This window comes from uncultured Ruminococcus sp. (assembly GCF_947301925.1).
Taxonomy (GTDB): domain Bacteria; phylum Bacillota; class Clostridia; order Oscillospirales; family Ruminococcaceae; genus Ruminococcus.
In genome coordinates, this window is sequence record NZ_CAMYUE010000019.1 from 1 (window position 1) to 46,180 (window position 46,180).

Annotated in this window: 47 protein-coding genes; 11 read left to right on the forward strand and 36 right to left on the reverse strand. The window is 42.6% G+C overall.

Annotated elements, in window-relative coordinates:
* Positions 1-98: 98 nt before the first annotated feature.
* Positions 99-239, reverse strand: a complete 141-nt coding sequence (locus tag Q0Y65_RS15805) for an LPXTG cell wall anchor domain-containing protein (RefSeq protein WP_363293572.1) — start codon at positions 237-239, stop codon at positions 99-101.
* A 112-nt stretch (positions 240-351) separates the two neighbouring features.
* Between Q0Y65_RS15805 and Q0Y65_RS13955 the strand changes: the two genes are divergently transcribed.
* A complete protein-coding gene (locus Q0Y65_RS13955) occupies positions 352-3,684 on the forward strand; it encodes a hypothetical protein (RefSeq protein WP_297961107.1) in 3,333 nt (1,110 codons plus the stop codon).
* A gap of 15 nt (positions 3,685-3,699) precedes the next feature.
* A complete protein-coding gene (locus tag Q0Y65_RS13960; protein WP_297961110.1) occupies positions 3,700-4,104 on the forward strand; it encodes a hypothetical protein in 405 nt (134 codons plus the stop codon).
* Positions 4,105-4,226: 122 nt separating this feature from the next.
* Here the strand turns inward: Q0Y65_RS13960 and Q0Y65_RS13965 are convergent, their stop codons facing one another.
* The 11 genes from Q0Y65_RS13965 to Q0Y65_RS14015 form a co-directional block, all read right to left on the reverse strand.
* Positions 4,227-4,424, reverse strand: coding sequence for a DUF6103 family protein (locus tag Q0Y65_RS13965; protein WP_297961112.1), 198 nt, complete (start codon positions 4,422-4,424; stop codon positions 4,227-4,229).
* The gene (locus tag Q0Y65_RS13970) at positions 4,421-5,512 is read right to left on the reverse strand and encodes a hypothetical protein (RefSeq protein ID WP_297961115.1); all 1,092 of its coding nucleotides are present in this window, start codon (positions 5,510-5,512) and stop codon (positions 4,421-4,423) included. The genes Q0Y65_RS13965 and Q0Y65_RS13970 overlap by 4 nt, the downstream gene beginning before the upstream one ends.
* Positions 5,513-5,516: 4 nt before the next feature.
* Positions 5,517-6,479 (reverse strand): hypothetical protein, encoded by a 963-nt coding sequence (locus tag Q0Y65_RS13975; RefSeq protein WP_297961118.1) that lies wholly within the window; start codon positions 6,477-6,479, stop codon positions 5,517-5,519.
* A 58-nt stretch (positions 6,480-6,537) separates the two neighbouring features.
* A complete protein-coding gene (locus Q0Y65_RS13980; RefSeq protein ID WP_297961121.1) occupies positions 6,538-7,761 on the reverse strand; it encodes a HipA domain-containing protein in 1,224 nt (407 codons plus the stop codon).
* A gap of 71 nt (positions 7,762-7,832) precedes the next feature.
* Positions 7,833-9,686 carry a VirB4 family type IV secretion system protein gene (locus Q0Y65_RS13985; protein WP_297961124.1) on the reverse strand — a complete coding sequence of 618 codons (1,854 nt, stop codon included), beginning with the start codon at positions 9,684-9,686 and terminating at the stop codon, positions 7,833-7,835.
* Positions 9,673-10,257 (reverse strand): hypothetical protein, encoded by a 585-nt coding sequence (locus Q0Y65_RS13990; protein WP_297961126.1) that lies wholly within the window; start codon positions 10,255-10,257, stop codon positions 9,673-9,675. The genes Q0Y65_RS13985 and Q0Y65_RS13990 overlap by 14 nt, the downstream gene beginning before the upstream one ends.
* Entirely contained in the window at positions 10,238-10,528 is a 291-nt protein-coding gene (locus tag Q0Y65_RS13995; protein WP_297961129.1) for a hypothetical protein, read from the reverse strand. Before Q0Y65_RS13995 ends, Q0Y65_RS13990 begins: the two co-directional genes overlap by 20 nt.
* A 10-nt stretch (positions 10,529-10,538) precedes the next feature.
* Entirely contained in the window at positions 10,539-11,462 is a 924-nt protein-coding gene (locus tag Q0Y65_RS14000) for a conjugal transfer protein TrbL family protein (RefSeq protein ID WP_297961131.1), read from the reverse strand.
* A gap of 1 nt (position 11,463) precedes the next feature.
* Positions 11,464-11,724 (reverse strand): helix-turn-helix domain-containing protein, encoded by a 261-nt coding sequence (locus Q0Y65_RS14005; protein ID WP_297961135.1) that lies wholly within the window; start codon positions 11,722-11,724, stop codon positions 11,464-11,466.
* A gap of 5 nt (positions 11,725-11,729) precedes the next feature.
* On the reverse strand, positions 11,730-13,475 hold the full coding sequence (locus Q0Y65_RS14010) for a VirD4-like conjugal transfer protein, CD1115 family (RefSeq protein WP_297961215.1): 1,746 nt from the start codon (positions 13,473-13,475) through the stop codon (positions 11,730-11,732).
* Between the two features lie 121 nt (positions 13,476-13,596).
* Positions 13,597-14,994, reverse strand: a complete 1,398-nt coding sequence (locus Q0Y65_RS14015) for a DUF3991 and toprim domain-containing protein (RefSeq protein WP_297961138.1) — start codon at positions 14,992-14,994, stop codon at positions 13,597-13,599.
* 103 nt (positions 14,995-15,097) lie between these two features.
* Here Q0Y65_RS14015 and Q0Y65_RS14020 point away from each other — a divergent pair, with 103 nt between their 5' ends.
* Entirely contained in the window at positions 15,098-15,268 is a 171-nt protein-coding gene (locus tag Q0Y65_RS14020) for a hypothetical protein (protein WP_297961141.1), read from the forward strand.
* A gap of 175 nt (positions 15,269-15,443) precedes the next feature.
* Here Q0Y65_RS14020 and Q0Y65_RS14025 read toward each other — a convergent pair whose 3' ends face one another.
* Genes Q0Y65_RS14025 through Q0Y65_RS15815 form a run of 3 tightly spaced genes read right to left on the reverse strand, consistent with a single transcriptional unit; the run spans position 15,444 to position 17,382 of the window.
* Complete coding sequence (locus Q0Y65_RS14025) at positions 15,444-16,841, reverse strand: hypothetical protein (RefSeq protein ID WP_297961144.1); 1,398 nt, start codon at positions 16,839-16,841, stop codon at positions 15,444-15,446.
* Positions 16,825-17,091 (reverse strand): sigma factor-like helix-turn-helix DNA-binding protein, encoded by a 267-nt coding sequence (locus tag Q0Y65_RS15810; RefSeq protein ID WP_363293570.1) that lies wholly within the window; start codon positions 17,089-17,091, stop codon positions 16,825-16,827. The genes Q0Y65_RS14025 and Q0Y65_RS15810 overlap by 17 nt, the downstream gene beginning before the upstream one ends.
* Positions 17,092-17,382, reverse strand: coding sequence for an RNA polymerase sigma factor (locus Q0Y65_RS15815; protein WP_363293571.1), 291 nt, complete (start codon positions 17,380-17,382; stop codon positions 17,092-17,094).
* A gap of 287 nt (positions 17,383-17,669) precedes the next feature.
* On the opposite strand from Q0Y65_RS15815, the gene Q0Y65_RS14035 reads away from it, so the two are divergent.
* Positions 17,670-18,695, forward strand: a complete 1,026-nt coding sequence (locus Q0Y65_RS14035; RefSeq protein ID WP_297961146.1) for a hypothetical protein — start codon at positions 17,670-17,672, stop codon at positions 18,693-18,695.
* Positions 18,696-18,846: 151 nt separating this feature from the next.
* On the opposite strand, the gene Q0Y65_RS14040 is transcribed toward Q0Y65_RS14035, so the two are convergent.
* The 4 genes from Q0Y65_RS14040 to Q0Y65_RS14055 all read right to left on the reverse strand — a co-directional run bounded on the left by Q0Y65_RS14040 (position 18,847) and on the right by Q0Y65_RS14055 (position 25,069).
* Entirely contained in the window at positions 18,847-19,188 is a 342-nt protein-coding gene (locus Q0Y65_RS14040; protein WP_297961149.1) for a DUF3852 domain-containing protein, read from the reverse strand.
* A gap of 1 nt (position 19,189) precedes the next feature.
* Positions 19,190-20,029 carry a class B sortase gene (gene srtB, locus Q0Y65_RS14045; RefSeq protein WP_297961152.1) on the reverse strand — a complete coding sequence of 280 codons (840 nt, stop codon included), beginning with the start codon at positions 20,027-20,029 and terminating at the stop codon, positions 19,190-19,192.
* A complete protein-coding gene (locus Q0Y65_RS14050; protein WP_297961155.1) occupies positions 20,022-23,873 on the reverse strand; it encodes a SpaA isopeptide-forming pilin-related protein in 3,852 nt (1,283 codons plus the stop codon). Before Q0Y65_RS14050 ends, srtB begins: the two co-directional genes overlap by 8 nt.
* A 65-nt stretch (positions 23,874-23,938) precedes the next feature.
* Entirely contained in the window at positions 23,939-25,069 is a 1,131-nt protein-coding gene (locus Q0Y65_RS14055; protein ID WP_297961158.1) for a hypothetical protein, read from the reverse strand.
* 865 nt (positions 25,070-25,934) lie between these two features.
* Here Q0Y65_RS14055 and Q0Y65_RS14060 point away from each other — a divergent pair.
* Genes Q0Y65_RS14060 through Q0Y65_RS14075 form a run of 4 tightly spaced genes read left to right on the forward strand, consistent with a single transcriptional unit; the run spans position 25,935 to position 27,511 of the window.
* Positions 25,935-26,192 (forward strand): hypothetical protein, encoded by a 258-nt coding sequence (locus Q0Y65_RS14060; protein WP_297961161.1) that lies wholly within the window; start codon positions 25,935-25,937, stop codon positions 26,190-26,192.
* Entirely contained in the window at positions 26,185-26,682 is a 498-nt protein-coding gene (locus Q0Y65_RS14065; RefSeq protein ID WP_297961164.1) for a hypothetical protein, read from the forward strand. Before Q0Y65_RS14060 ends, Q0Y65_RS14065 begins: the two co-directional genes overlap by 8 nt.
* Positions 26,683-26,736: 54 nt before the next feature.
* Positions 26,737-26,967 (forward strand): hypothetical protein, encoded by a 231-nt coding sequence (locus Q0Y65_RS14070; RefSeq protein ID WP_297961167.1) that lies wholly within the window; start codon positions 26,737-26,739, stop codon positions 26,965-26,967.
* Positions 26,936-27,511: a zeta toxin family protein gene (locus Q0Y65_RS14075; RefSeq protein WP_297961218.1), complete on the forward strand. Its 576-nt coding sequence runs from the start codon at positions 26,936-26,938 to the stop codon at positions 27,509-27,511. Before Q0Y65_RS14070 ends, Q0Y65_RS14075 begins: the two co-directional genes overlap by 32 nt.
* A gap of 216 nt (positions 27,512-27,727) precedes the next feature.
* Here the strand turns inward: Q0Y65_RS14075 and Q0Y65_RS14080 are convergent, their stop codons facing one another.
* From Q0Y65_RS14080 to Q0Y65_RS14095, 4 genes are all read right to left on the reverse strand, one after another.
* Complete coding sequence (locus tag Q0Y65_RS14080) at positions 27,728-27,925, reverse strand: hypothetical protein (RefSeq protein ID WP_295095429.1); 198 nt, start codon at positions 27,923-27,925, stop codon at positions 27,728-27,730.
* A gap of 11 nt (positions 27,926-27,936) precedes the next feature.
* Entirely contained in the window at positions 27,937-28,161 is a 225-nt protein-coding gene (locus tag Q0Y65_RS14085; RefSeq protein ID WP_295095427.1) for a hypothetical protein, read from the reverse strand.
* A gap of 13 nt (positions 28,162-28,174) precedes the next feature.
* The gene (locus tag Q0Y65_RS14090; protein WP_295095425.1) at positions 28,175-28,780 is read right to left on the reverse strand and encodes a hydrolase; all 606 of its coding nucleotides are present in this window, start codon (positions 28,778-28,780) and stop codon (positions 28,175-28,177) included.
* Between the two features lie 201 nt (positions 28,781-28,981).
* On the reverse strand, positions 28,982-30,160 hold the full coding sequence (locus Q0Y65_RS14095) for an ABC transporter substrate-binding protein (RefSeq protein WP_297961171.1): 1,179 nt from the start codon (positions 30,158-30,160) through the stop codon (positions 28,982-28,984).
* A gap of 272 nt (positions 30,161-30,432) precedes the next feature.
* Between Q0Y65_RS14095 and Q0Y65_RS14100 the strand changes: the two genes are divergently transcribed.
* Positions 30,433-30,888, forward strand: a complete 456-nt coding sequence (locus Q0Y65_RS14100) for an Rrf2 family transcriptional regulator (protein ID WP_297961175.1) — start codon at positions 30,433-30,435, stop codon at positions 30,886-30,888.
* 509 nt (positions 30,889-31,397) lie between these two features.
* Here the strand turns inward: Q0Y65_RS14100 and Q0Y65_RS14105 are convergent.
* The 9 genes from Q0Y65_RS14105 to Q0Y65_RS14145 all read right to left on the reverse strand — a co-directional run bounded on the left by Q0Y65_RS14105 (position 31,398) and on the right by Q0Y65_RS14145 (position 39,385).
* A complete protein-coding gene (locus Q0Y65_RS14105; protein ID WP_297961178.1) occupies positions 31,398-31,619 on the reverse strand; it encodes a DUF1858 domain-containing protein in 222 nt (73 codons plus the stop codon).
* Positions 31,620-31,627: 8 nt separating this feature from the next.
* A complete protein-coding gene (nifH, locus tag Q0Y65_RS14110; protein WP_297961181.1) occupies positions 31,628-32,485 on the reverse strand; it encodes a nitrogenase iron protein in 858 nt (285 codons plus the stop codon).
* A gap of 113 nt (positions 32,486-32,598) precedes the next feature.
* Positions 32,599-33,474, reverse strand: coding sequence for a radical SAM protein (locus Q0Y65_RS14115; protein WP_297961184.1), 876 nt, complete (start codon positions 33,472-33,474; stop codon positions 32,599-32,601).
* Positions 33,450-33,815 carry a NifB/NifX family molybdenum-iron cluster-binding protein gene (locus Q0Y65_RS14120; protein WP_297961187.1) on the reverse strand — a complete coding sequence of 122 codons (366 nt, stop codon included), beginning with the start codon at positions 33,813-33,815 and terminating at the stop codon, positions 33,450-33,452. Before Q0Y65_RS14120 ends, Q0Y65_RS14115 begins: the two co-directional genes overlap by 25 nt.
* 11 nt (positions 33,816-33,826) lie before the next feature.
* Positions 33,827-35,170, reverse strand: coding sequence for a nitrogenase component 1 (locus tag Q0Y65_RS14125; RefSeq protein WP_297961191.1), 1,344 nt, complete (start codon positions 35,168-35,170; stop codon positions 33,827-33,829).
* A gap of 2 nt (positions 35,171-35,172) precedes the next feature.
* The gene (locus tag Q0Y65_RS14130) at positions 35,173-36,768 is read right to left on the reverse strand and encodes a nitrogenase component 1 (RefSeq protein WP_297961194.1); all 1,596 of its coding nucleotides are present in this window, start codon (positions 36,766-36,768) and stop codon (positions 35,173-35,175) included.
* Between the two features lie 151 nt (positions 36,769-36,919).
* Complete coding sequence (locus Q0Y65_RS14135; RefSeq protein ID WP_297961197.1) at positions 36,920-37,840, reverse strand: LysR family transcriptional regulator; 921 nt, start codon at positions 37,838-37,840, stop codon at positions 36,920-36,922.
* 307 nt (positions 37,841-38,147) lie between these two features.
* Positions 38,148-38,642 carry a GNAT family N-acetyltransferase gene (locus Q0Y65_RS14140; RefSeq protein WP_297961200.1) on the reverse strand — a complete coding sequence of 165 codons (495 nt, stop codon included), beginning with the start codon at positions 38,640-38,642 and terminating at the stop codon, positions 38,148-38,150.
* Positions 38,630-39,385, reverse strand: coding sequence for a tRNA threonylcarbamoyladenosine dehydratase (locus Q0Y65_RS14145; protein ID WP_297961203.1), 756 nt, complete (start codon positions 39,383-39,385; stop codon positions 38,630-38,632). Before Q0Y65_RS14145 ends, Q0Y65_RS14140 begins: the two co-directional genes overlap by 13 nt.
* 173 nt (positions 39,386-39,558) lie before the next feature.
* Between Q0Y65_RS14145 and Q0Y65_RS14150 the strand changes: the two genes are divergently transcribed.
* Together Q0Y65_RS14150 and metK are read left to right on the forward strand one after the other, a co-directional pair.
* Positions 39,559-40,941 (forward strand): glutamylcysteine synthetase, encoded by a 1,383-nt coding sequence (locus Q0Y65_RS14150; protein ID WP_297961205.1) that lies wholly within the window; start codon positions 39,559-39,561, stop codon positions 40,939-40,941.
* A 282-nt stretch (positions 40,942-41,223) separates the two neighbouring features.
* Positions 41,224-42,411 (forward strand): methionine adenosyltransferase, encoded by a 1,188-nt coding sequence (gene metK, locus Q0Y65_RS14155; protein ID WP_297961207.1) that lies wholly within the window; start codon positions 41,224-41,226, stop codon positions 42,409-42,411.
* Between the two features lie 84 nt (positions 42,412-42,495).
* Here the strand turns inward: metK and Q0Y65_RS14160 are convergent, their stop codons facing one another.
* The 4 genes from Q0Y65_RS14160 to Q0Y65_RS14175 all read right to left on the reverse strand — a co-directional run bounded on the left by Q0Y65_RS14160 (position 42,496) and on the right by Q0Y65_RS14175 (position 46,150).
* A complete protein-coding gene (locus Q0Y65_RS14160; RefSeq protein ID WP_297961210.1) occupies positions 42,496-43,569 on the reverse strand; it encodes a PLP-dependent aminotransferase family protein in 1,074 nt (357 codons plus the stop codon).
* Positions 43,570-43,610: 41 nt separating this feature from the next.
* Positions 43,611-44,177 (reverse strand): pyridoxal 5'-phosphate synthase glutaminase subunit PdxT, encoded by a 567-nt coding sequence (pdxT, locus tag Q0Y65_RS14165; protein WP_075425897.1) that lies wholly within the window; start codon positions 44,175-44,177, stop codon positions 43,611-43,613.
* Entirely contained in the window at positions 44,177-45,052 is an 876-nt protein-coding gene (gene pdxS / locus Q0Y65_RS14170) for a pyridoxal 5'-phosphate synthase lyase subunit PdxS (RefSeq protein ID WP_100218890.1), read from the reverse strand. Before pdxS ends, pdxT begins: the two co-directional genes overlap by 1 nt.
* Before the next feature lie 246 nt (positions 45,053-45,298).
* Positions 45,299-46,150 carry a hypothetical protein gene (locus Q0Y65_RS14175; RefSeq protein WP_297961213.1) on the reverse strand — a complete coding sequence of 284 codons (852 nt, stop codon included), beginning with the start codon at positions 46,148-46,150 and terminating at the stop codon, positions 45,299-45,301.
* Between the last annotated feature and the right edge of the window lie 30 nt (positions 46,151-46,180).

Below are 46,180 nucleotides of genomic sequence, written 5' to 3' on the forward strand. Positions count from 1 at the left end.
GCCATCGGCGAGGGCATTTTTGTATCCTATGGGACGCGGTTTATTTGACGCTTACTAAATAAGAGCGTCACTTAACAAGTGACGCTCTTAATAGTTACTTATTCGGTTTCTTTTCTTGATTTAACTATAAGCATTGTACCGCAAATTGTCATAAGTACTGCAACAACTACAATTTTCAAATAAATATCTGAGTAGCCCGTCTGAGGAAGAGTGGTAATGTTATTGTCTCCATTTGTTATCGTTGATGTAGTGGTACCTTATCTCTTTAGTTGATACTCTAAATCCAATAACAGTCATTTTATCTACACCTCACAAACCCATTATTCTCACATTACAAATATCAACATCAATATGCCTATTGAAGCTGAAGGAGATATCGGTCTTACAGGTAATATAAATATTACAAGCGGCATAAAGGCTCTGAATGATGTTATCCTCAGCGGAAACGTGGAGAACTCCCAGGACTCTGTTATCTGTGCTGAAACCGGTAATATAACTATAAATACAGATAATGTTAACCTTAACGGACTTGTCTATGCACCTTATGGCTGCGTTAATATCACTGCACAGAATCTGAATATCAACAGTGTTATCATCATTGCCGATACCATAACTATAACCTGTCCCAATCTCAATGCAAACTACAACTCTCAGATGGCGGAGTTCCTTGGTAATGAGTCGGAACCAATAAACACTGATGATATAGAGATAGTTGCCTACGGCGAGTATGATGATGAAACAGAAGTATTCAGCGTATACTGGAATACCACAGTACCCGACGGAAGCTTTGATATACAGATATCAGATGATGGTGAGAGCTACATCTCAATAGGTACTGTAACAAACGTAGATTCTTTTGAGTACTCATTCACAGAGCCTTTTGAAAAGAAATACATAAAGGTAATTGAAACCACAAACAACGGTACGGTATTTGAATCTGTTCCTTTCATAGTAATCAGTACAGAGAACGGATATGATACAAAAGTTCTTGACAGCGATGAAGACGGTCTTCCGGATATATATGAACTGAAAATAGGTACCGATCCCTATGATACTGATACAGATGATGACGGACTTACAGATTATCAGGAATATGTCTTTACTCAGACTGATCCCCTTGTTTATGATTCGGTAACAGAAGGTATTTCCGATGCTGATGCAGATACAGATGAGGACGGTCTCAGCAACATAGACGAGTTTACAAGAAGAACATATCCCTGGACTCCCGATACAGATCTGGACGGGCCCAGCGACTATGACGAAATCTATGTATATGGAACAGATCCGCTGGTCGCTGACAGCGATGAAGACGGGATAGATGACGGTTCAGAGATAAAACTTGGCCTTGACCCGAATGATCCTGCAACAAATGGCGTTCCCGACGGCGAATATGCTGTTCAGCAAACTATATCTGCGGATAACAATATTCTCGCTTCCGTCAATACAGCTGAAAGCCCATATGTGCTCTCGATAGATATAAAGACCAACGGTGATGCTGAAGAAGAGCTTACTGTAGATGAGAGCGGTTATTCAGCTGCCATAGAAAACGATGCTATGATAGGCGCAAGTGTCAACATAGATATCACTGACACTTGCAATCCTGAAGAAATAGTGCTAAAATATGATATAAAGGAAGCTTATATCGATAATACTCTTGATAAGTTCTCATCACTTGGCGAATTTCAGGGTATAAAGCGCCTGAATGTGTTCAGGTTCGATGAAGAAGAAGGAATGCTTCTCCCCGTTGAGACTGAATTTGATGTTGAGAACAACAAACTCTATGCAGCAGTAAATGAAACAGGTACTTACTGCCTCATGGATATGGAAATCTGGCTCGATAATCTCGATGTGGAAATGCCTGCCGAGAATAATGTTCCTGCACCTAAGGCGGCACCCAAAGCCGCTCCGGACAACAATTCTGAATGGGCGTCGGAGCATGTAAACAATCCCATTGATATCGTATTTCTCTTACAAACTTCAGGCAGAGATGATGATGAGCATTCTTTTAAAACGGAAAAAGAGGAGTTACTTTCATTTTGCGAAGCAGTTTTTTCAGAATATGCAGATGTCAGAGTATACATTATTGGTTTTGGAAGAACTAAGGCAGAAATTCTTTCAGGTGAAACGACATATCATACAAACTTTGACGCTGTAAAAAGTACACTTGAAACAATAAACTATGGATATAGTCAATATGCTTGTAATTCCAGTAAAGCTTTCAGGGTGCTGATAGAATCTATCCATTTGCGTCAAAATGCTGATAGATTTATATATCTTGTCAATAGTGCAGCCGGCATATGTGAGGGTCAATATAATCAATGGTCAGTAATAGACCGCGGAATAGGCATATATAGCCAAATTGATCCCGCAGTTTACTGGTATGATGAAAATGAGCGCCTCCAGTATATACAGAGAATAAAGGAAAACGGCGGATTCTATACATACGTATATTATAAAGTGACACGTCTTGAAATGCTTGAGAATTTGAAGGCGAATCTATCAGCAGCCCGACCTATATATGATATCTATCTTCCGACAAGGTGGAAGAAGATAGTCCTTGACGGTGAACTTACTCCCAACGGAGCAACAAAATCTGATAAAGATCCTTTGACAGACTGGGAGGAAGTTGATACGTCAAAAATAACAGTTAATTCTGATGGCAGTATAGAACTTCCCGTTTTCCGTGTGGCAGACATAATAGGTCATCTTACAAGATTTAACACTAATGGCGAATATAACTTCCTTTTAAATGATCCAACTCCGCGTTATTACTTACCTATTCACTCTGATCCTACCGATGAGGATACGGATGATGACGGATTGAATGATTATGATGATCCAGAGCCGTTGAAAAAAGCATATATCAAGCCTTTTGGTACAGATGAATACAAAGCAGAAGTCGTTCAAAAGGCAGAGCTTAAATATCAGGGGTCATATAACCACACATGGTATAATATTTTGGATGGTGTTTTGCCTTATTATCTTAACATCAAAAAGGAAAATGATTATATAGCAAAAGCTGAATTAGACATAATGATGACAGATGTAAATAATTACGGATTATATCTTAAATCCGTATCTGATGAAAACTGGCTTAGTTTTTGCAAGTTTTTCAATGAATGCGTGCTAGAATACGGCACAGTTGACGAAGAATTACACTATTTCAGACTAAAACTTAATCGTACTCCGGAAACATTACAAGATATGATTGACCTTATCAATTCAACACCCAATATAAACGATAAATGGATAATGTGTAGTCCACAAAAGGGTAGATTCCATATGTTTGGTGATAACGGCGCGTATAATATCAAATTTATATCTTCAAATAATACTGATAATATATATGAAGCTGTTTATGATAAAAATGGAAATATCATAACCGAGAACAATGATTACGGCAAAAATATGGGTACATACAATTATGCAAGTTCCTCCAAGCATAAAAAGAAACATAATAAATTTGACAGAGACACCTATCTAGAATATGGAAATACGATATCAGATCCTAAGCCAATTAAAAATGCTGAAAATGATAACGTAATTAATCATCGCCCAGCAGATAAAAATGATATTACCAAAGTAGATATAAATGCTCAAAATCATTATATCAAAGTCTGCAACGATATCGGAATTGATTATGAAGAACTAATTAAAAATGATTTCTCTGATAAATGTTATTAATAAGGTGGGATTTATATGAAATCAATACAGCGAAAATTAAATGTAGCAACTATTGTTGCAACTGTTATTTATATTATTGGGAATTTTGAAACCATCCTTATTTATCCATATGATAGTCCATCAAGAACTCCAAATAGTTTATGGTTAAAACATCAATATTGGCTTGATGATATTTTTGGTGAATATAGAGGGCTTCGTATTTTTAGAATTATGAGAGATACGTCATGGTGGTTTGTTGAGAATCATAAAAATGTTATATTTTTTATTATTATTTCAATCATGATGCTCATTTCAATCATTATAGGAGTGAAATCCAAAAAAATCAACAAGTTTCTTTTAGTATATTATACTATATGTTTCTTGTTAATGGCTTTCGTTGCATTTCTGGCATCACCAAGATTTGATGATTACTACTCCTAAAAAATATAAAATTATAAGGGCAGCCCAAACTGCCCTTATAATTTTAGCATATTATGTTGAAAGCTGCGAATTGCACTTAAAGCGTATCTGATGAAACTGGCGGAGTTTTTTGCCAGGAACTATCATTTTGTTTTCTTTGCCTGATTATTGCTTGAAACAGTATCGATATACTCTCGGACGTTTTTGAGCACTGTCTTGCTGTAAAGCTGCTCTGCGTATTTATCGATCTCAGCATTCAGCGTGGTGTTCCGCTGTGTCAGATACATCTCCAGCGCAGATATTTTTTTATCGCTCATTGATAAAATAATCTTGTCTTTCATGTCAAGCTCACCTCCATTTCTTCGTCCTCAGTCTGCTCCTGTTCCCGAAAGATAGGAGAGTAAAGCTCCTGACCTTGTCCCGATATTATTCCGTATGAAGTTACAATGCCGCCTTTAGCGTTAAGTACACGGCTGCCGATGTCGGCAAGGTTTGCAGCTTCAAGTATCTCTATATCAAAATCCTGCGGCAGTAGCTTTTGCAGATATTTCTTGCCGTAAGAGTTCTCATCACGCAGCAGAGGAGCAAATTCAAATTCTGAAAGACTGTCAATAACTTCTATTGCACCTTCTTCATTCTCTATCTCTCCAAGCTCCATGACTGCTTTCAGCTTTACAAGGTCAGCGTTATCAAGTGCTGCGATTTTTTCTGCAAGCTCATTCAGCTTTGAGATATTTTCAACGTGATCTATGTAAGGAAGCGGCGACCGCAATTCGTAAACTTGTTCCTCGGTATAGTCGCCATTGTAAGGCAGAGTATACCATTGAACCGACTTTTCAGTTTCACCGATCAATATCTGGAACTCATTTCGAGATGGTTTACCGATGTTTATCTCCATGTCAGGCGGTTCATAATCAAAGACTTCGCAGTAATATCCGTCAACAAATGTCCCTTTGAACTGCTCAGCAGCAAGCCTGCCTATCGCAGCCTTATCAAGCAGCGGTATCAGCTCATCGGGACAGTTTTCAACCTCGGATATCATATCATTGTCGATAACTACTTCACCAAGCTCAGCATAATCCCTGCAGGGATATATCGGATATGTTTCCAAGCCGTATGTCACAAGTATCAGGTCATCAAGGTTATAATCCTCATGAGCCATAAGAACTGCTTTGAAGCCTGCCGTATATGACGGCGTTAACTGCTCAAGCCGCTGTGCAAGAAAATTCAGTTTGAACAGGTCATCATAGAAGCCGCCCTTGCACATTTCTTCGGGAATACGCTCATCATCAATATTGATGTATACATTGCAGTATTTATTTTCAACGCCGAGCCTGTCGAGGATTTCGTAAAGCTCCAACGGCTTTTTAGGCAGTTGTACAGTGATGCTGTACTTGTCATCATATTTATTTCGTAATCTCGCTCTCATAATCTCACTCTCCTCCTGTAGTTGTTTCTGTTTCCTGTTCCGTTACTTCCTGCGGATATGTGACCGCATCAAAAGTACACCAGTTCGTCCAATCTCCGTCCGAGATAGCCTGCCGCTGAACGCAGCCGCCAATAGCAGAAGAGAAAACAACTTCTCCACCGCCGACATACACTCCGAAGTCAGTACCGTTGGATACTCCCACGCCCTGTATCTCAGGCATGGTATCAATGCCGCCTTGCTCGGTATAGTACATATCAACGATCTCATCTGTGAAGTTCTTACTTTCGGTATCATAACGCACATACCCCATTATCAGTCCCACATTATCGGCACAGCGAATACGATTCTCGCCCGTGCGCTCACCGAAGCAGTTATCTGCATATCCCCAGCCCGATTCATAAGCGTTCCTGCACCATGCGGCGAGATCGGAGGCGTTTTTAGCGGAGCTGTCCGTGAACATATACTCGTTGATAGTAGAATTCATCACAAGAGTATACGTCCGCTTGAATTCAGTGTAATCGATATCAATGCAGTAATCGGCATTGAGACTTTGTATAAGCTGCTCATCGTCCTGTGAGAAATGCTCTCCGTATGCCGTGAAGTCCGTGAGCCTGTTGCCATTAAAGTAGGACATATATATTAGCTGCGCCTTTATCGTCTGCTCTCTCAGGTCGGCCGCAGTCATTGCATCAGCTATTGACTGTCCGTCAGCCTCAACTGCCGAGATATTCTCTTGTTGTTCGGGCGATAGCTGAGAAATAAAAGCCGCCATATCAAACTGTAAATCAGTTTCGGGCGGCTCTACACTTCCTAATGACATAAATACGATTATCGGGAGCAGTATCAGCATTAAAAGTCCTACGCAAATACTTCCGATTACTATGAGGACAGTATCTCGTTTCTTCTTATCTGTTGCCGTATCAACGACTTTCATTTTCAGCAGGGCTTTCGCTATCGTTGTAATCATTTTTTTGTAACACCTCATGTAAAAGAAAGAGCTGCCAATGGCAGCTCATATAAATCATTCAATTCATGCTTATGTTATAATCCTCAGCGGTAACTTCTTCGGAATATTCGTCCGTAAAGCCGTTTTCAGCATAAACGTTCTGTCCGATAGTCAACTTCTGTAAAGTCTCTATCCTGTTTCTTACCGACTCAGAAATCAGTTCAATTCGCTCAGGCTTCTGTCCTTCAAGAACCTTCCTGATGTCATCTTCAACGCCGTTGAGCTTTGAAAAATCAAACCGACTGATATCTGAAACAAGCTTTATCTGTTCGCTGTGATGCTTTTTGAATGGCTTGCATTTTATCTCTGTATTCTTTATCTGATCTTCGGAACGGTTAAACCAAAGGGAAGTACCGCTGTCAAAAATCGGTGCAGCGCCTATCCATTCAAGTGTTTCTGCGTTCCTTATAAGTCCGAAATTATTAAAATGCCTGTCCTCATTGGCAATTATATAGTCAACAACTATCATCTCATCAATAGCAGCTGATATATCAACGCCCAGTTCTTTACAGGTATTGATATAGTGAAGATAATCATTTTCGTGATTCTCTTTCCCTCTGATCTGCAATATCCTGTAAGCACTGACGAGCTCAGTATCCTTTGTAATAAAGTCCTCACAAAGGCTGAACGGCTCGTTCCCTAAATGGATTATGCTGTATGGAACATGGCTTATTCCAAGTCTATCCATTATTATTGAAGCGATTACCTCGTTATACGGCTGCTGCCTATAAGGCATCGATCCTGCTTTCAGCAAGCAGCGTTTACCGTCTATTATCTTCCAACGCTTTTTAAGATTACCGTCGGAGGTATTATCGGGCGAATTAAAATCAAAGCCTGATGATTTGGTATTTGTTCCGAATAATACATCACCTATATCATCAGAGAAATTGTTATCGAAGAAATTAACGTCCTCCCACTTCATACTGCTGCCATTCGGCTTTATCCAGTAATGATCAGAAAGGCTGAGACCGAAGCATTTTGTCAAAAGCTCGCTCGGATCAGATATACCAAGTGTATCAAAAGCATCGGCAATACCCATTCTGCTCGCAGGAATGGAACGGCTGCACCACCATTTATTCAATGCGCCGCGGTCAATGACCTCATTATGATGTAAAGGGTGCACTATTCCTACAGGAAAATGTTCCCTGCGCATTACTTCATTGACTGATGTTATTCCTCCAAGAACATCATCGATATCAATATCCGCAACCTCTATATTCTTATGCATTAACAGATATTTCATTGGTGCACCTCTTTTCCTTTTACCGATATTAGTTATTATACCATTATTTTCAGTATAAATCAAGTCTTTTGTCATCTTCCTCCTGCCTTTCCGAAGAGAGCCTCCTTATACGAAGGAGCATGGACCTGCAGCAGATAACGTTCATTGCCGCAGCGATAGAGACAGGTTCCGCGCTCAGGGTGTGCGATGAGATCGTATTCGGGTTTGAGAAGCTGAACCGTATCCATAAATTCAGCCGCCGAACAGTTTCCTACATTGAAAAAGAAAGTGTGTGTAGGTATACTGAACAGCGGTTTAGTGAACTCCTTGACTTCGGGTATAAGGAAATCGTTGATATTCTGAGAGGCGATAATAAACGAAGATTCCTTTTTTCGGACGCGCTTCATTCCATTTCGGATATATTCGATAGCGGTCATATTGGAAAGGAAAAGGTAAAGCTCGTCTATGGCAGCAACTGTATTTCCCTTGCCAAGAAGCTGCGAACTCATGTAGCTGAGAATATTGAAAAGCAGAGTACCCTTTAACTGCTTGTTGGTGTCCATAATGCCTTTCACGCCGAAGCATAGGAAATCGCCGTCCTTTATGTTGGTGTGACCGCAGAAATACTGAGCCTCAGCTCCCTTGCACATACTGTAAATGCCGAGACATATATTCTGGAGCGTTTCCTCGGTATAAAGGTTTCTTTTCTCCCTGTCATAAGCCTTGTACTCTTTTTCCGTCAGTTCATAGAGGTCTGCCATTGTCGGGTAGTCGGCAGTGGTCAGCCTGGAATAATCCGTATTATCATCAATGCCGAAACGGTTGTACAGCTTTATGAGCATTATCTCTATGGTATCTATCTCGCTGTCGGAAAAGTCCTTGTATGCTCTGAAAAAGTCCTTGAGGTAGGATATGTGCTGACTAAGTCTTGTTACCCTGCGGAAGGTATCAGGAGCTTCCTCGCTCCTGTCAGCTTCTCCGAATGACTTGGGTTCAAGGGGATTTATCATATATTCTCCCGACATCATATCAATATATGTGCCGCCGAGATTATTGCATAAGTCCTCGTATTCTGATTCAGGATCAAGGCAGATAACGCTCTTGCCTGATTCGCGCATATTGCAGAGCAGCAGCTTCATTAAGTAGCTCTTGCCCTGTCCGCTGTTGCCGAGAATAAGGATATTGCTGTTGGTTTTGTCATCGGTACGCTTATCAAAGTCAACGAGAATGTTCGCGCCGAACTTATCACGTCCTATATAGAAGCCGTTGGAATCGGTCTTGCCGCTGTAATTCAGCGGATATAAATTTCCTGCCGAGCTTGACGGCAGCACACGTTCATACTGCGCTCCGAATACATTATTGCCGCAGGGGAGAACCGAGAGAAAGCCCTCTTTCTGCCTGAGAAGCAGCTTATCGACAGATATCTTTGAGCGCGTAAGCTCCATTTGTATATCCGCCTGAAGTTCGCGCAGCTTTTCCTCGGTTTCAGTTTTGAGTTCAATAAAAACAGCCGTATGCAGAAGCGTTTCTCTGTCGCGTTTAAGCTCCGCAAGCAGATTTACGATATCGTTCATATTTTCCTCTGCCTTGACAGTCTCGTTGATATCGTTTGTTGTGGACATCATGGTATTCTTACGCATAGCCTGCTGCATTATCTTCTTCTGTTCCATAGCAGTCACAAGCCTGTTGTGGATACGAAGCGTAACGCCGCTTCTATCTGCAAGATGTGCAAGCAGAGCTGTTTCCTCGGTGTTGGGAGGATACTCGGTTATCGCCCATATGCTCTTGTAATAATTGCCGCATATGTAGTGGTCGGTATAGAACTTGACTGTACCGGGGAGCGTCCTGTCAAAGAAGTCCTTAGTTGCTATGACTTCAAGCTGCTCCGGGGTAAGCTGTTTTCTGCGCTTGAATACTTTTCTGAGTACGTTCTTAATTATTCCCATCTGCATTCTCCTTTGCATATTCCTCGCCCTCGATATCGGGAATATAGTCCGCTTTGATGCTTGTTCCGAAGTACAAGCCGAGCATTCGCTTTATCTCAGGCTTTTCAAGTCTGTGAGCCACAAAACCGTGATCTGATATTGCTTTACTTATTCGGTTTATGAGGCTGAATACCTGTTCTTCCTTTTCCTTTCGGAAACGGTATATGAACAGGAACTCTCTTGCCGAGGACATTCCCACCTGTACCTCGTCAAGAAATTCAAGGTCTGCCGCAAGCAGCTTTCGTACTGCCTGATTCTTTTCGACTGCAAGCCTTTTTCTGACATACGCCTTGTTATCGTCAAAGCACTCACAGCTATCGAGAGCCATAATTTCAAGCTCCGGAACTACGCTCAGTACCATTGCCAAGTCATACATCTTATTTGCGATAACTTCTGGAGGCAGTACCGATATATTTGTAGGCTCAACATGATAAAAGATGAATTCGCTCTTATCGGTCTTAACACCGTATTTTGTGAAGGTCTGAAAGCCTATGAGCCTTTGCAGGCTGTTCCTACTTTTCTTTTCTGCCATTATCTTCTCCTATCTGCCATCTGAACTCCTGCTGTGTGGTGCAGAAGAACTTTACGGCGTTTAATATATAGTCAAGAATATCTGTATCCTCAGCCCTGAGTGTAAGAAACGCATAACAGGCAGTCAGCGCCATCGGCACCGGAGTCCACAGCTTTGCGAAGAACATTACCGAAACAATAACACCCGCGCATATAATAATAAAATCCCGAACATTCCAGAACCACAGCTTAACGGTTGCCCTGAGATTTTCGGGATATATGTATGTTTTCATTCGTTCACCTCTATTTCTTCCCTATGGCGCGAATCATTCTCGAACCCATAGAAACTGTACTGCTGATGCTCATCATATTGACCTTAACGCTTGTATCAAGGCCAAACATCTGAGCTATCCTCGGTACTTCTCCTGCAGAAAGGCATACGCCAGCTGAGAGTATAGGATGCTCTGGAAATGTAAGTAATCCCAGATACAGGATAGTAGTTTGTAAAAATGCTGTCAGACATGTAGCGATTACCTGCTTGCACCAATTTGCAAAACCGTCCGTATATCCTCTCGGGACGCTGAACATATACAGCGAGCCGACCGCTATCTGGCAAAGAAGTATACCGCCGCGCTTGATATTCGCAAATACAGTCTTTATAACACAATAACCGAAAAGTATTATAAAGAAAAGATGTGTCAATGAAACATCTGATGCCAGAGCCTCTATTACTTCAATACCCGAATCTGTAAGCGATCCATTCCTGTTTTGTATAAGTGCTCCCACAAGATCAGAGGCAAAGCTATGTTGTAACGATATACAAAATGAATATAAACGCTGTGGTACAATAGTAATTAAGCTCACTGCAAAAAATCCCTTCATAACATTCATACATGTTCCCTTTATATTCGCCTGACCGTTTTCGCAGCCTATTGCAGTGTCAAATACCGCTACTATCAATCCGCAGACAAACAATCCCCAACCGATATGGTGAAATAACGAAATAAAGGCATTTATCCATGCAAGATCAAATATATCAGCTGACGTTTCATTTATCCAGGTGAATATATCAGCTATTGCATCATATATCATGATAAAAATACAGTTGAAGATAACATCAAATATCATTCTCGCGGCATCACTTGTTACAACTCCGACTGTATTATCCCATGCAGATGAAATGCCGTCGCCTATCCATTCTACCGCATCTCCTATCCAGTCAAACACGCTATATCACCTCGATCCTGTATAGATTTGATGAAGTACCGCCGTCTTTTCTCTTACGCTGCTCTATGATAAGCAGCTTCTTCCCCTCCAATCGCTTAATTGCCTGATTCACAGTTGACCTGTGCATATTCACAGCTTTAGCGATAGTAGTCTGAGAGGGGAAACACTCCCCCTGTTTGTTTGCCCTGCTGCACAGATACTGATACACGTTTATCTCCGTTGAAGAAAGTTTCAGCCTATATATCTTCTCAGGCACTATCATTATTATCACCGACCTTTTTTCGTCTTTACTTTTGGTTTCGTCTCCTGCACCTCGGGAAACTCATAATCCTCGGCAGGAGGCTTTTTATTTTTCTGCGGATACTTCTGTTCGACTGCCTTGAAAAGCTTTTCGCGTGACATATATGCCACAGCTCTCGCGCCCTTATCTGGCAGCAGGAACGGTTCTTCAAAGCTGATGCCCCACTTGAAGTACAGTTTCAGCGGAGATATCATCGGATGTGTTCCTGTTTTCATTACAATGAACTGACCTTTGGGCATTGATTTGAGTTCATCTACTGTCATAAGCGGTCTGCCTATCATCTGTAAGGACTGAGAATGTTCCTTGCCGAGTGAAACAGAGCCGCTTTGGATAGTCTGCTCTCCGAGCGCCTTTGATAATACCTCGGCACTTTGACTGTTCGGAGCAAAGCCGCCGAAAACTGTGAGCTGAGTGTTATCCGTGATTATCTCCATGCCCTCCTTGCCGTATTTCTGTTCAAGTTGTGCGAAGCTCTGTATTATCGCAACTATGGATATTTTTCGGCTTCGTCCTGCGGAGAACATGGCTTCGATACCTTCTATTTTCGGAAAAGTGCCCATTTCATCGAGATAGAACATTACTCGGTTATCAAGCGTTCCGCCTTTTTCATCTGCGATAACAAGTAACTCGCGATATAGCTGCTGAACAAGCAGGGACACCATGAAGTATTTCGACTGATCTTCCTCGGGGAGTATGATAAAAATCGCTGATTTCTCCGAGCAGAACTTTTCCGCATCTATAGCCGTTCCGAAACAAAGAAGCTGCTCCATTTCGCTGTCGAGGAAATTATTCAGCCTTGAAAGCGCAGTTGACATAACCGACAGCATCGCCTGATCCGCTGTATTGAGTGCAGCTCCTGCGAGCCATTTGGCTTTGTGGTCACTGGGCAGCTTATCCATGAGTTTTGCAAAATACATAGCGTACTTATCCTTTGAATTATTCGGCGCGGACTTTTCAATAAGCTCTTGTATTAGCTTAAAAACTGAAACTATATGTCTTTCATTCTTATCTCCAAACTCTGCTAAAAGCAGTATTATCGAGCTTAACACACCCTCGGCGGAGTCATAGAAGTAGGCATTCTGACCGTAGCTTGCACTGTCACCGCCGCCTATATTGATTATGGTTTTGGCGGTTATTTTTGCATGTTTTTCGGCTTTTGCCTTAGCTGAAAGGTTACTCCTATCCGCAAGATATATGTCCATATACTTGTTCACAAGATGAAGGATATTGTTTTCATCGCTTCTTGTAGGATTTCTCAGGTCAAGCACAGAAACATTGTAGCCGTAGTATTTCCTGGCTATTTCTCCGTAATTTCGAGCTACATCTCCTTTGGTATCGCTGTTGATAAATGACATTCCGCTTGCACAGCAGAACTCGATATTCGGGTACAGAAAAAAAGCTGTTTTTCCCACGCCCGCAGCTCCTATCATCAGCGTATGAACGTCACCTGTATCGACAAGTGCTGTTGTATTGGTCTTTCCGCGGCAGCCGATAACAATTCCCTGAATTGTCGGGAGAGCTTCTCCCTTGCGCCATTTCTGCGGCTCGAATGGCAGAAAAGAAAAGTACTGCCGTATCTCAGGCTTTGTAGCCCACCGCGCCGTTCCGTACTGTCCGTCACCGACTTTCTTCGATTTTATGCCGTTTATGCTCTTGTTATCAAGAACATTGGTGAGGATAATAAAACCGATAAAAGCGGCGGACAGCAGTATTAAAATAACTATCTGTTTTTCATTCAAATTCATTCCTCCATATATTCTTTCTTTTGCTATTAATAATAAAATAAACTGGTATATTCAAAGCCTGTTGTCGAGGGCAACAGGGGGTGTTGTCTTAGCCGAAAGCCATGACCGCTTCAGCTTCCTCGGCTTGACCTTCGCTCTGCTCCTGTTCGTGTGCCATGTGGCATTCTTCAACAGCAACTCTTATAGCCGAATCTGCAAGCTGATACAGCAGTTTCGCCGTCTGGACAGACTGCTCCCTTGTTCGTGCCGTTTGTCTGAAATCGCTCTCCACCGCCTTGAAAATATTGCTCATATCGCGCCGTTTTTGCCCTATTCTGCCCTTGTCGGCATACGCTCTGTACTCTTTCCTCAGTTTCACACAAAGCCCCTTAAAATCGCTCTTATACCCTGCCTGCTGTAAATAGAAAACCGAGCCTGTTACTGCAAGCTCGGTCATAAAATCTGTATCTCCGCTTCTGTATGCCTTTCTCAGCTCATTCATAAAGCCGTATGGGTTGAAGGTCAGTTCTCTGAGACTTTCGGCTATCTCATAATACTTATTCTTTCGGAAGTGTGGAACGGCAGGGAGCGCGTCATCACCGTTCAATGCCCTGAGCTTCTCGTTCCAGTCCTTGTATTCGGGAGCACACCTCTGTATATCCGTATATCCCTTATCTGTCAGAATATCCCTGAGCCGCTCATATCCGTCAATACCGCCCTCGTCATTATCTGTACAGAAGCATATCTGCCATAAATTTTCATGGGTTTCAAGCGCACCTATCAGCGGATGCTCATATACGCCGTTAAGGGTTATGTAGCTGTGTTCCTGCCAGTTATCTGGATACAACGTTATGAAACTGAGCATATCAATGGGGGCTTCAAAGACATACAGCCTGTCTGAAGTACCGAAATGACCGAAGCTGTATCTGGTGTCAGAGCCGCCCACAGTCATTCTAAAGCTGTTCCCGAAAGTAGTTGCAGAGCGTTTGCTTGCCTGCCGCGGAACGCCATTCTCATCAAGCCCGACGAACACCACATTATGATGATCCTTATCCTCATACAGCTTATGTGCTTTTGCAAAGTGGGTGATTATCTCAGGAGCAATATGCCGCTGTTTTATGAGATAAGCGTACACCCTATGCATATCCTCGTTAGCTTCTGGGAGCTCAAATTCCTTTTTTCTTTCTACTGTCTCCGTTTTATTCGGAGGACTGTGCTGCTGTGGCTCTACCGAATACCCGAGCAGACTCTGCACCGCGTCGGCGAAGCTCATACCATAGAAATACTGCATGAACTTTATAGCTCCACCGCCTGTCTGAGCCTTATGGTCGAACCACCTGTTATCAGATATGGTTATGCTGTCATGCTTACCGCCGCCGTCGGTATATATGAGCTTGTATTCCCGTCCTGCACGTTCAAGCTTTTCGCCGCGCATACGCAAAAATTCGGCTAATTCTACGTTATTTGCAGTCTGCTTTTGTTCTTCTGTAAATGGTATGTAGGTCATATTATCACCTCCAGATCTCAAAGGAACATTGTTAACAAAATATCAACCTTCTATAAGTTTGGCTTATTCAATATTAAGCTAATTCAAAAAAGGAGGTTGTTTTATGGATTTCAAAAGAAAAGCGATTGCATTTGCAATAATTTGCTTCGCTTATGCAACAGGCACTCATGAAGCTGTTGACTTTTTCTGCAAGAAATGCAAAATGCTTTATGGCGAAAGAATAGTTGTATCAGCGCAATTATTAGGAATTATCATTAATGTTATAATGCAATGACCAAAAGTAAAGCCATTCCAAAAGGAATGGCTTTACTTTGAAGATTAGACAGTCAACGTTATTGGTCATAGTCTTTATCTTTATAATCATTATCAACTTCGTCCCCAAAACGCTACACACGTATTGATAAAACAATGTTTTGAATTATAATTCATAAGAATTCTTATTTTTACATCTATTCTTCAATAGACATACTATTATCATTTTCCTGTTTTCCCGATTTGATGCCATATTGATTAACATATTCAAAGAAATTCTCTGCATTTTTCTTTCCTATATTGAAAGAAGCAACTCTTTCGACTATATTGGTTGAGATCTGTCCGTTGCTATATACGTTTATTGCTACATTTTTTCTTCCAAGAACAGGAATATCCACACTAACGCTATAATCAGCAGGAGTCATCCCTTGACCATTTCTTTCTGCGTTGTCATCATAAAGAAGGTAATCCCATACTTTTAAAGGTTCTATTTTATAAAAGCTGTCGTTTACATACACGCCGTTTATTACCATTTCGTTTTCAAGATCCATATCGTCGATAAGCTGCCCGAGTGTTTCAGGTTGATACATGATATTTCTGAAAAGATGGTATTCACCATCGTTATCATACCTTACAGCTAATGCACAGTCAGAAGAAATATTTTTTATTCTATATACTTTTCCCAAAACAGATATATCTTCATTTGTAAAATCATTTCTTCCGTTTAAACTTACATTTTCAAGATATTCTCCGATTTTTTCACCTGCAACACATTGAGTACCACAAGATACATATCCAGATTCATATTTATCAAACGGCATACTGAACTTAACCCAATCCATGCTGAACTTGTCATCTGAAAGTGCATAATACAAGTATACTTCATCACTTTGGCTGTATTTCACAGCTATCATTTTCTCACTGCTTTCAACAGATACATCATATATTTCCGCTGAGATAATATATCTTTTATTTTCTGTGATATCAACATTTGTAATATCTACCGTTTTTCTCCTTGTTCCTATAGTTGAACTGCTTATATCGGAATACTGCAACTTATAATTAATTCCGTCACTAACGATTTCACTGAATTTACTGCTTATTGTTTCAGAATCAGGAGCATTTATCCTTACATCCGTGATTTTTACTGTTGTAACGATCTCCGGTGACTGTTCATTCTTTTCATTCTGAGGTCTGCTTGTTGTATGAGATCTGGTGGCGTTATCTGAAGTTACGGTGGAACTAACCGAGGTTTTTGCCCCCGGATACTTTGTAACTTCAACAGAAGTAGTAGACTGAGCAGCATAAGAAGCATTTGTTGAGGTGACGACAATATCTTCCTCCTTTGTAGTTACAGAAGTGACAACGTTAATTGAAGGATCTATTATCATATCAGTATCATCTATGTCACTGTCAATGAGATTCTTTATATTATTGTTATGCCATATACCCAATCCAACAATAAATGCAGCGCATAAACCGGTAACAATAAAAGTTATACGCATACGATCTACCTTTTTTTCATTCTCACGTCTTAGTCGTTCATCTCCCTTTTTTACAACCAGATCAAATATTTTCTCATAATAATCCTTCATAAGATACTCCCTCCTTTTCAAGCACTTTTTTCAAAGATAATTTGGCACGATAAAGAAGTTCTCCGGTTTGTTTTTTGCTTTTTTTCATTATTTCAGCTGCTTCGGAATTATTAAAACCTTCAAAGTATATAAGGTAAATAACCTGTTTATACTCGGGCTTTAGCGTATTGATCGCTTCATATAGTTTTTTTCTTTCATCCTTGTAATCGAGTTCTTTTTCAAGATCGTACTGGCTTGGCAAACCTTTCATTTATTCTTCAGATAATGTCTGATATTTTTGTTTGTTCTTCAGATAGTCATATGACGTATGACGAGCTATTGAATAAAGCCATGTTTTAAATAAACTTTTCCCTGAAAACTTAGGCTTTTTCATATACAGCTTTATAAATGTTTCAGTCATGATCTCTCGTGCGTCATCTATATTTCCAACAAGTGTGCATATGTATAAAGTCAGGCTGTCACTGTATAAGCGTATGATCTCTTCCAGTCCGCTTTTATCACCTGATAGGAAACGGTTGTAGCTACTCGCACCGTTGTCCACAGCAGCACCCCCTTATAAGGCCTTCTGTTATTAGTCTGTTCATCACTATGTTTTTTCGTATTTGCTTATCAAAAACAGCATTATTACCAATTTTTTCTTTTATTAATTGAGCATCTGTACAAATTGTAGCATATTCAGGGCTTTTTTTCAATATTGCTACGAAAAAACACGTCCGTAGAAGGACTAATAGATGAACGTAGAAAAACTACAAAGAACAGAAAGAGGTCAACGAACTCTACTCTGTAATATTTTCAACTCGTGTATCATCTTTGAAAGGAAGTGTTTTTATGAAAAAACTCATAACAGGAATTTCAGTTTTATCGGTGTTGGCAATGTCAATTGTACCATTATCAGTTTCCGCTATCTATATCCCTTCTGCTTCTTCTGAGGCTATCCAGAAACAGCTTGACGGCTATACCTACATAACGGAGTTTGATGTTTCAGAAAATGATCCCAATTATCCATCAGATTATTCTTTGTATATCAGGATACCGGAGGACTCCGAGACATTCTGCGAAGTTAAACTGCTGATGAAAGAGGATTATGATGCATTGAATATAACTATCCCCGATGGTAACGGCAGGAAAGTTCTTTCTGATGCAATGCAGGAGGCTGGAATAAACGGAAAGGTCTTCACAGATGACGATATAAAATGTGAATGCAGAATATATAACGATATATCTGTTGGCGATGTGAAAGCACTGTATTCCAAGTTGAAAGAAAGCAAGCTTATCACAGAATTTGTTTATAGTTCAGATCTTTATTCAATCCGTGAAGGCGGCACCAGTAACGAACTCTTAGGTAAATTTGGTTTCTGTTCATATGATTATGATACCGGCAAATGGACATCACCTGAGGAACAGCTTACAAAATACAATAAGCTCGTTGAAATGGCAGGAACACTTTTACCAGGCTCTGCAATTGAACTTGATTCCTTTACGGATAAGGAGCTTGGATTTACTGCATATAATGCCTCTGTAGTACCAGCAGATGACATGACCATAGAAGAGCAGATCGACTTTGCGCTGAAAGTCAAGGAAGAAACAGGTATCTTCGGAGGATATTATATCAATGAAAAAACAGCGCCAGCATTAAAAATTGACAGCATCGATCTTATCAATTCAGTAACAGGAGACTCAAACTGTGACGGAACAGTTGAACTGGCAGATGCAATATTGATAATGCAATCACTTGCCAATCCTGATAAATACCGTATCTCTTCTCAGGGCAGATTCAATAGTGATCCGGGAAACGATGGCATAACTTCCGGAGACGCCCTTGCAATTCAGGAGACGCTCCTTGGTTTGCGATAAAGACCATAGTTATATTTTTCATTTGTTATAATCCACAGAGCTCCGCAATTATGCGGAGCTTTTTTTCAAAGAATCCAAAACAAGTCTAAATAAGAAATGACTATAGCGGGGAGAAGAATATTATCTTATTTTCACGATAATCGCACTAGTATCAAATATTAACCACAGACCATATATACAGCGGTGCAGTCAGCGTAAATATAAGGCATCCGAAAATAATAGCCGCAGGAGTCCACTCGATCTGACCATGCTTTCGGTAATCCATATAAAGCAGTCCGATCTTTACGAAGAGCAATATAGCAAGCACAACGTCTATAACAGGGAAAATGACATTGTTTGTAATGGTCTTTATCTGCCCCTTTGCCTGATTCCAGGTGCTTTCTACAGCTCCTGCAACGTCGCCCTCGGCGTGAGCGTTCATTACTGCGAAATTCATAAATGTCATTACTGCTGCAAGCTCACAGGCGAGGGCTCTTTTGATGTTTTTCTTCAATTTATCGACCTCCAGTCATTTCGACAAGTCTGCCCGTGAGGACAGTCCTTGCATTTTGGTATTCATAGCTGCACGTTGACAGGGATATGAACCTGTCATTGTCAGCATAGTCTGTTTCTTTCAGCACTACTGATTTTTCGCATATATGCGGTATCCATTCCGATATCGGAGTATTGCCGTCATACAGCTCATCGTTACAGTCGGTCTTGGCGCATGAGAAAAAGTCTATACGGTATACGGTTTCGGGCGTAGCTAGCCAGCCGTATCTGTGACTGTCAAAGTAGCTGCTTTCTGCGAAATTCAGCACTCCTGCAAACATAGTTCCGTTTTTCATGCTGTGACCGTAAAGGATATTCACAGGATTCATAAACCTATTCTCACAGCGGCAGTCGAGGAATATAGTCCCTGCTTTGAAACTGCTGCCGTCATAGGCGTGAGAAAGATAATATTCGTTATCCCTGCCTTGAGTAACAGGATAGGATATGTTCGTATTTGGTATGTACAGCCAACCGATAGCATCGAGATATGCCGAGTTCAGCGACTGTGCCGACTCCACAAGGCTCTGACGCACCTCATCTGGAATAGTATCAGAAGCAGTAACAGAAGTGTTATTTGCAGTTGTATAGCTCACATTTACTGCTGCGTCTGCCGCAGTTGTCTCCATAAGATCATCGGTTATCTCATCAAGAGTTCCCTGTGAGACCATTATCGGACGGAACGGAAGAAGTTCACTATCAGCCTTTTCCTGAGCAATATCGTCCTTAAAATAGAAGTAGAAGCCTCCTAAGAAGAGGGCGGCTGAAACAGCCGCCGCTATGCGAAGTATGTTCTTCTTATTCATTCTCTGCGCCCTCTACGAAGTCGGGACAAAGGTCGGAATACCCGTTATCAAACGTATCTTTTCCCTTTGTCATTTTTCTGTACTTGTAGGATACATGGAAAACGCCGCAAAGACCAACAATTATCATTGCAAGTCCCAGCGGACCTCTTCCTGCATCGCCAGTAGGCGGAGGAGTGGTAGGCTTATCAACAGCCTTATCGACCATTGTTATGCAGGGGACTCCGTCTGAATTGTAAGCGTTAGCCTTAACGCCATCAACGGTAACGTTGCCGTTTTCATCTATAGTGAACTGTATATCGGTAGCAATAACGTAACCCGCAGGTGCGGCGATCTCTTTGAGCATGTATCCGCCGTAGGGAATATTTGAAATAATGTGAGCCTCATCACTTGAAGTCCACTCGTCAACGACCTTACCATTTACATCTATGAGCTGCATTTTCGCGTCTGTGAGTTCCTTACCATAAATGTCCGTTTTGCTTATTGAAACGGAAATTGGACGATTTACAGCGATTATCTCCACAACATCTCCGTCCTCAGAAATATTGACCTTATACTGCTTTTCTGATAAGATATATCCTGTGGGTGCAGCGATTTCCTTAACAATATACTCACCATATGGAATGTCTGTGAAGCCGAACTTTCCGTCCTTGTCAGACTCGGTTGTCAGCAATGCATTTTCAGCATTAAACTCAGTTGTATCGGCTGAGAAAAGACCGAATAAAGCCTTTTCAAGAGGCTCGTCCTTTTCATTGACCTTTTTGCCTGATACGCTGCCGCGCTTGAGGTTATTCACAAAGGTGCCGCAGTCAATGTCAACTGTGGTATGCTCCTGTCCCATGTACTTGAAGTTTACAAGATACTTCTCTCCGTTGAGCATATAGCTTTCATCGGTTGCAATCTCCTGTACATAATAACGTGCAAAGGGCAGTTTTTCCTTAAAGTGAGCAGTCATGTCCTCGCTGAGAGTTACAGTTGACACCAAGCCGTTTTCGGGAATAACAGTACCGTCTGCGGCAGTAATATCTTCCGCAGCGAACAGTCCGAATGTGACGTTCTTGTACTCATCTTTATCACCGATATCGAACTTCTCATCATGCTCCATGAACTTTTCAAGGTGAATATCAACGCCCTGATGATCATTGATGAAGCTGCTGTTTACTGCATCGGAGACTGCGACTTCCTGTCCTGCATAGGTAAGCTCAATGAGCTTTTCTTCGCTGTTAAGCACAAATCCCACAGGAGCTTTCTTCTCGCTTACTGTATATTTGCCGAGATAAAGCTCTCCTGTAACAGCGTAGCCGTTTGTGTCTGTAATAAGGTCGGCAACGACTTCGCCGTAGCTTGCTCTGAGAGTACCGTCTGCGGTATAGATATCCTCTGCGGCTCTTACCTCAAACTCAGCTCCGAAGAGGCCGCTTTCTGCAAAAACAGGGGTATAGGTTGTGAAAGTATCGTTATATTCTCCGTCCTTATTTTCATATGCGGAAGATACCGCAGTCACGCTCTTAAAGATGTCACCGCGCTTGCTAACAGATATTCTTCCTTTTTGCGGAGTATCATACTTTTCAACGGTTATCACTTTCTCAGAGCCGTCAACAGTAAAAGGCACAGGCTCGTTATTGAGGAAGTATCCTGTTGGAGCTTTCACTTCATGAAGCTTGTAATCGCCGTAAGTAAGCTCTTTAGGAAGCATTAATGTACCGCTATTGTTGGTATAGAAGGTATCGAGAGTTGTTTCTTCGGGATAGTTAATGTTCTGCGAAATATATTCGCTGCGGTCAACGCTCCATATCTTGAAGCCAACGCCAGAAACAGGGATCACTTTGCCTGTCTCGGCGTCCTTTTTAACTATCTGTATGTTTGCGGAGATAACCGCATCATTAAGGATATACTGGTATGTCTTACCGTTTTCGTCAATGATAACGTCGAAATCTTCCACAAACTCCGTATTCTTCCAGCCTGTTACCTGATGAACGGTATATGTGCCGTAGGGCAGCTCCTTTGTCTGAGCGAAACCGTTTTCATCGGTAGTGAGATAGTCGCGCTCGGTTTCTTTTGCGTTATTAAAGCTGCCTGCACTCTTGAGGAATATCTCAAATTCTGAGCCGCTTTCGGGAGTCTCGATACCTGTTGTACCATCATCGCTATGCTTTATGAGAGCGACCTTTCCCTTTATAACGTCCTCGTTAACGGTAAGAGCAACAGGATTTACCTCAACGGTATAATTCTGAGGCTCTGCGCCCACCTTGTAAATAGTATCATTGAGCTGATATCCCTTTGAAGGCGTAAGCTCCTGAAGCGTATAGCTGCCGCAGATGAACTCGTCAGTAATAAAGTGACCGTTTTCGTCTGTTGTATATGTGGCGATCCTTTCGCCGTCACGGTAAAGTCCATAAGTCGCTCCCGACAGCGTTGCATCGCCCTGTGCGCTGACATTTTCGCTGTCAGTCTTTTTTACTTCTGCCTTGAACTTCTTGAGGCGATTCTCAAACTTAACTCCGACTGTGAGGTCAGCGTTACCGCTTGTAAGGGTTATGTCCTGAGATTTTGTAGTTACATATTTCGAGTCGGTATTGACCTCGGAAACCGTATAGCTTATTGCGCCTTTGGTGCTGAAATCATAAACGTGAAGCCCGTCAAATTCCGCAATACCATTTTCATCGGTAACAGCAGTTTTTGAATGTTTCTTTCCGTTGTCAGTCCATGATATCCGAAACTCGCGGTCAGCAACAACGCCGTCCTCGGCAGTCTTATTTATTGTTATCTTACCGCTTGTCACATCTTCCTCAACATTGACGCTGCCGTTTGCTTTCAGAGCCACAACATCGGAGGAAAGGTCATAGCCTTTCGGCGCAGATATCTCCTTGACGTAATACTGCTTATTGGGCAGCTTTATTGAGCCTGTTCCGTCAGTTCCTATGGTTATCTCTCCGACCTTATGTGTACAGTTCTTATCGGTATATACGCCGTATACTGCCTTTGAGCCGTCTATACTGCTTATGCCGTTTATCTTAACGCTGTTGTCGGTGCTGAGAACCTTTGTAATGGTGAACTTAACGTCATTCAGAGTTACACGGAATGCTGACATATTCAGCGCAGTAGAGCTTTTTCCGTCAGTCCTGTTATTGATAACGCAGCCCTCCGAGCCGTTGGATTCGATACGCCAGTGAGTACCGCCGTCGCCGTTTCCGTCACCGACTGTTCTGCTGCTGATATAGCTTTCATTAACGCCTATACTTTTAAGGTAAGCGATAACATCATTTCGGCTGTCAAACTCGCCCATATATATCCACGAGTGATCCTCGCCGTATGGATTCTGAGCTATTACCATAGAGCCTGCGGATATCGTTGAGCCGTCCGCACATTCCCAATAGGGACGCTCCGTATATGGGATATTGGACTTCTCAACGTCTATTTTTGAGGTAATGCCGTTGTATGTGATAGTGCAGTTATCGTTCACAGACAGCCAGTGGGGAGTGTCGACAGGCACAGGATTATTCCACGAAAATCCGCTTGTGGAATAGCCGAGGTGTGTAAGCGTATAGTAAAGCAGTCCAGAACAGTCAACGCCCTGATTCCGTACATAGTCGAGATCGAGAGGACTGTAGCTGTCCTGATAATATATGCCCGAATATCCCTTACAGCCCCAGCCGTATGGAGAGCCAAGCAGAGTGGCAGCTTCTGCGATTACTTCATCGGCTGTGGGGAAGGCTGTATTTTCAGTTGTCATTGCAGCACCCGCGGAAAGCGTTCCGCCGATAGATGTGCTGAACAATGAAACAGCGCAGAGACTTGCCATTATCCCTGCGCCGAGTCTTTTCATATTCTTTTTCAAATTGAACATCATTATTCTCCTTTGTAATGAAAAAAGTCCGATCTCTCGGACTTTTCACTATATGTATTTAATTGTCAATGCAGTTCATCATAGCTCATATCGCTGATGATACTGCCGTCTGCAATATGATTGCCGTCAATATCAACGACCTCAGTAAAGCAGTAGTTATAGTCGAGGAAATATCCGCCCTTGGTATCGAGAACATACCATATACCGTCCACATTCACGATATTCGCAGTATGACCGTACATACCTGCGTCCGTCCATACTATATAACACCCGATCCCTATATCATGACATATCTCATATGTTCTGCAGGCGTGGTTAACACAAGTGCCGCTTCCGTTCTGCCGCATATATTCATACACAGCTTTTGCCTTAGTATCATCACATATTGCACAAAAACGGACATACGGATCATCATCACTGGAAACATTATAAGTAGGAATATAACTCTGTTTAGTCTCAGAATTTATATAAATACATCTCTGATTATTGAATCCTCCGGCAACATTATTATTATCCTTATCCCGTTCATTTGAATCAAGCGTCAGAATACACTTATCGTAACTGGTATCATTAAAAGTCCAACTGCCGTCCTTGATTCCTATACCGCATATAGCGTGTGCTCTACTCTGGTTCCTAAATGTAATAAGAAAATATTTATCATCGTTCATACATCTTTCAGCAATTTCAATGAGTCTATCTATCTGATCTTCATAAGTCATTGATGTTAAAAGATACTTTTCATAGCTGTCGAGCAATGTATAAGCCTGTAACGACTGATAATCCGTTATATACCTGTCGGATCTTTCGTTATGGGTTATTTCACTTAAAGTCTCTGCTCCTTCCTGAATATCTGAAGGCTTTATTACTCCGTTATGAGCAAGTACTTCAAGAATTGATATTCCCATGCATGAACCAGAGGATATAACAGAACGGTATGTTTCCTGAGGAGCATATGCAGCTTCAAGGAGTGAACAATGATGCAGAAAATCTACATAACAATCATTATTAAACGGACGACCTTCATCATCATGGGAATAATTTGGTACTCCAAGGTAGTCTTTATCTGCACCAAGAGAGTAAGCTAACTCATAAAGCTCAGGATCATCACTTTCAGCAGCATAAGCTGTTCTTGAACTCATTGAAAGTATTCCTAAAACAGACAAAACAGATAATACCTTTTTTATTCTATTCTCCATAATCAATATCTCCTTTTCTATTTTTTCGTGATAACAGTCATTTCCCTTCGAAGTATTATTCAAAACATCAGATATCATCTCCTTAATGTTTTTATGATACTAAGCAATCTGATAGCATCAGATTTAAGAGCCGTTATAAAAGACGTTAGTTTTAAAATTATTGTAAATATGACAGAAGATTCTGCTTAATTTGTATTTTACCATATAAATATTGATTGTCAACAAATTTGGCATAAGATGGCATTCTGAGGCACGAAAAAAACAATGTTAATCATTTAGAAACATTTTTCTCAACATTTATTAATTTATCGTCAAGATGAAATCTATTATATTTTGAAAACAAAAGGTGTTTTCATTATTTGTAAAAAACCGACTTCGTATGGTTTCTGTATGAAACCAACAAAATCGGCTTTGAAATCGGTTAAAAATTCTATATTCGGTTTTGGGCTATTTTCTGAGCTTTTCCGTACTTTTATTCCTAGCTGCCTTTGTATCAGCTCTCATAACGCTTTTTGGCGCGTTCGAATCGTATTTTTACGGTTTGGGATCTACGGTAACACATAAAAAATTTTTTCTTTTTGATACGCAAAAACTCCCGAAAAATCGGGAGTTTTTGGCTTGGGATCTATTTTGTAACATAGATATGGCGCAGTGGGTGGGATTCGAACCCACGTCCCTCAAGGGGCATCATGATTTCGAGCAAATTATAAAACTTCCCATTTGGTCACTTATCGTCTTAAAAAAACGCCGTTTTTCCCTGATTTTGAGCATTTTTCTGCGAGAATCCGGAAATTTGCGAGAAAAGTGCGAGAAAACTGCGAGAAATTTCAGGCAGCTAAAGCAAAAATGAAAGGAAAAAGTGACCATGAACAAGGAAGAAAAACGTAAAGAATTAGAGCGTATGCTCAGAAGATGTCCCGAGATATTATCACCGATAAAAGCCACCAGGTGGTCTCCACTTGGAAAGAACAGAGTCTACGAGCTAATACACAGCGGCGAGCTTCGCTCCTTCGTGTATCAGGGCGGATACATACTGAGCAAGGATGACCTCATCGACTATCTGCTCGAGCACTGCGATGATGAGCCTGCACGTTCGATAAAGCGAGGCGGCAAGGATGAGTGATTACAGCTACCTGTACGATGAGTTCCCCGAAGTGTTATCAGGAGAACAGCTGCGTAAGATACTCCATATCAGCAAGCGGAAGTGTGCATGGCTCCTCCAAAGCGGAGCTATACCTTGCACTGATAACTGCAATAAAACTCGCCGATACGCTGTGAAGCTTGATGACGTTATCGAATATATAATAAGAACTGAGAACGCAGCGGAAAGAGTTCAGCCGCAGCGACCGCCGGAGTACTTCCGAGAACAGTTGAACGATGTGTGGTTCGATGTGCCTGATGTGCTGACTATCACAGAGGTGTCAGCCATAACAGGCTACACTCCCAATGCCGTGGACCGCTGGATAGTGAAAGGCAGTCTCCGCTCGGTAATAGTGCAGACAGGACTTATAACCTGCCGCGAATGGCTCATCGACTTCTACTGCGGTGACGGATATAACATCGTGAAGAAGGTCGATAAGCACCAGGAATTGCTTAGAAAACTATTGATTTGAAAGTCATTCTGTGATATAATAAAAAAAACATCACTGCACAAAGGAGGAGATTCTATGTCTAAAGTAATCAATATCAACGGTATGGCTGTAAAGGTCATTGATAATACTGAAAAACAAGAAACGCTTTCTCAGGAAGATAAAGACATGGATATCAGAGCGAAGGAAGCTGTAAAAGCTGCACTTGAAAAAGCCAAAGTATGCAAGAAACCCATTGCTCGCTATGACATAGAAACCAAGAGAGCATATATTGAGGATGCAGAAGGCAATAGAAGATATGTTGAATAAAAAACCTATGATACTTGTATTCGCCGGTCCAAACGGCTCAGGCAAAAGTACAATAACTCAGTATTTCGATAAAGTCGGAACATACACTAACGCTGATGAAATCGTAGCTGCTACCGGTATGAGCAACGAAGACGCAGCCGTCTTTGCTGATAAGAAAAGATACGAAGCAATTGAGAGTAAGGAAGATTTCACCTTTGAAACTGTATTATCTTCGCACTACAAACTTGATATTCTTAGAAAAGCTAAAGAAAACGGCTATTTTATAAAGTGTATATTCGTACTGACAAATGATCCGCTGATAAATGTATCTCGTGTTGAAACAAGAGTTGCTTCTGGCGGACACAACGTTGATAAAGATAAGATAGTTTCAAGATACTACAAGTCTTTAGCAAATATCAAGCATCTTATTGAACTCTGTGATATACTCCATGTTTATGATAACACAGTTGAACCTGTCAGAATAATCAGAAAACATAAGGAAGATATATCGATCTATTCTAATGAGTTCTGGAGTGAAGAAGAACTACTCCGCTTGTTGCAATGATTTATATCAAAAAGAACTATATAATCAAAATGCTCAGGAATAGTCCTGAGCATTTTTCGTCTTAGTCGGTATCTTGGTCGCTAACTTGGTCGGTCGAGCGACCAAGTTGAAAAATCAACCAGCTTTCGCACATAATCGCCTCTTCTAATATACCCTACTTCAGAAGTTTCACAAGTTATGTAATAGAGGCTTTTCTCTTATGTTATGTCAAACGATTTATCTGTAATCCATGGAAACGTCCTCAAAAGAGCGCTCTCCGCGAATGTATGCCTCATATGCGACTTCTGCATCTTTGCCGTGAAATACAGAGCATATCCCGCACATATCGCAGTCTGCAATACATGGAAATCTTTCTTTGACATAGTTCCTGCGTTCTTCGGCAGTAGAATTGAATATTTCAGGTGCTGTTGCCATATGCAGTCACCTCATCTGATCAGCCGATTCTGGCGGTATTGCTCCATATACGTCCTATTGATCTCGCTGATCTCGCGTTTCCCGTCAATATAATCCTGATAAATGCCAAATGGACTACCGCCGCCAAGCCAGCAGGATGAACAGTTTTCACATCCTCCGCCGCCACAGTCAAGTGACTCTCTAATAATCTGTTCACGTTCTTCACGCGTCGTATCCTTAATCAGAATTGATCTCATAAAACAGCCTCCTTTATAGAATCGCTCCTGCTTTACCCATCTCAGCATTAATGATATCTTCACTGTCAGCCATTGCCTGCAAGGTCATGGTAAGCAGCTTGTCAAGCTCCCACCCGAGCTGTTCAGCACCGCGCTCAATTACTTCTCTTGAACATCCTGCGGCGAAGCCTTTACTCTTATACTTCTTTTTCAGAGATTTGAGTTCCATATCTTTTGTGCTTTTGGACGGACGCATAAGCGCAGCAGCCCAGATCAGACCTGTCAGTTCGTCAACCGCAAAAAGAACCTTTTCCATTTCGTGTATCGGTTCTACATCAATAGTCACGCCACAGCCTACTGTTATTCCATAGCCGTGAGAACATACTGCGTGGATTATATCCTCGCTTACTCCACCGTTTTTCAGCAGTTCAGGTGCTTTTAGACAGTGTTCTTCGGGATACAGCTCAAAATCAATGTCATGGAGCAGTCCGACGATACCCCAGTATTCAGATTCAGTTCCATATCCAAGCTCATTTGAAAACCACTTCATTACTGCTTCAACAGTCAGAGCGTGCTGAATATGAAATGGATCTTTGTTGTATTTTTTCAACAGCTCAAAAGCTTCATTTCTTGTTATCATAATTATACCTCTCATAAGTCATTTTGTCTCTTTTTTCAGAGCTTTTTCTATAGTCAACAGTATACATATAAAAACTACGTATTTAATATGATTATATATCGTAATTGTGGATTTGTCAATAACATACGTATAGCAATGAATAAGATCAGAAATAAACAGCATCGCAAGCAATTCACCTGCGATGCTGTTTCAAAATTACCGTTATTCAAATTCGTTGAAATGATCTTCCAATGACTTGTAAATGTCATCTGAACCCTCAGCTAAAATACTGTCGAGAGCCTTCTTGTATATGTCGGTATTGTAGTGTGATTCGATATCGTAATCTTCTGTATATCCAAGATCAACGATAGTATCTTTAAGTGTGAGTGTTCCCTTCTTGTCAGGATCAGGACTGGATACGCTGTATCCGCCGTAAACCTCTGTATCAATGAAGTCCTCGTCAATGTCGATGTACTTCTTGACGTCTTTGATAGTTTTTTCATGGTCGGACTGAGTAAAGTGATATGCCTTAATGAATGCACGTTCAATTGCTATGAATGTATTCGGAGTGCTGCTGAGATCGGAAGTCTTTGCGACCTGACGGCAGCAGGGCTGGTTCTCAAGAGCTTTTTCATGTGCGCAGTAGTAAACTACTTTATAGCCCTGCGACTTTGCAAGCGAAGCATAGGGTGAGTATACCGAAGCTGCGTCGATAGTACTGTTGAGGAGAGCTGCATAGGCGTCCTTCTGGCTGTCAAAATATACGATATTGACCTTGTCAGCTCCCTCGCCTATCTCAATGTTTGCATTTTTCAGCAGTATCTGGAGCTCTGCGTCCTGTACGCTGTTCTTGACTGAAGCGACATTTCTACCCTTGAGGACTTCCACGCCTGCCTCGTCCTTGTCAGCAAATTCGGACTTGATAACATAGCCGTGACCATTTGTCATTGCACCGCCGAATATCGACACCTCATGTCCCTGACTCTGGAAAGTAAGTGTGGGAACTGAACCTATAAAAGCAACATCGAGCTTGTCGGATTCGATACCGTTTATGAGCTCAGAAGCACTTGAAAACTGGGTAAGAGTAACTTTAAGTCCCTCTTCCTTGAAGTAGCCCTCTTCTGCTGCTACAAATGCGAGAAGATGTGCTGTGGAGTTCAGGTAGCCGATGTTGATATCGGTCTTTTCGGGAGAACCTATTTCAACTTTAGCTGTTTCTGTTGTACTTTCAGAAGGGCTTTCGGATGTTGCTGCACTTTCAGTTGTATTCTCGGCTGTTGTGAGGCTTGTAGTAGTAGTTTCGCTCTTTTCTGAGGAGCTTGACTCATTGAGTCCCGAGCAACCTGTAAACAATGCCGCAGCGGCAATTACGGATATTAACTTTAATCTGTTATTTTTCATTTTTTTTCACCTTTTGACCTTTCTATTCATCATTTCTTTTCTCATTAATCAATCAGTACAACATCGCATTCGCATCGTACTAAAAATGAATAGTGTATCTCTCATTATCATCACCTCTTGTTTTTTCTATGCATTTATCATAACATACGGAAACTAAGATGTCCAATACATGAAATGCATTAGCATTAATAGAAAAAACGTATATTCAGAAAGCTTGAAAATCGGACAATGATATGCTAAACTGATATTATCATTATAAACGAGGTGAAAAAATGAGAATATCCACAAAAGTCGAATGCGGTATCATAGCATTGCTTGATATAGCCTTAAACGCAAACAATGAAAATACGGTAAAAGTCAACTCAATATCAAGGAGAAATAATATTTCCGCCAAATATCTTGAACAGATTCTTCCGCTTCTGAAACAGTCCAACCTTATCAGCAGCGTCAAGGGCTCAAGCGGAGGATACAGGTTACAGCGCGAGCTTGGGGATATTACTCTGTACGAGATTGTGAATGCGCTTGACAGTTCCATACTTGCATCGTCGGAATTCAGCAAAGATCTGGAACAGAACGCAACAGATGCAATAGAAAGGTGCCTTTGGAGACCTATGACCAGTTACCTTCACAAATATACGCAAAGTATGACCTTAAAAGATCTTACGGATATTTACTATGAGCGAAAAAAATACAACGATGATATTTCATTTATATGTGTACATGTATAGTAATAAGGTCAATACCTGATCGGGACAGTTGATTTTTCAGCTGTCCCGTTTATTTTTTACATGCAAAATGAAACCGCCCGGACCTGATGAAAGTCCGGGCGGTATTGTTATTCTTCTTCGGTATCAGTTATGACGTCATCTTTAGAAACTGTTCGGGGATGAAACACCACATTCCCTGTTTCTGTACTAATGAAATACATATCGTTTTCAAACAGTTTTTTCAGCAAGCTAATGGAACTCTTTATCATCATGATCAACACCTTTTTATATTTCTTATGGCACATATTATTACGGAAGGTCATTTAAGAACGTTCAGTTCAACATCGTCCTGCTTTCCACATCCGCTCTGTACAAATGAGCACTGAGCGGAAAATGTGCTGTATGGAATTCTTACTTGTTACCATTTGTACAGCTCCTTTCCTGTGGGGGTATATATATTATAACCTGTATTTTACTGCTTGTCCAATCCTAATGATTGATTGGAAGCTATAAAAGCAGGCTATATGCTGTCAGTTTTTTATGATATTATTAAGCTGAGCCACAAGCTTTTCCGTTTCAAGTCCGTGAACAGCAGCCGCGTCGCTGATAGTTTCAACGCCAGACGAGGGACAGCCCAGACAATGCAGACCTATGCTGAAAAGCAGGTCTGCCGTCTCGGGATGAAAGAGAACAAGATCACCTATAAGCGTGTTTGGAGTCACAGTTTCAACTCTGTCGATATCTATTTTCATGGAACACCTCAGATGTGATAATTACTTTCCTTGATAGAATCAAAAAGTCCGTATTCAAAGAGTATTTCTTCAAGTCGCTCCTGAGAGAGGGGCTTCGGTATAACAAACTGTGTGTTCTCCTCTATCTTTTTTGCAAGCTCGCGATATTCGTCAGCCTGTTTTGCATCAGGCTTGTGGTCGATAACTGTTTTTTTGTGAATCTCTGCTCTCTGTACCTCGTTGTCACGAGGAACAAAGTGTATCAGTTGTGTACCGAGCTCCTTTGCAAAAGCAGCTACAAGTTCACGCTCACGGTCAACATTACGGCTGTTGCAGATTATACCGCCGAGACGAACACCGCCCTGCTTTGCATACCTTGCAATACCCTTTGAGATATTATTTGCCGCATAGAGAGCCATCATCTCACCGCTGGCAACGATGTATATTTCTTTTGCTTTTCCTTCACGGATAGGCATTGCGAAACCTCCGCAGACAACGTCGCCGAGAACATCGTAAAATACATAATCAAGGTCGTCCGTATATGCACCGAGACGTTCAAGAAGTCCGATAGATGTAATGATACCGCGTCCTGCGCAGCCTACACCCGGTTCGGGACCGCCCGATTCAACGCATCGTGTTCCACCGTAGCCTTCCTTGAGGATATCCTCAAGCTCTATATCCTCACCGCTTTCACGGAGAGTATCGAGAACCGTTCTCTGAGCAAGTCCGCCGAGAAGAAGTCTTGTGGAGTCAGCTTTAGGATCACAGCCGACCACCATTACCTTGTTGCCTCTCTCAACAAGTCCTGCTGTCAGATTCTGAGTGGTAGTCGATTTACCGATACCGCCCTTTCCGTATATTGCAATTTGTCTTATTTCCTTAGCCATTTTTATTCACCTTTCATTCTTGTATATTTGATAATTAGGATAAAACTGTACCGCCGCGAGCAGAGAAATGCAGCGGTACAGTACAGGATAAAGTTCCTGCGGACATGAAACTGTCAGCCGTGTGAAAATGTATCCTTGTGCGCGATACGCTTTAAATATATCCGGTCGCCGTAGTCCTTTTCACCGGGAACTCCGATAGCATCCGCACGGCATCTCTGACAATGCCTGAATACATCTATGTATTTTGAAGCCTTTGCCCTTACTGCCTCAATCTGAGCGCAGGTGGGTTCTGGATAGTCTTTCAGTTCATTCTGAGGGATAAGTGGGATAATGTTGTAAATTGAAGCGCCTGCTGCTTTTACAGTTTTCGCTATCTCCTCGATGTGCTCATCATTTATGCCAATTACAAGCACTGTATTCACCTTTATAGTAATGCCTGCCGCACTGACTTTCCTTATGCCTTCAAGCTGATTCTTTATGAGTATCTCAGCCGCTTCGACTCCTGTATAGTGCTTGCCGTGATATAGGATACCACGATTGAGTTTAGCCTCTATTTCGGGATCAACGGCATTTACTGTGACCGTCAGCGAGTCGATATCAGTCGCTATTATCTCGTCCGCTTTTTCTGCAAGGAGAAGTCCGTTTGTGCTCATGCACTTCACAAGATCAGGAAAGTTTTTCTTTATCAGCCGGAATGTTTCGAGTGCATAATCCGATGCAAGAGTATCTCCCGGACCTGCAATTCCTGCGACCTTTATAGCAGGGCAGAGTTCAAGCGATTTTTTTATAACGTCAATAGCATCCTCAGGTTTTATCACCGTTGAAGCCACACCGGGACGCTTTTCGTAGTCGTTGATGCGCCTGTCACAGAATCGGCACTCAATATTGCAGGTGGGACTTATGGGAAGATGTATTCTTCCAGTTGAACCTTTCTTTCCTCGTGCGTAGCATGGGTGCTTGTCGGTCAGTTCTTCGTAGGAGATCGCCATTCGTCCACCTCCCACAGCCTGTCGGCTATTATTTTTTCAATAAGCGGCTCAATAGGGAACGGTGCTTCGTAGACTGTAAGTCCGCGGCTTTCAAGCTGCTGTGAAGCACCTGAGCCTATCTTTGCCACAACTACTGCGTGAACATCGCTGAGTACATCTATCACCTTGTCAAATGACGAATCATTGTGATAATGTCCCTGACAGACACGCTCAACTTCCCTTGTGCCGATAAATCTATATGTGTTATCGTCTATTTCGATTATATGAAATCTCTCTGCATGACCAAAATGCTGATTTACGACGATACCGTCTGTTGAAGCGACAGCTATTCTGTACGCCATAATATCACCTCTTATTTACCGCCGACTGCGGCTGAATATATCCTTTCAAGGAGCGTGAATGCTCCGCGGTAGCCTATATAGGTCTTGTTTATCGTTACCTCCTCAGTTGTAGGAGGTCCGACTTCAATAAGCAATCCACCCTTTTCGGCGGCAACATCGCTTTCCCACGTAGTGCCGAGGATAAGCGGTACTCCAGAGCCGAAATCTACTGTTCTCAATGATTCTTCCACAAGATAACCGTCTTCTAAGAATTCAGGTTCAACTGAAACATCCTCTGCGATATTGTGGAAGTATTCAGCTATTTTCTCCCTGTATCTCGGCGGAGGATTGTCCGTGATTATCTGCTTTACGGGTATCATTCCTATCTGAGATGCAAGGAATTTCGTGTAGGCAAGAGTGTATGCACTGTCGCCTATGACTGCAAACTGTGAGGGCAGTCCGAACCAGTATTCCGAGAAGAATTCTGCGAAGTGTTCGAGGAAGTAATAGTAAAGCTGTGATTCCTCTTTGATGAATGCCTCGGACTTGCGCTTGTTGATACCTGCAAATTCCACAACCTTGCGAATAAATGCTGTTGTAGCTTCCTCACCTATGGGTATTTCGGGTATGTGCAGATAGGGCTGACCGTACTTCCTTTCAAGAAGCTTTGCGGTTTTTACTCCTACCCACGGAGATATCACCAGATTGAACTGTGCCTTCGGAATATTCTTCCACTCTTTCGCACCGCCGCTCTGAGGGCCGAAAAGTACGTTGACTTTAAGTCCCGAGGCTTTGAGTATACGGACAATTTCAAGATAGTCGCCACGCCAGTTCTGATGAAAATAGGGAACATCGAACCAGAGATTTACAAGCCCCTGTTCCTTTTCACCGTCATAGTCGCCTACATACTGATCAATTATAGACTCCACAACTATCTCATGTCCCGTGATATTTGTTCCCTTGAAGCCGCCTGTTTCGGCGTGAACGATAGGAAATCCCTGTTCCTGATACTTACGGACAACGCTTTCAACGTCGTCACCGATAAGCTCTCCCGAGCAGCCTGTGAGGACTACATAGAGGTCGCCTTTCAGTACCGCGAGCGAGGACTTTATAAGGTCGTCAAGTTTCTGAGCTCCGCCGAAAACGATGTCATTTTCGCCCACGTTTGCACTTGGGACATTTCCGCCGCCTGCACCTGCTGAGCCCTGAAATCCGTTATCAAAGCTGATAAGAAAGAACTGCTTGTACATACATCCCGGACCGCAGTTTGCAATGGGAACTCCCCCTTTTATAGCTGCTACTGTATATGCCGCACCAACTGTACATCCGTAATGGGGATGCACTATCGTGCCGCTTTTTGTCTTTGTTTCTGCCATTTTTATGCACCTTTCTTCTTTAACTTTTCACTTAGAGCCTTGTCTATCACTTCAGGCTCTTTTGAGAGTATGAACGGGTCGTCCTGTGACTGCCACCACTTTGAATACGGCAGTTCAACGTGTCTCTGTAACACCTGATTGAAACGCTTTCTTGCCAGTATATCAAGGAGTATCTCTCCCGTTCTGATTATTCCGTCATAGCCTACGGGGATATGCTCGTCTCCCATTGCAAGTGCAGGAATACCGAGCTTTGCAGCCTCGGGAGCAAGTCCCTGATGACGTATGATGACGAAATCCGTCTTTACTCTGCGGAACACCTGTGGAAGCTGGTATGCCTGAGTTTTGCTGACCGTGTAATAGGGGATATCGCCGTAATTGTCAACAAGATGTTTCAGCGAGTTCTGATTTTCACCGCCGCCGTCATAAACGGGATCGTGGTGGAATACTACCGAGCCGTCAACCTCAATGCCAAGCTCGCGGAGCACGGAGATAAGTCCGTGTGCATAGGCTGAACCTGTCATGATGAAGCCTTTCACCCCCTTGAATTTCTCACGGAGTTCAAGTATTCTCGGTAGCACTCTTTCGTGCTCTGATTTTATGTAGGCTTCTGTTTCTTCTTCCTTGCCCACAAGCTTTGCGATAGCTCTCAGCCATGCGTCTGTACCTGCAAATCCATAAGGCTGAGGAGCATCGACCTGTGGCACTCCGAAATGCTGTTCAAGGACAGTTGCCATATAAGAGCCGAGAGTATGGCAGAATGTGGAAGTCGCAACAGCCTCGGAAGCCTGTGCAAGCTCGTCATAATTGGCACAATCTATCATGTAATTTACTCGAAGTCCCAGAGGTTTGAGGATATCCGTGAAGTAGTCCGTACCCCACAATGCAACAATGTTTATGAGGTCTTTCTGCTTCTTCGGGTTTCTCTTTACTATCTTCTGAGCTACGCCGTGCTGTGAGATATCAAAGCCTGTGCTCCAGTGTTTTGAGCGGAATCCCTCACAGTGGAGCGGAATTATCGGAACGCCTACCTCGGGCTCCATTTCGTCGGCAATACTGTCGATATCCTCGCCGATTATCGCTGTTGCACACGCCATTGAAATGAATATAGCCTTTGGAGAAAAACGCTCCTTAGCGTCCCTTATAGCCTGTCTCAGCTTGTCGCTTGCACCGAATACCATATCTTTTTCAAGCAGGTTGGTGCAGAATATCCTGAGATTCTGAACAGGCTTGTGTCTTCTTGTAAGTCCCATTTTGAACGCAAGATTGAACCACGCATTATCAGCCGCACAGCCTATCGGTGAATGCTGTATAAGTATGCAGTCAGTAAGATTTCCTATCTGACATTCCACGATAGCATTTGCACACATAGTCTGCTGATTGAGCGGAGTTTTCAGCTCGCACAGCCGACAGGCTTTGCTGCCGTTACCACAGCAACCGCCGTGTTTCTCTGCTGTATTGCCTTTCTTTTTTTCTTTTCTGCCCTCATAGTCCGACTCTTTAACAAGCTCTGAGGCAGCTCCGTCCCATGCGATGATAGTACCGAGACGCATTTCACGGTTTTCAACGCTGGTCATATCGAGATTTATCTTCTTAGCCATTATCTGTTCTCCTTTGTTTTGGGGTATGTGTATATTATACATAGGCATAGTGGGTTTGTCCAATACTTGTTTCCGAGATTCTATTCTCAGAAATCCCGATAACCACGGTTAACAAAAAAAGCCGCCTGATATTTCTATCAAGCGGCACTGCTCATTTTCTCAATTCAAGTTCACGTTTCACTTCGTCAATAAACTGCTTACCCATACTGCTGAGTTCGTTGTTTTTCTTTGTAATATACCCGATATCCATTGAACTCTGAACACTGTCGTCAGTCCTGAACGGTATCACAAGGAACTGGTCGCCACTGAGTTTTTCCGAGTATATACTCGAACACAGAGTATACCCGTTAAGGCCTTCCATAAGATTCATCATTGTAGCGCGGTCAGTAGCTTTGACAGTTTTCTGATAAGCGTGTTCAATTAGTATCTCCTCGGCAAAATATATTTCCGTTTCGTTTTCCTGTTCAAATGAAAGACATGGGTATGGTTCAAGCTGTTCAAATGTCAGCTCCTTTTCCTTTGCAAGGGGATGTGAACGTGCAAGATAGACACTGGCAGGACATTCTATCAGCGATTTAAACTCAAGTTCATTCTCACGGAGAAGCCTGTTTATCACACGCTGATTCGCCTCGCATGTGTAGATTATGCCTATCTCACTTTTCAGCGAGCTTACGTCCTTTATAACATTTGCAGTCGCAGTTTCTCTTAGTGCAAGGTCAAACTGGTTGGAGTCGTAATGCTTAGCCATTTCAATAAATGCCTTGACCGCAAAGGAGTAGTGCTGCATAGAGACCGCAAAACGTCTGCGGAAGTTCATTCCCTCGCCGTATTCCTCCATTACTTCCTCATACTGCTGATAGACTCGTTTTATTTTTGCAAGAAATGTCTCCCCCTCAACAGTGGCAGTAACGCCTTTGTGAGTGCGGTGGAATATCTGTATTCCCAGCTCGTTTTCCACATCGCGCACAGCTCCCGTAAGAGTGGGCTGAGCTATAAATAGTTTTTCGGCAGCCTTGTTCATTGACCGTGATTCGGATATAGTGAGAAGGTAGTTTATCTGTTGTAAAGTCATAGAACACCTCGTAAAAAAACAGCCTCTTCATTAAGGAGAAGCTGTTTTGTCGTTTAATTTTAATGTATTTTTTAGGAGGTCATACACTAAATGTTTTCAGCTAAAGATTTGTTTCCGTTGTAAAATCGTCCTGTGCTGCACATTCGGTCTGTCCCCCTGACGATAGAGCGGAGCATACCAAGCATACAGGATATTCTGTTTTTCATTTTCACTGCTCCTTTCGTTTGGTGTGATTTTAGTATATCACACAGAAAGCAGCTTGTCCAATGCGAAAAATCCATTACAGATTATAGGGAACTGCTATATACTATTCAAGCGTAAACCTCATCTGGTACCATTCAGCGCCTCCGTGCTCGGAATCGGATATACCTTCACTGACAAATCCGAAACGGCTGTAAAATGTGAGAAGCTCCTCCTTGCAGGTGAGAACTATACCACGGCGCTCCTGCTTTTTTGTATCTTCGATAACACGTTCCATAAGCCGTGAAGCAAAGCCCCTTTTCTGATAAGCTGGAGCTGTTGCAACTCCGAAAAGCATGAGCCATTTCCCGTGGGCAGCATACATATCTGTGCCGCTGTACATTTCGTCGCACAGATCATTTTCATTTGTTGTCATTCCGTTTATCATGGATATGACCTTTCCGTCTATCTCGAGAAGACGGAAGCATTCGGGATAATTTCGCAGCCTTAGCTCAAAGGCTTTTCTGTCTGCGGCTTCCGAGACATGAAAACAGCTATTTTCAAGCTCTGTGACTGTATCAATATCGTTGATATTCGCCTGTCTGATAATCACCTCTTGCATATATCCTTTATCACCTCTCCTGCTATGATTAGTCCCACAACTGACGGAACAAATGCTGTACTGCCGGGAATATCACGACGTTCGGTGCATTTGTGCTGAGCTCCCGGAGGGCAGATACAGTGTGTGCGGCAGGATATGGACATATCCTCTATGGGACGTGTAGGCTGCTCCTCTGAATATACGACCTTCAGCTTTTTCACCCTGCGCTTGCGGCATTCGATACGCATTACCTTTGCAAGCGGACAGACTTTTGTCTTGTAAATATCCGCAACACGGAATGCTGTAGGATCAAGCTTGTTGCCTGCGCCCATACTGCTGATTATGGGGATATGGAGCTCCTGTGCCTTCATAACAAGAGCAAGCTTAGCAGTAACGGTATCAACTGCGTCTACTATATAATCGTACTCCTCAAAGGGAAACTCATTCTCATTTTCGGGCAGAAAAAAGCACTTGTGTATGCGGATATCCACATCGGGATTTATCTCCCTCATGCGCTCCGCCATGACCTCGGCTTTGTATTTGCCGACTGTCTTTCTTGTGGCTATTATCTGGCGGTTAAGATTGGTCAGGCAGACCTTGTCGTCGTCGATAAGGTCGAATTTATATACTCCGCTGCGGACAAGAGCTTCGCAGACGTATCCGCCTACGCCGCCGATACCGAATACTGCTACACGGGCATTTGCAAGCTTTTCCATTCCGTCACTGCCGATAAGGAGCTGTGTCCTTGAAAACTGATTAAGCATATTATCCTCTCTCATTCTGTTTACATAGTTTTTTGATGTATATAATATGATTATATACCGAGCTAAAGAATATGTCAATAACAATTTCATACAAATCATATTGACAAAGTAGATTTAACAAACTATAATATACTCATAGCATACCTAAAAGCATATCTCCCGAGGTGAAATAAATGAAAAAGGAAGTCAGACAAGCTATTTATGACAAATATATTGCACCGACAAAAAAAGAACGCCCCGACTATATCGGAGTGGAAATAGAAATGCCCGTTGTAAATCTCAGCGGACAGCCTGTTGACGAAGCTGTTTCCATTAAGACTGCCGAGAGCTTCATAAAGAACTTCGGCTTTATTGAGTCGGGAAAGGATTCAAACGGCAGTATCACATCTGCAAAGCATGAGGAAACAGGCGATATACTGTCCTTTGACTGCTGTTATTCAAATCTTGAATTATCTTTCGGCAAGGCTGTTGATCTTTTTGAGATAAAGAAAAGATTTGAGGACTACTGCCGCTTTCTCAATGCTGAATTCGCAAAGCACGGCTACACTCTCACAGGTATGGGCGTTAATCCCAATGCGGATATCAACCACAATCAGCCTATCCAGAATGAGCGCTACCGTATGCTTTATCACTATCTGCACTCTTACCCGCAGCACAAGAATGAAGTGGCAATGCGTTTCCATGAACGTCCCGATTTCGGTACATTCACCAGCGCCTCACAGGTGCAGCTCGATGTAAGATATGATGAACTCACAGACGTTATCAACGTTTTCGGACTTCTCGAGCCCTACAAGGCTCTGTTGTTTGCAAACTCCTATCTCCCCGATTATCCTGATTTTCTCTGCGTGAGAAATATGCTGTGGGAGCACAGTATGCAGGGCTATAATCCGCATAATGTGGGAATGTTCGGCAAAAAGGTGTCGGGTATTGACGAGCTTATCGACTATATAGGTACGCAGTCCATTTACTGTACAATGCGCGACGGCAGATACATAGATTTCACGCCGCTGACTTTAGATGAGTTCTTCTCCCGTGACTCTGTTGAGGGCGAATACTTCGACGGCGAAAATTATCAGAAGATAACATTCGTTCCGGAGATAAGCGACCTTGAATATCTGCGGACATTCAAATTCGAGGACCTGACATTCAGAGGAACTATCGAATACAGAAGCTCCTGCTGTCAGCCGCTCTCGGAAGCTCTGACAGTGGCGGCATTCCACACAGGTCTGAAGGAAAAGCTTTACAAGCTTAAAGAGATACTGGAAAAGGACGACGTTATCTACTCTCACGGCTTCAATGCCTTAGAACTGCAAAAGCTGCTGTCAAAGCAGAAACTTCCTGAATATATTGATACAGCAGCAGTTGAAAAGCAGCTCATAATAATACTCGATCTTGCAGCAGACGGACTTAAAAAGCGTGGTTTCGGTGAGGAAGTCCTGCTCTCTCCGCTGTATGAAAGGGTACATGAGCACACAAATCCTGCAAAAGAAATGCTTGACGGTATAAAAAACGGCGTTCCGCTGAAAAGCTTCATCGAGCAATACGCCGCTGTATAGCAAAGGGTATCATTTATACCTATAGTCGATTATAGATATTTGAGATTGGACATTTGTGAGAATTTGCAATATAATAATAACATCACAAAGAAAGGAGCTGTTCACGATGAAAAAGATTTGCTGCTGTTGTTTCTCGCTTAGCAATAGAATAGTCAATTTTCGGAGAAACAGCACTTTCGCTATCTGACTGCGCCTTTGTGTGCAGAAATAAAGATCAAGGGAAATGCAAGGCTCTGCATTTCCCTTTTTTATGCCTAAAAATAATTTTAAGGAGTTTTTATTATGAGCAAGTATATTTTTACATCAGAATCAGTTACAGAGGGACACCCCGATAAGGTGGCAGACAAGATCTCAGACGCTATCCTCGACGCATACCTTGAAAAGGATCCCAATGCAAGAGTTGCAGCCGAAACTGTCCTCAAGAACAATACCGTTATCCTCGCAGGTGAGATAAGCTCCTCTGCCGAGATAGATACAGAAAATGTAGTCCGCAATGTCATCAATAATATAGGCTACGACCACGCCGAGCTTGGCTTTGACGGTCATACCGCCGAGATAATCAACCTCCTCGACAGGCAGTCTCCCGATATCGCGCAGGGCGTTGATTCGGCTCTTGAAGTAAGAGATGAGCACGGCGACGAGATAGGCGCAGGCGATCAGGGTATCATCTTCGGATATGCTGTAAATGAGACTGAGGAGCTGCTGCCGCTGCCTATCTCACTGGCACACAGACTTGCATACAGACTTACGGAAGTCCGCAAGAACGGTACCCTTAAATATCTCCGTCCCGACGGAAAAACTCAGGTATCCGTTATCTATGAGGACGGCAAGGCAGTTGGTATCGACACTGTACTTATCTCCACTCAGCATGATGAAAATGTTACACAGGAACAGCTCCGCAGTGACCTTATCGAAAACGTGATAAAGCCAATAATCCCCGAGGAATGGCTCAATGACGAAGTACGCGTTCTTGTAAATCCTACAGGAAGATTCGTTATCGGCGGACCAGTCGGCGACAGCGGTCTTACCGGCAGAAAGATCATCGTTGACACTTATGGCGGAGCTGCTCATCACGGCGGCGGAGCTTTCAGCGGCAAGGACTCCACAAAGGTCGACAGAAGCGCTGCTTATGCGGCGAGATGGGCAGCCAAGAATATCGTTGCAGCCGGTCTTGCTGACCGCGCCGAGATACAGCTTGCTTACGCTATCGGAGTTGCCGCACCTGTGTCAATATACGTAAATACTTTCGGAACAGGCGTACTTTCCGATGAGGAGATACAGGCGGCAGTTTCCAAAGTGTTCGACTTCACTCCAAGGGGAATTATCAGAGAGCTTGAACTCAGAAAGCCTGTATTCGCTCAGACTTCTGCCTATGGTCATTTCGGAAGACCTGATGCTAACTTCTCTTGGGAGCGTACAAATAAAGCTGCTGAACTTAAAAAGGCGTTCCAGACAGCAGTCAGAGCATAACTCGCAGTCAGCTGCTGAATAAAGTTGAACTATCAATAGCTTATATATAACAAAACGGTACTCATAACGAGTACCGCTTTTTGTCTATTCATTTTTATTTCTTATACGGCTGATCGTGCGTTCAAACTCTCCGCTGTCAAGCCATTCAGCAAGAAAAAACTGTTCTAGCATAGGTACAGTACAGGAATAAAAGCCTACTCTATCATTGTACAATGTCAGATATTTCTTAGGAAGAACCATATATCCTGCTCTCAGCGATGGGGCTATCGTTTTGGAAAAGGTGTTGATATAGATCACGTTCTCGTCAGTCGTTTGAGCGAAAAGCGTCTGTGGTGCTTTTCCGTTCAGAGTAAATTCCGAGTCGTAGTCGTCTTCGATGATCACCGCATTTCTATGAGAAGCCCATTCAAGATAATAATGTCTGCGTTCAGCAGATGCAGTTATAAGGCTCGGAAAGCTGTTGAACGGCGTAACATGGAGTATCTTTGCCTGTGTGCGTTCAAGCTCATCGGGACGGATACCCTCGCTGTCCATTTCGAGCATATCGCAGACAGCGCCGTTTGCGGTATACACCGCATGTATCTTCTCATACGAGGGAGATTCCAAAGCTATCATATTATCTCTGCCAAGCATCTGGATGCAGAGTCCATACAGATATTCCGCACCCGAACCAATGATGATCTGTTCGCTTGAAACGTTTATGTTTCGACATCTTGCGAGGTAACGGCATATTGCGTCACGTAGCTCAGCACTGCCGCCTGTCGGAGATTTCATGAGAATGCGCTCTCCGCTGTCAAGGATTACTTTTCTTAGTAATGACGAAACCGTTGAGAAAGAGATGTTATCATTATGGATAATAACCGCATTTGAAGGTGTTGTGGAATCATTTTTCTTGTCAGATACAGGAAAGAAGTTATCCGAACAATACTTAACATAACAGCCGCTTCTCGGCTTCATTTCGCAGTACCCCTCATCGCATAAAAGCTGGTATGCGTGTTCAACTGTTATAATGCTAACAAGACACTCCTTTGCAAGCACACGTTTTGACGGGAGCTTCGCACCGTACACAAATGCTCCTGAGATGATACGACTTCGCAATTCCTGATAAATCTGCATATAGGCACAGATTGTGCTGCTGTGATCTATCTCAATGTACATTCTCTGCACCCCTTTGTATCTTTTTCTTGATTATACTACTTTTACCGGCGGTTTTCAACCATTTTGATGAAATATTCGTATACAGACGTATCATTGGTAAGTTCAGGGTGAAAGGCTGTCGCAAGCTGATTATCCTGCTGTACAGCAACTATTTTTCCTTTGATTCTGGAAAGCACGTTCACACCCTCTCCAACACGTTCTGCATAGGGCGCACGGATAAACGGCATTTCAATTTCTTTTCCTGCAAACTCATCAACACAGCGAAAACTGCCGAGCTGTCTGCCGTAAGCGTTCCGTTTTACGGTTATATCGAGCGTTCCGAAGCAAGGTTCCTCTCCCTCTATTTCTTTGGCAAGCAATATCATACCGGCGCAGGTCCCGAAAACAGGCAAGCCATTCTGTATTATTTCTTTCAGCGGTTCATACAGAGAGAGATCACCTAACAGCTTTCGCATAGCTGTACTTTCACCGCCGGGGAGAATCAGACCGTCAAAATGTCCGCTTAGGTCTTTTAGCTGACGGATCTCAAATGCTTCAACATTTATCTGTTTCAGCTTGGATATATGCTCTGCAAATGCTCCCTGAAGGGCAAGAACACCGATACGCATTATTTGCCCCTTTCTTCCATGATGAGCTTTATTTCCTGTTCATTGATGCCGACCATTGCTTCGCCAAGTCCTGATGAAAGCTCTGCTATCAGTTTTGCGTCTGTATAGTTGGTCACAGCCTGAACGATTGCTGAAGCACGTTTTACGGGATCGCCTGATTTGAATATACCCGAACCGACGAACACGCCCTCTGCTCCGAGCTGCATCATAAGGGCTGCATCAGCAGGAGTTGCCACGCCGCCTGCCGCAAAATTAACAACGGGAAGCCTGCCGCTGTCATGGACTTGTTTCAGCAGATCATACGGCACCTGCAGCTTCTTTGCTTCTTCATACAGTTCATCCTCACTGAGAGATACTGCGTGGCGTATCTGCGAATTCATCATTCTCATATGTCTGACGGCCTGCACGATATCGCCCGTGCCCGGTTCACCCTTAGTGCGTATCATCGAAGCACCCTCGGCAATACGGCGCAGAGCTTCTCCGAGATCTCTCGCACCGCAGACGAACGGTACTTTGAACTGCCGCTTATCAACGTGGTAAACATCGTCGGCAGGAGAAAGGACTTCGCTCTCGTCGATATAGTCGATCTCTATTGCTTCAAGTATCTGCGCTTCCACAAAGTGACCAATACGGCATTTTGCCATAACGGGAATCGTAACAGCTTCCTGAATCGAACGGATCATAGCAGGATCGCTCATTCTTGATACTCCGCCAGCGGCTCTGATGTCAGCCGGTATCCGTTCAAGTGCCATGACTGCACATGCACCTGCTTCCTGCGCAATGACAGCCTGTTCTGGTGTTGTAACGTCCATAATAACTCCGCCCTTGAGCATTTGTGCCAGTTCCTTGTTTAATTGATATCTGTCTTCCATGATAAAATCCTCACTTTCGTGTTTTTTATCATTATAGCAGGAGTTTTATCATTTGGATATATCCAGTTTTGTATTTTTTTATCGTGTCAGATGAAAAACTTATGTTAGACAATTACTTGAAAGAATAATAATTAAAATCTCACAGAATTTACAATTTTATAGTACAGCAGAAATCAATTATTACATTTTTTAGAAATTCTAAAAATACGATTAATATACATTTATTTGAACGACATACTTTTCATGCATTCACAGCGTTCCGCGACAGGCAAAAGAGATTTTAACCCTACACACCCCAAAACTCTGCTTATCACGTTCAAGTAAAGTATCAGGGAACAAATTGAGCCACTTGTGACTGAAACTGGTATTTCCGAAGTAAGCATCGAAATTTGAAACAGGTAGAATAACATAGTCAGAATCATCAGGCTTGTTGGCGATACAGTAAGCAATAACAGTTTCCGCCGCTTCATACGGCAGACCGTCGGGCAGCAGAGCCTTTATACGCTCTTTTTCATCATCAGAGAAGGAAATTTTCTTATCTGCCAGCGGTCCGAGCTCCAGAGCGTCAGCAAGTACATCATCAAACCGCAGTACCCACGCACCCTTGGTCTCGGGCGAGTAAAGCGATACCTGATACTGCTTGACCTTATCTCTCCAAGCAGCGTCAAATTTAGTTTTCAGCGGCTCAGCATTTGCAAGAGTAGCCTTACTCATAATATCGCTGTTCTTGGTAATGAACTTCTCGACTTTGTGAACGTGCCTGTAAAACCAGCCTTTTCCCGTCTTATCCACCAATTCGGGAAACTCCTCATGAAGGTCACTGAAATCAGTTTTGAACTGCCACTCCTCCTTTGGAGCGGCAGTTTTTTTGTCGGGGATACTGCACCATGCACAGAGAGCTCTCCTTGCATAGTCGATGTCGGGAGCGCCGTTTCCGAACATATATCCCCGAGCTATAATAGTCAGCACACGGCTCAGACCTGTGAAGTCCTTCATCATTTCAAAGCTGAAACGGCCGAGGAAGGAAAGGTCACGCTTTCCGCTGCATTTGTAAACAGGCTTTCCCGTGTAAGCCTTGAATTCTTCAATTTCGTTCAGCATTATTTCTCCCTCCTGACGTGCTTTTCGATC

Excerpts from the sequence above, each read along its gene's own strand:
- Q0Y65_RS13955 (WP_297961107.1), top strand. The coding sequence starts at position 352 with ATGCCTATTGAAGCTGAAGGAGATATCGGTCTTACAGGTAATATAAAT.
- Q0Y65_RS13960 (WP_297961110.1), top strand. The coding sequence starts at position 3,700 with ATGAAATCAATACAGCGAAAATTAAATGTAGCAACTATTGTTGCAACT.
- Q0Y65_RS13965 (WP_297961112.1), bottom strand. The coding sequence starts at position 4,424 with ATGAAAGACAAGATTATTTTATCAATGAGCGATAAAAAAATATCTGCG.
- Q0Y65_RS13970 (WP_297961115.1), bottom strand. The coding sequence starts at position 5,512 with ATGAGAGCGAGATTACGAAATAAATATGATGACAAGTACAGCATCACT.
- Q0Y65_RS13975 (WP_297961118.1), bottom strand. The coding sequence starts at position 6,479 with ATGATTACAACGATAGCGAAAGCCCTGCTGAAAATGAAAGTCGTTGAT.
- Q0Y65_RS13980 (WP_297961121.1), bottom strand. The coding sequence starts at position 7,761 with ATGAAATATCTGTTAATGCATAAGAATATAGAGGTTGCGGATATTGAT.
- Q0Y65_RS13985 (WP_297961124.1), bottom strand. The coding sequence starts at position 9,686 with ATGGGAATAATTAAGAACGTACTCAGAAAAGTATTCAAGCGCAGAAAA.
- Q0Y65_RS13990 (WP_297961126.1), bottom strand. The coding sequence starts at position 10,257 with ATGGCAGAAAAGAAAAGTAGGAACAGCCTGCAAAGGCTCATAGGCTTT.
- Q0Y65_RS13995 (WP_297961129.1), bottom strand. The coding sequence starts at position 10,528 with ATGAAAACATACATATATCCCGAAAATCTCAGGGCAACCGTTAAGCTG.
- Q0Y65_RS14005 (WP_297961135.1), bottom strand. The coding sequence starts at position 11,724 with ATGATAGTGCCTGAGAAGATATATAGGCTGAAACTTTCTTCAACGGAG.
- Q0Y65_RS14015 (WP_297961138.1), bottom strand. The coding sequence starts at position 14,994 with ATGACCTACATACCATTTACAGAAGAACAAAAGCAGACTGCAAATAAC.
- Q0Y65_RS14020 (WP_297961141.1), top strand. The coding sequence starts at position 15,098 with ATGGATTTCAAAAGAAAAGCGATTGCATTTGCAATAATTTGCTTCGCT.
- Q0Y65_RS14025 (WP_297961144.1), bottom strand. The coding sequence starts at position 16,841 with ATGAAGGATTATTATGAGAAAATATTTGATCTGGTTGTAAAAAAGGGA.
- Q0Y65_RS15810 (WP_363293570.1), bottom strand. The coding sequence starts at position 17,091 with ATGAAAGGTTTGCCAAGCCAGTACGATCTTGAAAAAGAACTCGATTAC.
- Q0Y65_RS14035 (WP_297961146.1), top strand. The coding sequence starts at position 17,670 with ATGAAAAAACTCATAACAGGAATTTCAGTTTTATCGGTGTTGGCAATG.
- srtB (WP_297961152.1), bottom strand. The coding sequence starts at position 20,029 with ATGAATAAGAAGAACATACTTCGCATAGCGGCGGCTGTTTCAGCCGCC.
- Q0Y65_RS14050 (WP_297961155.1), bottom strand. The coding sequence starts at position 23,873 with ATGTTCAATTTGAAAAAGAATATGAAAAGACTCGGCGCAGGGATAATG.
- Q0Y65_RS14055 (WP_297961158.1), bottom strand. The coding sequence starts at position 25,069 with ATGGAGAATAGAATAAAAAAGGTATTATCTGTTTTGTCTGTTTTAGGA.
- Q0Y65_RS14060 (WP_297961161.1), top strand. The coding sequence starts at position 25,935 with ATGAACAAGGAAGAAAAACGTAAAGAATTAGAGCGTATGCTCAGAAGA.
- Q0Y65_RS14065 (WP_297961164.1), top strand. The coding sequence starts at position 26,185 with ATGAGTGATTACAGCTACCTGTACGATGAGTTCCCCGAAGTGTTATCA.
- Q0Y65_RS14070 (WP_297961167.1), top strand. The coding sequence starts at position 26,737 with ATGTCTAAAGTAATCAATATCAACGGTATGGCTGTAAAGGTCATTGAT.
- Q0Y65_RS14075 (WP_297961218.1), top strand. The coding sequence starts at position 26,936 with ATGCAGAAGGCAATAGAAGATATGTTGAATAAAAAACCTATGATACTT.
- Q0Y65_RS14080 (WP_295095429.1), bottom strand. The coding sequence starts at position 27,925 with ATGGCAACAGCACCTGAAATATTCAATTCTACTGCCGAAGAACGCAGG.
- Q0Y65_RS14085 (WP_295095427.1), bottom strand. The coding sequence starts at position 28,161 with ATGAGATCAATTCTGATTAAGGATACGACGCGTGAAGAACGTGAACAG.
- Q0Y65_RS14090 (WP_295095425.1), bottom strand. The coding sequence starts at position 28,780 with ATGATAACAAGAAATGAAGCTTTTGAGCTGTTGAAAAAATACAACAAA.
- Q0Y65_RS14095 (WP_297961171.1), bottom strand. The coding sequence starts at position 30,160 with ATGAAAAATAACAGATTAAAGTTAATATCCGTAATTGCCGCTGCGGCA.
- Q0Y65_RS14100 (WP_297961175.1), top strand. The coding sequence starts at position 30,433 with ATGAGAATATCCACAAAAGTCGAATGCGGTATCATAGCATTGCTTGAT.
- Q0Y65_RS14105 (WP_297961178.1), bottom strand. The coding sequence starts at position 31,619 with ATGAAAATAGATATCGACAGAGTTGAAACTGTGACTCCAAACACGCTT.
- nifH (WP_297961181.1), bottom strand. The coding sequence starts at position 32,485 with ATGGCTAAGGAAATAAGACAAATTGCAATATACGGAAAGGGCGGTATC.
- Q0Y65_RS14115 (WP_297961184.1), bottom strand. The coding sequence starts at position 33,474 with ATGGCGATCTCCTACGAAGAACTGACCGACAAGCACCCATGCTACGCA.
- Q0Y65_RS14120 (WP_297961187.1), bottom strand. The coding sequence starts at position 33,815 with ATGGCGTACAGAATAGCTGTCGCTTCAACAGACGGTATCGTCGTAAAT.
- Q0Y65_RS14125 (WP_297961191.1), bottom strand. The coding sequence starts at position 35,170 with ATGGCAGAAACAAAGACAAAAAGCGGCACGATAGTGCATCCCCATTAC.
- Q0Y65_RS14130 (WP_297961194.1), bottom strand. The coding sequence starts at position 36,768 with ATGGCTAAGAAGATAAATCTCGATATGACCAGCGTTGAAAACCGTGAA.
- Q0Y65_RS14135 (WP_297961197.1), bottom strand. The coding sequence starts at position 37,840 with ATGACTTTACAACAGATAAACTACCTTCTCACTATATCCGAATCACGG.
- Q0Y65_RS14140 (WP_297961200.1), bottom strand. The coding sequence starts at position 38,642 with ATGCAAGAGGTGATTATCAGACAGGCGAATATCAACGATATTGATACA.
- Q0Y65_RS14145 (WP_297961203.1), bottom strand. The coding sequence starts at position 39,385 with ATGCTTAATCAGTTTTCAAGGACACAGCTCCTTATCGGCAGTGACGGA.
- Q0Y65_RS14150 (WP_297961205.1), top strand. The coding sequence starts at position 39,559 with ATGAAAAAGGAAGTCAGACAAGCTATTTATGACAAATATATTGCACCG.
- metK (WP_297961207.1), top strand. The coding sequence starts at position 41,224 with ATGAGCAAGTATATTTTTACATCAGAATCAGTTACAGAGGGACACCCC.
- Q0Y65_RS14160 (WP_297961210.1), bottom strand. The coding sequence starts at position 43,569 with ATGTACATTGAGATAGATCACAGCAGCACAATCTGTGCCTATATGCAG.
- pdxT (WP_075425897.1), bottom strand. The coding sequence starts at position 44,177 with ATGCGTATCGGTGTTCTTGCCCTTCAGGGAGCATTTGCAGAGCATATA.
- Q0Y65_RS14175 (WP_297961213.1), bottom strand. The coding sequence starts at position 46,150 with ATGCTGAACGAAATTGAAGAATTCAAGGCTTACACGGGAAAGCCTGTT.